The organism is Mycobacterium sp. NGS34 (genome assembly GCF_059812845.1).
Map to the genome: position 1 here is coordinate 1 of NZ_JCALDM010000004.1, position 56392 is coordinate 56392.

At 68.2% G+C, this 56392-nt stretch carries 56 protein-coding genes and 1 pseudogene (1 of these 57 cut by a window edge); 31 read left to right on the forward strand and 26 right to left on the reverse strand.

Annotated features, from left to right (window positions below):
- Positions 1-471 (forward strand): TOBE-like domain-containing protein (locus tag AC5Y7V_RS11625; RefSeq protein WP_499880200.1); only part of this gene is annotated, 471 nt, incomplete at its 5' end.
- Between the two features lies 1 nt (position 472).
- Here AC5Y7V_RS11625 and AC5Y7V_RS11630 read toward each other — a convergent pair.
- A complete protein-coding gene (locus AC5Y7V_RS11630; protein ID WP_499880201.1) occupies positions 473-793 on the reverse strand; it encodes a DUF732 domain-containing protein in 321 nt (106 codons plus the stop codon).
- Positions 794-888: 95 nt separating this feature from the next.
- Positions 889-1251, reverse strand: coding sequence for a DUF732 domain-containing protein (locus AC5Y7V_RS11635; protein WP_499880202.1), 363 nt, complete (start codon positions 1249-1251; stop codon positions 889-891).
- 338 nt (positions 1252-1589) lie between these two features.
- Between AC5Y7V_RS11635 and AC5Y7V_RS11640 the strand changes: the two genes are divergently transcribed.
- Together AC5Y7V_RS11640 and AC5Y7V_RS11645 are read left to right on the forward strand one after the other, a co-directional pair.
- The gene (locus tag AC5Y7V_RS11640; RefSeq protein ID WP_499880203.1) at positions 1590-2462 is read left to right on the forward strand and encodes a CDP-alcohol phosphatidyltransferase family protein; all 873 of its coding nucleotides are present in this window, start codon (positions 1590-1592) and stop codon (positions 2460-2462) included.
- The gene (locus AC5Y7V_RS11645; RefSeq protein ID WP_499880204.1) at positions 2459-3094 is read left to right on the forward strand and encodes a lysophospholipid acyltransferase family protein; all 636 of its coding nucleotides are present in this window, start codon (positions 2459-2461) and stop codon (positions 3092-3094) included. The genes AC5Y7V_RS11640 and AC5Y7V_RS11645 overlap by 4 nt, the downstream gene beginning before the upstream one ends.
- 109 nt (positions 3095-3203) lie before the next feature.
- Here the strand turns inward: AC5Y7V_RS11645 and AC5Y7V_RS11650 are convergent, their stop codons facing one another.
- Positions 3204-4109: a phosphatidate cytidylyltransferase gene (locus tag AC5Y7V_RS11650; protein ID WP_499880205.1), complete on the reverse strand. Its 906-nt coding sequence runs from the start codon at positions 4107-4109 to the stop codon at positions 3204-3206.
- 165 nt (positions 4110-4274) lie between these two features.
- Between AC5Y7V_RS11650 and AC5Y7V_RS11655 the strand changes: the two genes are divergently transcribed.
- The 6 genes from AC5Y7V_RS11655 (at position 4275) to AC5Y7V_RS11680 (ending at position 14470) form a co-directional block, all read left to right on the forward strand.
- A complete protein-coding gene (locus AC5Y7V_RS11655) occupies positions 4275-6080 on the forward strand; it encodes an N-acetylglutaminylglutamine amidotransferase (RefSeq protein WP_499880206.1) in 1806 nt (601 codons plus the stop codon).
- The gene (gene ngg, locus AC5Y7V_RS11660; RefSeq protein ID WP_499880207.1) at positions 6077-7897 is read left to right on the forward strand and encodes an N-acetylglutaminylglutamine synthetase; all 1821 of its coding nucleotides are present in this window, start codon (positions 6077-6079) and stop codon (positions 7895-7897) included. Before AC5Y7V_RS11655 ends, ngg begins: the two co-directional genes overlap by 4 nt.
- A 53-nt stretch (positions 7898-7950) precedes the next feature.
- Entirely contained in the window at positions 7951-9414 is a 1464-nt protein-coding gene (locus AC5Y7V_RS11665) for an MFS transporter (RefSeq protein WP_499880208.1), read from the forward strand.
- A gap of 129 nt (positions 9415-9543) precedes the next feature.
- Entirely contained in the window at positions 9544-9984 is a 441-nt protein-coding gene (locus AC5Y7V_RS11670; protein WP_499880618.1) for a hypothetical protein, read from the forward strand.
- 147 nt (positions 9985-10131) lie between these two features.
- Positions 10132-12309 (forward strand): glutamine synthetase III family protein, encoded by a 2178-nt coding sequence (locus AC5Y7V_RS11675; RefSeq protein ID WP_499880209.1) that lies wholly within the window; start codon positions 10132-10134, stop codon positions 12307-12309.
- Between the two features lie 226 nt (positions 12310-12535).
- Positions 12536-14470 (forward strand): serine/threonine-protein kinase, encoded by a 1935-nt coding sequence (locus AC5Y7V_RS11680; protein ID WP_499880210.1) that lies wholly within the window; start codon positions 12536-12538, stop codon positions 14468-14470.
- Between the two features lie 21 nt (positions 14471-14491).
- Here AC5Y7V_RS11680 and AC5Y7V_RS11685 read toward each other — a convergent pair whose 3' ends face one another.
- Positions 14492-15262: a copper chaperone gene (locus AC5Y7V_RS11685; protein WP_499880211.1), complete on the reverse strand. Its 771-nt coding sequence runs from the start codon at positions 15260-15262 to the stop codon at positions 14492-14494.
- Positions 15263-15380: 118 nt separating this feature from the next.
- On the opposite strand from AC5Y7V_RS11685, the gene AC5Y7V_RS11690 reads away from it, so the two are divergent.
- The 3 genes from AC5Y7V_RS11690 to AC5Y7V_RS11700 all read left to right on the forward strand — a co-directional run bounded on the left by AC5Y7V_RS11690 (position 15381) and on the right by AC5Y7V_RS11700 (position 18493).
- A complete protein-coding gene (locus AC5Y7V_RS11690; RefSeq protein WP_499880212.1) occupies positions 15381-15752 on the forward strand; it encodes a metal-sensitive transcriptional regulator in 372 nt (123 codons plus the stop codon).
- Positions 15753-15804: 52 nt separating this feature from the next.
- A complete protein-coding gene (locus tag AC5Y7V_RS11695) occupies positions 15805-16080 on the forward strand; it encodes a DUF1490 family protein (protein WP_156766927.1) in 276 nt (91 codons plus the stop codon).
- 73 nt (positions 16081-16153) lie between these two features.
- Positions 16154-18493, forward strand: coding sequence for a copper-translocating P-type ATPase (locus tag AC5Y7V_RS11700; RefSeq protein WP_499880619.1), 2340 nt, complete (start codon positions 16154-16156; stop codon positions 18491-18493).
- 15 nt (positions 18494-18508) lie between these two features.
- Here the strand turns inward: AC5Y7V_RS11700 and AC5Y7V_RS11705 are convergent, their stop codons facing one another.
- Complete coding sequence (locus tag AC5Y7V_RS11705) at positions 18509-19087, reverse strand: hypothetical protein (RefSeq protein ID WP_499880213.1); 579 nt, start codon at positions 19085-19087, stop codon at positions 18509-18511.
- Between the two features lie 113 nt (positions 19088-19200).
- Between AC5Y7V_RS11705 and AC5Y7V_RS11710 the strand changes: the two genes are divergently transcribed.
- Positions 19201-19557 (forward strand): hypothetical protein, encoded by a 357-nt coding sequence (locus tag AC5Y7V_RS11710; RefSeq protein WP_499880214.1) that lies wholly within the window; start codon positions 19201-19203, stop codon positions 19555-19557.
- 6 nt (positions 19558-19563) lie between these two features.
- On the opposite strand, the gene AC5Y7V_RS11715 is transcribed toward AC5Y7V_RS11710, so the two are convergent.
- A complete protein-coding gene (locus AC5Y7V_RS11715; protein WP_499880215.1) occupies positions 19564-21396 on the reverse strand; it encodes a serine/threonine protein kinase PknE in 1833 nt (610 codons plus the stop codon).
- 160 nt (positions 21397-21556) lie between these two features.
- Positions 21557-21853: a hypothetical protein gene (locus tag AC5Y7V_RS11720; RefSeq protein WP_499880620.1), complete on the reverse strand. Its 297-nt coding sequence runs from the start codon at positions 21851-21853 to the stop codon at positions 21557-21559.
- 282 nt (positions 21854-22135) lie between these two features.
- Here AC5Y7V_RS11720 and AC5Y7V_RS11725 point away from each other — a divergent pair, with 282 nt between their 5' ends.
- A complete protein-coding gene (locus AC5Y7V_RS11725) occupies positions 22136-22624 on the forward strand; it encodes an SRPBCC family protein (protein ID WP_499880216.1) in 489 nt (162 codons plus the stop codon).
- Positions 22625-22632: 8 nt separating this feature from the next.
- On the opposite strand, the gene AC5Y7V_RS11730 is transcribed toward AC5Y7V_RS11725, so the two are convergent.
- Genes AC5Y7V_RS11730 through AC5Y7V_RS11740 form a run of 3 tightly spaced genes read right to left on the reverse strand, consistent with a single transcriptional unit; the run spans position 22633 to position 25049 of the window.
- Positions 22633-23307, reverse strand: a complete 675-nt coding sequence (locus AC5Y7V_RS11730) for a pyrimidine reductase family protein (protein WP_499880217.1) — start codon at positions 23305-23307, stop codon at positions 22633-22635.
- A gap of 1 nt (position 23308) precedes the next feature.
- Positions 23309-23806, reverse strand: coding sequence for a flavin reductase family protein (locus tag AC5Y7V_RS11735; protein WP_499880218.1), 498 nt, complete (start codon positions 23804-23806; stop codon positions 23309-23311).
- A 4-nt stretch (positions 23807-23810) separates the two neighbouring features.
- Complete coding sequence (locus AC5Y7V_RS11740) at positions 23811-25049, reverse strand: APC family permease (protein WP_499880219.1); 1239 nt, start codon at positions 25047-25049, stop codon at positions 23811-23813.
- Between the two features lie 42 nt (positions 25050-25091).
- On the opposite strand from AC5Y7V_RS11740, the gene AC5Y7V_RS11745 reads away from it, so the two are divergent.
- The 5 genes from AC5Y7V_RS11745 to AC5Y7V_RS11765 all read left to right on the forward strand — a co-directional run bounded on the left by AC5Y7V_RS11745 (position 25092) and on the right by AC5Y7V_RS11765 (position 31981).
- Positions 25092-25829 carry an arsenate reductase/protein-tyrosine-phosphatase family protein gene (locus AC5Y7V_RS11745; RefSeq protein WP_499880220.1) on the forward strand — a complete coding sequence of 246 codons (738 nt, stop codon included), beginning with the start codon at positions 25092-25094 and terminating at the stop codon, positions 25827-25829.
- Positions 25826-27286, forward strand: a complete 1461-nt coding sequence (locus AC5Y7V_RS11750; protein ID WP_499880221.1) for a multicopper oxidase domain-containing protein — start codon at positions 25826-25828, stop codon at positions 27284-27286. Before AC5Y7V_RS11745 ends, AC5Y7V_RS11750 begins: the two co-directional genes overlap by 4 nt.
- A 29-nt stretch (positions 27287-27315) precedes the next feature.
- Positions 27316-29157 carry a serine/threonine-protein kinase gene (locus AC5Y7V_RS11755; RefSeq protein ID WP_499880222.1) on the forward strand — a complete coding sequence of 614 codons (1842 nt, stop codon included), beginning with the start codon at positions 27316-27318 and terminating at the stop codon, positions 29155-29157.
- A gap of 97 nt (positions 29158-29254) precedes the next feature.
- On the forward strand, positions 29255-31156 hold the full coding sequence (locus AC5Y7V_RS11760) for a serine/threonine-protein kinase (protein WP_499880223.1): 1902 nt from the start codon (positions 29255-29257) through the stop codon (positions 31154-31156).
- A gap of 75 nt (positions 31157-31231) precedes the next feature.
- A complete protein-coding gene (locus tag AC5Y7V_RS11765) occupies positions 31232-31981 on the forward strand; it encodes a DUF4190 domain-containing protein (protein ID WP_499880224.1) in 750 nt (249 codons plus the stop codon).
- On the opposite strand, the gene AC5Y7V_RS11770 is transcribed toward AC5Y7V_RS11765, so the two are convergent.
- Positions 31971-33110, reverse strand: coding sequence for an FAD-dependent oxidoreductase (locus AC5Y7V_RS11770; protein WP_499880621.1), 1140 nt, complete (start codon positions 33108-33110; stop codon positions 31971-31973). The genes AC5Y7V_RS11765 and AC5Y7V_RS11770 overlap by 11 nt on opposite strands.
- A gap of 207 nt (positions 33111-33317) precedes the next feature.
- On the opposite strand from AC5Y7V_RS11770, the gene AC5Y7V_RS11775 reads away from it, so the two are divergent.
- From AC5Y7V_RS11775 to AC5Y7V_RS11805, 7 genes and pseudogenes are all read left to right on the forward strand, one after another.
- Positions 33318-33764, forward strand: coding sequence for a DUF1003 domain-containing protein (locus tag AC5Y7V_RS11775; RefSeq protein WP_499880225.1), 447 nt, complete (start codon positions 33318-33320; stop codon positions 33762-33764).
- A 78-nt stretch (positions 33765-33842) separates the two neighbouring features.
- A complete protein-coding gene (locus AC5Y7V_RS11780) occupies positions 33843-34694 on the forward strand; it encodes a hypothetical protein (protein ID WP_499880226.1) in 852 nt (283 codons plus the stop codon).
- A complete protein-coding gene (locus tag AC5Y7V_RS11785; protein WP_499880227.1) occupies positions 34691-35581 on the forward strand; it encodes an alpha/beta hydrolase fold domain-containing protein in 891 nt (296 codons plus the stop codon). Before AC5Y7V_RS11780 ends, AC5Y7V_RS11785 begins: the two co-directional genes overlap by 4 nt.
- Before the next feature lie 113 nt (positions 35582-35694).
- A complete protein-coding gene (locus tag AC5Y7V_RS11790; protein WP_499880228.1) occupies positions 35695-36075 on the forward strand; it encodes an NINE protein in 381 nt (126 codons plus the stop codon).
- 82 nt (positions 36076-36157) lie between these two features.
- Positions 36158-36250 (forward strand): annotated as a pseudogene (locus AC5Y7V_RS11795) (DUF2510 domain-containing protein); the annotation flags it as partial.
- Between the two features lie 339 nt (positions 36251-36589).
- Entirely contained in the window at positions 36590-37033 is a 444-nt protein-coding gene (locus tag AC5Y7V_RS11800) for a hypothetical protein (RefSeq protein WP_499880657.1), read from the forward strand.
- An 84-nt stretch (positions 37034-37117) separates the two neighbouring features.
- Positions 37118-37792, forward strand: a complete 675-nt coding sequence (locus AC5Y7V_RS11805; RefSeq protein WP_499880229.1) for a PadR family transcriptional regulator — start codon at positions 37118-37120, stop codon at positions 37790-37792.
- On the opposite strand, the gene AC5Y7V_RS11810 is transcribed toward AC5Y7V_RS11805, so the two are convergent.
- Entirely contained in the window at positions 37789-39492 is a 1704-nt protein-coding gene (locus AC5Y7V_RS11810; protein WP_499880230.1) for a 3-ketosteroid-delta-1-dehydrogenase, read from the reverse strand. The genes AC5Y7V_RS11805 and AC5Y7V_RS11810 overlap by 4 nt on opposite strands.
- 101 nt (positions 39493-39593) lie before the next feature.
- On the opposite strand from AC5Y7V_RS11810, the gene AC5Y7V_RS11815 reads away from it, so the two are divergent.
- Together AC5Y7V_RS11815 and AC5Y7V_RS11820 are read left to right on the forward strand one after the other, a co-directional pair.
- Complete coding sequence (locus AC5Y7V_RS11815) at positions 39594-40718, forward strand: 3-ketosteroid-9-alpha-monooxygenase, oxygenase component (protein WP_499880231.1); 1125 nt, start codon at positions 39594-39596, stop codon at positions 40716-40718.
- Between the two features lie 50 nt (positions 40719-40768).
- Entirely contained in the window at positions 40769-41026 is a 258-nt protein-coding gene (locus tag AC5Y7V_RS11820; protein WP_499880232.1) for a ferredoxin, read from the forward strand.
- On the opposite strand, the gene AC5Y7V_RS11825 is transcribed toward AC5Y7V_RS11820, so the two are convergent.
- From AC5Y7V_RS11825 to AC5Y7V_RS11855, 7 genes are all read right to left on the reverse strand, one after another.
- Entirely contained in the window at positions 41027-41902 is an 876-nt protein-coding gene (locus AC5Y7V_RS11825; protein ID WP_499880622.1) for a cyclopropane mycolic acid synthase family methyltransferase, read from the reverse strand.
- Between the two features lie 286 nt (positions 41903-42188).
- Positions 42189-42971: an SDR family NAD(P)-dependent oxidoreductase gene (locus AC5Y7V_RS11830; protein WP_499880233.1), complete on the reverse strand. Its 783-nt coding sequence runs from the start codon at positions 42969-42971 to the stop codon at positions 42189-42191.
- Between the two features lie 17 nt (positions 42972-42988).
- Entirely contained in the window at positions 42989-44065 is a 1077-nt protein-coding gene (locus tag AC5Y7V_RS11835) for a hypothetical protein (RefSeq protein WP_499880234.1), read from the reverse strand.
- An 86-nt stretch (positions 44066-44151) separates the two neighbouring features.
- Positions 44152-45096: an alpha/beta hydrolase gene (locus AC5Y7V_RS11840; protein ID WP_499880235.1), complete on the reverse strand. Its 945-nt coding sequence runs from the start codon at positions 45094-45096 to the stop codon at positions 44152-44154.
- 4 nt (positions 45097-45100) lie between these two features.
- Positions 45101-45970, reverse strand: coding sequence for an SDR family NAD(P)-dependent oxidoreductase (locus AC5Y7V_RS11845; protein WP_499880236.1), 870 nt, complete (start codon positions 45968-45970; stop codon positions 45101-45103).
- Positions 45967-46446 carry a nuclear transport factor 2 family protein gene (locus tag AC5Y7V_RS11850; protein ID WP_499880237.1) on the reverse strand — a complete coding sequence of 160 codons (480 nt, stop codon included), beginning with the start codon at positions 46444-46446 and terminating at the stop codon, positions 45967-45969. The genes AC5Y7V_RS11845 and AC5Y7V_RS11850 overlap by 4 nt, the downstream gene beginning before the upstream one ends.
- Positions 46447-46530: 84 nt before the next feature.
- Positions 46531-47145 carry a TetR/AcrR family transcriptional regulator gene (locus AC5Y7V_RS11855; RefSeq protein WP_499880238.1) on the reverse strand — a complete coding sequence of 205 codons (615 nt, stop codon included), beginning with the start codon at positions 47143-47145 and terminating at the stop codon, positions 46531-46533.
- A 218-nt stretch (positions 47146-47363) separates the two neighbouring features.
- Between AC5Y7V_RS11855 and AC5Y7V_RS11860 the strand changes: the two genes are divergently transcribed.
- Positions 47364-48266, forward strand: a complete 903-nt coding sequence (locus AC5Y7V_RS11860) for a hypothetical protein (protein WP_499880239.1) — start codon at positions 47364-47366, stop codon at positions 48264-48266.
- Here the strand turns inward: AC5Y7V_RS11860 and AC5Y7V_RS11865 are convergent.
- Positions 48250-49866 (reverse strand): acyl-CoA synthetase, encoded by a 1617-nt coding sequence (locus AC5Y7V_RS11865; protein WP_499880240.1) that lies wholly within the window; start codon positions 49864-49866, stop codon positions 48250-48252. The two genes, AC5Y7V_RS11860 and AC5Y7V_RS11865, sit on opposite strands and share 17 nt — an antisense overlap.
- A 102-nt stretch (positions 49867-49968) precedes the next feature.
- Between AC5Y7V_RS11865 and AC5Y7V_RS11870 the strand changes: the two genes are divergently transcribed.
- Positions 49969-51900 (forward strand): flavin-containing monooxygenase, encoded by a 1932-nt coding sequence (locus AC5Y7V_RS11870; protein ID WP_499880241.1) that lies wholly within the window; start codon positions 49969-49971, stop codon positions 51898-51900.
- Positions 51897-52784, forward strand: coding sequence for an SDR family oxidoreductase (locus AC5Y7V_RS11875; protein ID WP_499880242.1), 888 nt, complete (start codon positions 51897-51899; stop codon positions 52782-52784). The genes AC5Y7V_RS11870 and AC5Y7V_RS11875 overlap by 4 nt, the downstream gene beginning before the upstream one ends.
- A gap of 1 nt (position 52785) precedes the next feature.
- On the opposite strand, the gene AC5Y7V_RS11880 is transcribed toward AC5Y7V_RS11875, so the two are convergent.
- The 6 genes from AC5Y7V_RS11880 to AC5Y7V_RS11905 form a co-directional block, all read right to left on the reverse strand.
- Complete coding sequence (locus AC5Y7V_RS11880; protein ID WP_499880243.1) at positions 52786-53421, reverse strand: Dabb family protein; 636 nt, start codon at positions 53419-53421, stop codon at positions 52786-52788.
- Positions 53414-53761, reverse strand: coding sequence for a hypothetical protein (locus AC5Y7V_RS11885; protein WP_499880244.1), 348 nt, complete (start codon positions 53759-53761; stop codon positions 53414-53416). The genes AC5Y7V_RS11880 and AC5Y7V_RS11885 overlap by 8 nt, the downstream gene beginning before the upstream one ends.
- 68 nt (positions 53762-53829) lie before the next feature.
- Positions 53830-54756 carry a LipP1 family hormone-sensitive lipase gene (gene lipP1, locus AC5Y7V_RS11890; protein ID WP_499880245.1) on the reverse strand — a complete coding sequence of 309 codons (927 nt, stop codon included), beginning with the start codon at positions 54754-54756 and terminating at the stop codon, positions 53830-53832.
- Complete coding sequence (locus tag AC5Y7V_RS11895) at positions 54753-55571, reverse strand: IclR family transcriptional regulator (protein ID WP_499880246.1); 819 nt, start codon at positions 55569-55571, stop codon at positions 54753-54755. Before AC5Y7V_RS11895 ends, lipP1 begins: the two co-directional genes overlap by 4 nt.
- A gap of 112 nt (positions 55572-55683) precedes the next feature.
- Positions 55684-56127: a nuclear transport factor 2 family protein gene (locus AC5Y7V_RS11900; RefSeq protein ID WP_499880247.1), complete on the reverse strand. Its 444-nt coding sequence runs from the start codon at positions 56125-56127 to the stop codon at positions 55684-55686.
- A gap of 22 nt (positions 56128-56149) precedes the next feature.
- Positions 56150-56392: the 3' portion of an FAD-dependent oxidoreductase gene (locus tag AC5Y7V_RS11905; RefSeq protein WP_499880248.1), read on the reverse strand. It continues 1224 nt past the right edge of the window; the window shows 243 of its 1467 coding nt (coding positions 1225-1467); the start codon falls outside the window, past its right edge; the stop codon is at positions 56150-56152.

Here is a 56392-nt window from a genome sequence, read left to right on the forward strand (position 1 = left end):
CTGGTGACCCATGACCAGCAGGAGGCGCTGGACGTGGCGGATCGGATCGCGGTGCTCAACAAGGGCCGCATCGAGCAGGTCGGGGCACCGCTCGAGGTCTATGACTCCCCGGCGAACACATTCGTGATGTCCTTCTTGGGCGCGGTGTCCGTGCTGAACGGCGCGCTGGTCCGCCCGCATGACATTCGGGTGGGCCGCAACCCCGACATGGCGGTCTCCGGCGGGGACGGCACGGCGGAGTCCATTGGGGTGGTGCGCGCCACCGTGGATCGGGTGGTCGCGCTGGGTTTCGAGGTGCGCGTGGAACTGAGCGCCGAGCCCACCGGTGGCCCGTTCACCGCCCAGATCACCCGCGGCGACGCCGAGGCGCTGGCGCTACGCGACGGCGACACCGTCTACGTGCGCGCCACCCGCGTGCCGCCCATTGCCAGCGAGGGGACGGAAGACCGGGCGGACCTGCGGACCGCGTGACCTACCCGGTCGTCGTCCGGTATTGCGGGCAGTACGCGGACGACGACAACCCCAGGAAGAAGCCGGCTTGCCTGGCCGACAGATTCGCGTCCTTCATCAGCTTCATCACCAGCAGGGGGCGCGTCGTGCCCTGGCCGAGCAGGGCACACATGTTCCGGCCCATCTGGATGGCCAAATTGTTGTCCGAGATCGGGATCGCCTGGCCCGCAAGGGCCGCGATGAACGCGTCATCGCTCGGGTCGGCCGATGCCGGCGCGGCGGCGCATAGCACGGCCGCGACGAACGTCGACCACGTCCCAAGACCTACCCTCGCGTGGGCCACGGTTCCTCATATATGCGGACGAATTTGCGTCAATCAAAAATAACGCGGCCGCACCTCAGGGCGTTAGCAGAAAGTCGTCCGACGCGAACTCGGGCTCACATCATCGGCGGGAACGGGACCATCCAGTTCATCGAGTTGTCGGTCTTTCCCCGGTATTGCGGGCAGTAGGCCGCCACCGAAAGTCCGACGAAGTAGCCGGCCTGCTTCGGGTTGAGATCGGTGTCCTTCACGATCCGCATCGCCGCCGCGGTCGAGGGCTCACCCTTGTCGAATCCGGCGCACACCGTGTGGCCCATCGACACCGCGGTGCCCCGGTCCGACATCGAGATCCCGTTTTTCGCCAGAGCCGCGACGAACGCGTCGTCGATCGGCTCCGCCGAGGCGGGCGCCGCGCCCAGCAGCGCGACCGCGGACAGTAGGACCCCGCAGGCCGTCGACCACGCACTCCTCCGGGTCATGGCCTCCCTCTGAACGGGTGAATCGGCGCCAAGTCAAGAACGACTTGGTTGAACGGTAACCGAAATCTGCACATTCTTCTCGCCGAGCGGCCGCAAGAATTCCGCAAGAACTTCGCGACGAAGCGGCAAGCGCCCGGGAGCAACGTATGGGTCGCCGGGTCACGACGACCGGCCCGCACGAAAAGTTCGCAAGAAAAGTGTCCGACCGCGGGGGAGCGGTGGCTCTTACCAATGCGAGCGGCCCACCGGGCGGCGGCCGGAGATCTTGGGACCGGTAGCGGCCAGGGGCGGGTCAACTTGCACACAACTACAGACCACCGACCAGAGAGGAAACCCCGGTGAGCACCGACCTCGACAACGCGCCGACACAGCGCACGCGCGGCATCAGCACGCTGACCCCGGTGAGCGAGCCCCGCGTCGCCCACCGCGGCTGCTACGCGTCGGGATCGCGCGCGCTCGCGGTGACCGAGACGTCCACGCTCCCGCGGATCAGGGTCGTCGCCCCCGCCACGAGCCCGGTGCCCGCGGCAACCAAGGCCCCGCGGAAGTGGCAGGGCCTCTACGCGCTGAAGCCGTGGTACACCCGCCGCTTGACGCCGATCGTGAACGTCGCGGTGCGCCGCAACATCTCGCCGGACGTCTTCACCGTCGCCGGCGTGCTGGCGGCGGGCGTGGCCGGAGTGACGGTCGCGCTGGGATGGTGGCCCCTGACGGCGGTGTTCCTGGCGCTGCGGCTGGCCGGGGCCAACCTCGACGGCGCGGTCGCCCGCGCTCGCGGCGTGAGCCGGCCGTGGGGATTCGTCGTCAACGAGATCGGCGACCGCGCCTCGGACATGTTGACCTTCGCGGGCCTCGCGGTGTGGGCGGCGCGGCAGCGCGGCCCGGGTCTGCACTGGCTGTCCTGGCCGGTGCTCATGGTGCTGGTGGCCGCGCTGGCCGCGACGCTGCCCACCTTCGCCTCGCTGGCCGGCGCCGCCGCCGGCGCGCCGCGCCGCAATGGTGGCCCGCTCGGCAAGACCGAGCGCTGCCTGTTCGTTTTCCTGGCCACCGCCTTCCCGGTCATCCTGCCGGTGGTGTGCACCCAGCTGGTGAACGGCTCGCTGATCACCACCGTGCTGCGGCTGCGGGCCGCCCACCGCGAGCTGGCGGCCAAGCGTCAGGACGGCCCGGCCGCGCAGGCCACGCAGGAATTGGCGGTGCTGGCATCATGACCGCGACCCGGATCAGCAGCGTCCTGCGAAACCGCCTGTGGCGGGCGGTGTGCGCCGTTTCCGGCGGGCTGACCGTCACCGGCCGCTGGGGCGCGCCGGGCGGCTGCGTGGTGGTGGCCAACCACTCCTCGCACGCCGACACCGCGGTGCTGCTGGCCGCGCTGCCCGCCGGCGCCCAGCCGGTGTTCGCCGCGGCGGCCGACTACTGGTTCGACGTGCCGGTGCGCCGGTTCGTGGCGTCCTCGCTGATCGGCATCCTGCCCGTGCGGCGGTCCGGCAAGGACACCTACGCACAGCTGCTGGCCGCGGCCCGCCCGGCGCTGAAGGCCGGACGCACCGTCGTCATCTACCCCGAGGGCACCCGGTCGACGGACGGGAGCATCGCCGAATTCCGTTCCGGCGCTGTCCGGTTGGCGCGCGACTGCGGCGTGCCGATCGTCCCGGTCGCGGTGCTGGGCACCGCCGAGGTGCTGCCCAAGGGCGCGAGCTTCATCTCCCACGCGCCGATGCAGGTCCGCATCGGGGAGCCCGTCGACCCGGCGCTCACGTCCGCGGCGCAGCTGCGGGAGCAGGTCATCGGCTTGCGGGACGGCTCGTCGCCCAAGCCGCTCGAGCTGCTGCACGCCGCGTGACGCTGCCGCATCGGGCCCCGCACCGAGCGTGAACTGAGTGCGACATCTTGCGACTTTTTTCGCAGCCGGTTCACGTTCGGCGCGGCGTGGGGCTCAAGACGCGGCCGACTCAGCCGAGGAGATAGGCCAGCGGGAGGACCAGCAACAGCGAGTCGATCCGGTCGAGCAGGCCGCCGAAGCCCGGCAGCCAGGTGCCCGCGTCCTTGACCTGGGCCTGCCGCTTCACCATCGATTCGACGAGGTCGCCGAGCACCCCGCCGAACGCCACCGCCACCAGCAGGCCGAGGGTCATCGTGCCCAGCAGGGTCAGCACCAGAAACGCGCCCACCACCGCGCCGACCAACCCGCCGACCGTCTTGTTGGGGCTCAACGGGGACAACGGCTTTCGCGCCCACCGGAAGAATCGCAGCCCCTTCCCGCCACACCACGCCGCCACGTCGGTGGCCGCCGCCGCGAAGCACACCAAGTATGCGTCGGACCACAACGTCACCAGGTGCGCCAGGGACCAACAGATCCACACCGAACCGAACGCGGTGAAAGTGGTCCGCCTGCTCCCGTGTTCGACGTCGCCGCTGAACACCGAGGGCAACGCGCACGCCAGCACGACGATCGGCGCGAGCCGCAGCAGCGGCGGATGCAGCCACGCCGCAAGCGGATACAGCACGGCCAGCGCCAGCAGCAGATACGTGTCGACCTTGCCGAGTTTCACCAGGCGCGCGTACTCGAACACCGCGACCACGGCCAGCGCGGCCGCCAACGTCGCAGTGGTGCCCCGCCCGATCCAGATCGGGATGCCGACCACCGGCGCGATCATCACCCACGTCGTCCACCGCCGGATCAGCTCACGCCGGCGCGACGCCAGCACCACGACGCCGGCGATCACCAGGATCACCACGGTGACCCACAGGAAGAACACCGAGCGCGCGTAGAGGTGCACGTGCAGCGGACCGATGTCGAAGTTGAGCGGCAACCGCCGATCCATATGCAGGATCCGCAGGTAGTAGTCGACCAGCATCAGCGTGGCCCGTCCACATCAGCCTCCCAGCAAACTGTGGTCCAGGAAACGATAAGCCGTCCCGCCCGATCCAGGAAATGAAATCGCGTCATTGGGGTCGACGTCGGCTACCTGCCCCCGCGGCCGCGCTGCCGCCCCGGATCGGCTCGCGGTAGGGTCAAAGGAGTGTGTGGACTCACCGGTGAGGTTCGACTCGACGGCCGGGTTCCCGACGTAGCGGCGGTGTCAGCAATGGCTGCCGTCATGGCGCCCAGGGGGCCGGACGCGGCGGGGGCCTGGTCACAGGGCCGGGTCGCCCTAGGGCATCGGCGCCTCAAAATCATCGATCTGACCGAAGCCGGCGCCCAGCCGATGGTCGACTCGGAGCTCGGCCTGGCGGTCGCCTGGAACGGCTGCATCTACAACTACAAGGAATTGCGCCGCGAGCTCACGGACCACGGCTACCGGTTCTTTTCGCACAGCGACACCGAGGTTCTGCTCAAGGCCTACCACCGCTGGGGCGACGACTTCGTCAGCCACCTGTACGGGATGTTCGCCTTCGTCATCGTCGAGCGCGACAGCGGGCGGGTGGTGCTCGGCCGGGATCGGCTCGGCATCAAACCGCTGTACGTGAGCGAGGACGGTCACCGGATCCGGTTCGCGTCGACGCTTCCCGCGCTGCTGGCCGGCGGCGGCCTGGACACCCGGATCGATCCCGTTGCGCTGCACCACTACATGACGTTCCACTCGGTGGTGCCGCCGCCGCTGACGATTCTGCGCGGCGTGCGCAAAATCCCCCCCGCCTCGCTGCTCGCCATCGAGCCCGACGGCCGGCGCAGCACCACCACCTACTGGGCGCCGGACTTCACCAGGCGCGCCGACCGCTCCGACTGGTCGGAACGCGACTGGGAGGACGCGGTGCTGTCCACGCTGCGGGTCGCGGTCGAGCGCCGGCTGGTCGCCGACGTCCCCGTCGGCTGCCTGCTGTCCGGCGGGGTCGACTCCAGCCTCATCGTCGGGCTGCTCGCCGAGGCGGGCCAGCATGGGCTGTCGACGTTCTCGATCGGCTTCGAGTCGGCCGGCGGCGTCGAGGGCGACGAGTTCCGCTGGTCGGACATCATCGCCCGCCGCTTCGAAACCGACCACCACCAGATCCGCATCGGGACCGACCGGATGCTGCCCGCGCTCGACGGGGCGATCGCCGCCATGAGCGAGCCCATGGTCAGCCACGATTGCGTCGCGTTCTACCTGCTGAGCCAGGAGGTCGCGCGCCACGTCAAGGTGGTGCAGTCGGGTCAGGGCGCCGACGAGGTGTTCGCCGGCTACCACTGGTACCCGCCGATGGGCTCGCCGGCGGCGGCGACGCTGGACGGGGCGGTCGCCGAGTACCGCGGCGCCTTCTTCGACCGCGATTCGGCCGAGCTGGCGGGCCTGCTGGCGCCGGGCAACCTGGCGCCGGGCGACCCCAGCCAGCGCTTCGTGTCCGAACACTTCGCGCGCGCCGGCGCCGAAACCGGCATCGACCGCGCGCTGCGGCTGGACACCACCGTGATGCTGGTGGACGACCCGGTGAAACGGGTGGACAACATGACCATGGCGTGGGGGTTGGAGGGCCGGGTTCCGTTCCTCGATCACGAGCTGGTCGAGCTGGCGGCGACCTGCCCCCCGGAGCTCAAGATCGCCCACGACGGCAAGGGCGTGCTCAAACAGGCTGCGCGACGGGTGATCCCGTCGGAGGTCATCGACCGGCCCAAGGGCTACTTCCCGGTTCCCGCGTTGACCCACCTCGAAGGGCCCTACCTGGACATGGTTCGCGACGCCCTCTACGCGCCGGTCGCCAAGGAGCGCGGGCTGTTCAACTCCGAAGCGGTCGACGCCCTGCTGGCCGACCCGAACGGCAAGCTCACCCCGCTGCGCGGCAACGAACTGTGGCAGATCGCCCTGCTCGAACTGTGGCTGCAGCGTCATGGCGTGACGGGCCCGGCCGCGTGACCGCCGTCGACCCCGCCGAGGATCACTCGCACGATCACACCGAGGATCACACCGAGGCCATCACCATGGGCCTGCACGACGCCTCCCCGCCGGAGCTCGTGGACGCGATGGCCAAGGACGTCGAACTCGAAATGGGTTGGGGCCGACTCATTTTCGGACAGACCTTCGCGGACGCGGAGACGCTGGCCGAGACGCTGCGCCGCGAGGTCGCCGGGCGGCGCGACATCTGCATCTACGCGCGCGAATCCCATGTGGTGGTCGCCGGGGCGCCGACCGAGCTCTTCATCGACCCCAGCCACACCTACCGGCTGCGCTTCACCGGCCACCCGGACGAGGAACGCCTGGCGCCGTCGCCGGTCGGCATGACGGTGCGCACGCTGAACGACCCGGGCGACGCCGACGCGATGAACCGGGTGTTCGTGCGCTGCGGCATGGTGCCCGCGCCGGTGGAGACCATCTGGGACAACCACCTGCACGCCGATGCGGTGACCTACCTGCTGGCCGTGCGTGACGACGACGGTGCCGTGGTCGGCACCGTCACCGGCGTCGACCACGAGTTGCTCTTCTCTGATCCCGAGGAGGGCTCGAGCCTGTGGACGCTGGCGGTCGACCCCGCCGCGGCGCTGCCCGGGGTGGGTGAGGCCCTGACCCGGGCGGTGGCCGATCACTTCCGGCGCGCGGGCCGGGCCTACATGGACCTGTCGGTGGCGCACGACAACGCCGCGGCCATCGGCCTTTACGAGAAGCTCGGCTTCGTCCGCGTTCCGGTGCTGGCGATCAAGCGGAAGAACGCGATCAACGAACCGCTGTTCACCGCGCCCCCCGAGACGGTCGAGGACCTCAACCCCTACGCCCGGATCATCGCCGACGAGGCCATGCGCCGCGGCATCTGGGTCGAGGTCCTGGACGCCGAGACCGGCGAGATGCGGCTCACGCACGGCGGCCGCAGCGTGATCACCCGCGAATCGCTGTCCGAGTTCACCTCGGCCGTCGCGATGTGCCGTTGCGACGACAAACGTTTGACGCGGCGGCTGGTCTCGGAGGCGGGCATCACCGTGCCGCGCGCGCGCCTGGCCACGTTCGACGACGGCGACTTCGCCTTCCTGCAGGAGGTCGGCGAGGTCGTCGTGAAACCGACGCGCGGGGAGCAGGGCAAGGGCATCACCGTGGGGGTGCCGGCCGAAAAGGGTCCCGACGAGCTCGCCGCGGCGCTGGCGCGGGCGCGCCAGCACTACCCGGAGGTGCTCATCGAGGAGCGCGTCGACGGCGACGACCTCCGCCTGGTGGTGATCAACGGCCGGGTCGTCGCCGCCGCGCTGCGCAGGCCGCCCGAGATCATCGGCACGGGCGACCACACCGTGCGGGACCTGATCGCGGCCGAGAGCCGCCGCCGCTCGGCGGCCACCGGGGGCGAGTCCAAGATCCCGATCGACGACATCACCGAGGCGACCGTGGCCGAGGCCGGCTGGCAGCTGGACGACATACTGCCGCAAGGGAATCGGCTGCGCGTTCGGCGCACCGCCAACCTGCATCAGGGCGGCACGATCCACGATGTCACGGCCCAGGTGAACCCGGAACTGTGCCGCGTCGCGGTGGCGGCGGCCGAGGCGATCGGCATCCCGGTGACGGGCATCGACCTGCTGGTGCCCGACGTCACCGGGGCCGACTATGCGTTCATCGAGGCCAACGAGCGACCGGGGCTCGCCAACCACGAGCCGCAACCCACGGCCGCGGCGTTCATCGACTACCTGTTCCCCGGTCAACCGGGCCAGCCACCGGCGTGGACTCCCGAGGAGTCGCGCTCTGACCGGGACTGAGCTTGCGATACGCCTTGTTTGGGTAGTTCTCTGCTCACCCGGATAGGAGTCATATGAGCGCAGGCGTGCAAACCGGCACCATCACCACCCATATCCCGGCGCGGCTGGACCGGCTGCCCTGGTCGCGGTTTCACTGGCGCGTGGTCATCGGGCTCGGCGGCGTCTGGATCCTCGACGGCCTCGAGGTCACCATGGTGGGCAACGTGTCGTCCCGCCTTACCGAGAAGGGCAGCGGCATCGGCCTCAACCCCGCGCAGATCGGCGTGGCGGCGGCGTTCTACATCGCCGGGGCCTGCCTGGGCGCGCTGGTGTTCGGTCATCTGACCGACCGGTTCGGGCGGCGCAACCTGTTCATCCTGACGCTCGTCGTGTATCTGACCGCCACCGTCGCAACCGCATTCGCCTTCGCGCCTTGGTATTTCTTCATCGCCCGCTTCTTCACCGGCGCGGGCATCGGCGGCGAATACGCCGCGATCAATTCGGCGATCGACGAGTTGATCCCGGCTCGTGTGCGCGGTCGGGTGGACCTGGTGATCAACGGGACCTACTGGCTGGGCTCGGCCGCCGGCGCCGCCGGGGCGCTCGTCCTGCTGGACACGTCGAACTTCGCGCCGAACATCGGCTGGCGCCTGGCCTTCGGCGTCGGCGCCATCTTCGGCATCTTCGTCCTGCTGGTCCGGCGCAACGTTCCCGAGAGTCCGCGCTGGTTGTTCATCCACGGCCGCGCGGAGGAGGCCGAGCGGGTGGTCGGCGAGATCGAAGGCGAGGTGCGGCGGGGGAGCGACAAACCGCTGCCCGAACCGGCGGGCCGACCCCTCAAAATTCGTCAGCGCGAGACGATTTCGTTCCGGGAGATCGCGAGGGTGGCGTTCACGCTGTATCCGCGTCGCGCGGTGCTCGGCCTGGCGCTGTTCATCGGGCAGGCGTTCCTGTACAACGGCGTCACGTTCAACCTCGGCACGCTGTTGAGCGGCTTCTACGGCGTCCCGTCCGGCAAGGTGCCGGTGTTTTTCATCCTCTGGGCGGCAAGCAATTTCATCGGGCCCCTGGCGCTGGGGCACCTGTTCGACACCGTCGGCCGCAAACCGATGATCACGGCGACCTACATCGGCTCCGCCGTCGTGACGGTCGTCCTCGCGGTCGTGTTCGTCACCCAGACCGGCGGGGCCTGGACGTTCATCGGGATCCTGGCGGTGGCGTTCTTCCTGGCGTCGGCGGGCGCCAGCGCGGCGTACCTGACGGTGAGTGAGATCTTCCCGATGGAGACCCGGGCGCTGGCGATCGCGTTCTTCTACGCGGTGGGAACGGCGATCGGCGGCATCAGCGGCCCGTTGTTGTTCGGTCAGCTGATCGATTCCGGACAGCGCGGCCTGGTGGCCTGGTCGTTCCTCATCGGCGCGGCGGTGATGGCGATCGCGGGCCTGGTCGAGCTGTGGCTCGGCGTCGCGGCCGAACGGCGCCCGCTCGAGGAGCTGGCCCTGCCGTTGACGGTGGCCGACGCCGAGCGCGAGGGCTAGCGCCGCCCGCGCCGAGCCTGCGCGCAGAGCGTCAAAACGCGAAAATTCCCGCTCTGGACGCAGACTCGGCGCAAGGAGATCCTCGCCACATGGAAACCCGGGGACGTTTCACGGGATGATTCCCGGGTGATGCGCTCGCGGCGGGTGGTCCAGATCCGCCGGATCCGCGAATGGCTGGCGTTGTGCGCGGCGATCGCGTTGATCCCGTGGACCGTCTATCTGGGATTCACCTTGCCGCAGGACTACACCGCGCAGCATTGGCAGGCGACCTGGGTCGGCTTCGACATCCTGTTGCTCGCGTTCATGATCGCGACCGCGGTGCTCGGCTTCCTGCACCACCAACTGCTGACGCTGTTCGCGTTCGCGACGGGAGTGCTGCTCGTGTGCGACGCCTGGTTCGACGTGCTGACGGCCGAAGGCGGCGACCTCGTCGTGTCGGCGCTCATCGCCGGGCTGGTGGAATTGCCGTTGGCGGCGGTGCTGATCGTCGGACCCTTGCGCATCGCGCGCCTGCAGGGGCCCCCGTTCGGCCGGGGACGGCGACCGTTTCGGGCGCGTCGCCGGCGCTGATCCCGCCGGCGCGCGTCTCACGATCGAAACCATTGCGGGGCCGCCGTTGACACGTGCGTAACAAAATTGGCATGGAACGTTCCTACTGTTGGGCGGTCCACTTTCCGGCATGGAAATCGTGGGCCCCCCTCAGCGATAGGAACTCAATTGAGCGGAAACGCGGTTCGCCTGCAGGCGATCAACAACGTCGAGGCGTATGTCCCCCCAGCCATCAGTTTCGTGACTGGCGAAGAGCCCGGCGCGGTCTTCGGCTCGAACGTCTTCACGAAGGCCGAGATGCAGGCCCGGCTGCCCAAGTCGGTGTTCAAGTCCGTCGTCGCGACCATCGAGAAGGGCACCAAGCTCGACCCCGCGGTGGCGGACACGGTCGCCGTGGCGATGAAGGACTGGGCGCTGGAAAAGGGTGCCACCCACTACGCGCATGTCTTCTACCCCATGACCGGGCTCACCGCCGAGAAGCACGACAGCTTCCTGGAGCCCATCTCCGACGGCCAGACGCTGGCCGAGTTCGCCGGCAAGACCCTAATCCAGGGTGAGCCCGACGCGTCGAGCTTCCCGTCGGGTGGCCTGCGCAGCACGTTCGAGGCGCGCGGTTACACCGGCTGGGACGTCACCAGCCCCGCCTACATCCTGGAGAACCCGAACGGCAACACGCTGTGCATCCCGACGGTGTTCGTCTCGATGACCGGCGAGGCCTTGGACTATAAGACGCCGCTGCTGCGCAGTCAGCAGGCGATGGGCAAACACGCCGAGCGTGTCCTGAAGCTCTTCGGCCACAAGGACCTCAACCACGTCGTCTCGTTCTGCGGCCCGGAGCAGGAGTACTTCCTGGTCGACCGCCATTTCTTCCTGGCGCGCCCGGACCTCGTCAACGCCGGGCGCACCCTGTTCGGCGCCAAGCCCCCCAAGGGCCAGGAGTTCGACGACCACTACTTCGGCGCGGTGCCCGAGCGTGTGCTGGGCTTCATGATGGACACCGAGCGGGAGCTGTTCAAGCTCGGCATCCCGGCCAAGACCCGGCACAACGAGGTGGCCCCCGGCCAGTTCGAGATCGCGCCGATGTTCGAGCGGGCCAACATCGCCTCCGACCACCAGCAGCTGCTGATGACGATCTTCAAGACCATCGCCAAGAAGCACGGGATGGAGTGCCTCTTCCACGAAAAGCCCTTCGCCGGCGTCAACGGGTCGGGCAAGCACGTCAACTTCTCGATGGGCAACTCCGAGCTGGGCTCGCTGCTGGTCCCGGGCGACACCCCGCACGAGAACGCCCAGTTCCTGGTGTTCTGCGCCGCCGTGATCCGCGCCGTGCACAAGTTCTCCGGCCTGCTACGGGTTTCGGTCGCCTCGGCGACCAACGACCACCGCCTCGGCGCCAATGAGGCGCCGCCGGCGATCATCTCGATATTCCTCGGCGAACAGCTCGCCGACGTCTTCGAGCAGATCGCCAAGGGCGCGGCCACCTCCTCAAAGGGCAAGGGCACCATGATCATCGGCGTCGACACCCTGCCACACCTGCCGACCGACGCCGGCGACCGCAACCGCACCAGCCCATTCGCCTTCACCGGCAACCGGTTCGAGTTCCGGGCTCCGGGCTCCGGGCAGACGGTCGCGGTGCCGTTGATCATCCTGAACACGATCATGGCCGACTCGCTCGACTACATGGCCACGATCCTGGAAGAGGCCGTGGGCAAGGGCGAGGACTTCGACAAGGCGGTCCAGAAACTGCTAACCGACGTCATCACCGAACACGGCGCGGTCGTGTTCAACGGGGACGGGTATTCGGATAATTGGCAGATCGAGGCGGCAGAGCGCGGGTTGCCGAACCTCAAGACGTCGCTGGACGCCATTCCGGAGCTGATCAAGCCCGAAGCCGTCGAACTCTTCGGCAAATACGGCGTGTTCAACGAGCGCGAGCTGCACAGCCGCTACGAGGTCCGCTTGGAGCAGTACGCGCTGACCATCGGGGTCGAGGCGAAGCTGGCGCTGGAGCTGGGGACGACGGTGATCCTGCCCGCCGCGATCCGGTACCAGACCGAGCTCGCGCAGAACGTGGCGAGCCTCAAGGCCGCCGGAATCGAGCCGAGTTTGGCGGCGCTGGAATCGGTTTCGGGGCCGATCGCCGATCTCGAAGCCGCGCTCGGCACGCTGAAGGCGGCGCTGGCGGACCAGTCGGCATCGTCGGCGCTCGAGGAGGCCACGCAGGCCCAGAAAGAGCTGCTGCCCGCGATGGCGGCGGTGCGCACGGCGGCCGACACGCTGGAAAGCGTTGTCGCCGACGACCTGTGGCCGCTTCCCACCTACCAGGAGATGCTGTACATCCTGTGATAGACATCGTCGGGTGTGGGGGCCGGCCGCGCCAGCGGCGGTGATCCGCGGCCCCCACACCCGACGATCCACGTGCGACGCGAGCGCAAGAATTTCGCAAGAAACTCGCCAACTTCTGCCAAGTGCTGTGCCGCAACCTTTCCGCTGACGGGCCTTGCCCCGTAACAGACCGGAAAGGGACACAAAAGTGCCGCAAAGCCGCGAAGACAAGACTTACGATTCGGCCATGTCGCTCGAAGCCGGCCAGGTATTCGCCGGGTATACGATCCTGCGGCTGCTGGGTTCCGGCGGCATGGGCCAGGTCTATTTGGCGGCGCACCCGCGACTGCCGCGCGAGGACGCGCTCAAGGTGCTGCCGCCCGACCTGACCGCCGACGAGGAGTTTCGCGCCCGGTTCGTGCGCGAGGCGGACCTTGCGGCGGGCCTGTCGCATCCGCACATCGTGCGGGTGCACGACCGCGGCGAAGAGGACGGCCACTTCTGGATCTCGATGGCCTACGTGCCCGGCACCGACGCGGGCCGGCTGTTGCGCGGAAGCTACCCCGGCGGAATGCCGCTCGAGGAGGTGGTGCCGATCATCACCGCGGTCGCCGAGGCGCTGGATTACGCACACCATCGCGGCCTGCTGCACCGCGACGTCAAGCCGGCCAACATCCTGCTGGCCGAACCCGACGGGCAGGCGCGGCGGGTGTTTCTGGCCGACTTCGGGATCGCGCGCCGCATCGATGACGCGACCGGGCTGACCGCGACCAACATGACGGTCGGCACGGCGGCCTACGCGGCGCCCGAACAGCTCAAGGGCGAGCCGGTCGACGGGCGCGCCGACCAATACGCCTTGGCCTGCACCGCATTTCACCTGCTGACCGGCGGGCAACCGTATGTCGACTCCAATCCCGCCGTGGTGATCAGCCAGCACGTCAACGCCCCGCCGCCGTTGATCGGTGCGCAGCGACCGGAGTTGGCGCTGCTCGATCCGGTGTTCGCGACCGCGATGGCCAAGGACCCGTCCGGCCGGTTCGCCAGCTGCGGGGAGTTCGCCGCCCACCTCGGCGGGCAGCCGCTGCCGAGCTTCGCCTACGCCGGCGAGATCCCGGCCCGCCCGGACAGCGAAATCACCCAACCCTCGTTCGGCGTGGCCGCGCCGACCGTCCCGATGCGGCCGAAACCGGCCGCCTGGAAGCGGCTGGGCCGCCGGCCGGCGGTACTGATCCCCGCCCTGGCGGGCGTCGCGTTGCTGATCGCCGGCGGTGTCTTCGCCACCGAGAAGCTCGCACAGTCCAACAAGCCGGCGAACACCGCGGCGCCCACGGCCAGCCCCGGGCCCAAGGGGCCGCCGCCCAACACGGGTCCCTTCACGGGCGTCTACCGGGCGGACTTCGCCCGGATCACCAGCATCGAAGGCATGCCGCCCCCGGGCGCCGCGCCGTCGGGCGAAACCTGGGCCGTCAGCTCGGCGTGCCGGCCGACCGGTTGCGTGGCGACCGCGACCCGCCTGACCGGTGAGACCATGCAGGTGCCGACGATCGTGTTCGATCAGGTCGACGGGGCCTGGCGGGCCGTCACCGCCGGCACGAGCACGTGCGGCGGCAGCAACGCCGAGGGCGAGATCTGGGAAACGTTCACGCTGCAACCGCGTCCCGACGGCACGCTCGCGGGCGAGGCCACCGAGATCATGGCCAAGGGCTGCGCCAACAAACGCAACGTGACCTTCACCCGCACCGGAGACGTCGACCTCGGCAGCGTGGCCGACCCGAACGCGCTGCCGCCGCGGGTGGCGTCACCGGCCGAAGCGCTGCACGGCCACTACCACGAATCCGATGTCACGCCAACCGGATTCAAAGGCCAGCAAGATTACGTCGTCCGCACGGACTGCCTGCGCACGGGCGATCGGTGCATGAGCTTCTTCCACGCACCCCCGGCGTCCGCCATGGCGTTGGTGTTCGGCGCCGGGGAGTGGATCTACGACCGCGAGTTCGACGGCCGCTGCTCGAAGGGCGGCACGGCGCACGTGCGGATCGTCGTGCATTTTCCGATGCCGCAACCGGCCCAGGACCCGATCGCGTTGCTCACCGGGCACGGCCACGAGGACGTGATGAATTCCGCGGGCACCAACTGCGGCAGCACGGATGTCGACGCGAAGTTCGCGCGCACCGGCGACTAGCGGCAGTGCTGGGTGTTCTGGTCAGACGAGATGACTGACAAACGCGGGGTGTACCAGTAGCGCTACACCGAGCACGAGAAGCGCCGCGGCGGTCACACGTCTCAGCTGATCTCCGAACGGAGCTACTTTTTCCAACCAGATCACCACGGCGACCCCCAGCATCCACGCCAATTGCATTGTGCCGAAGGCGATCAGCACCACCATCAGCAACCAACACGAGCCAACGCAATAGATGCCGTAGCGGCCCCCGGCAACAAATGATCCCGCGGGACCGTTGAGCTGGCCGCCGGGGCCCGCGGAAAGCGTTGCGGGCCAGCGGGAGTGCCGTAGGCAGGTCGCCTTGAGCGGTGTGAGCTGATGCAGCCCCGCGACGACCGCTGCGGCACCGGCGACGTGGCCGACCCATGGCCATGTGTGCAGCACCGGGTTCAGACGGGTCGACGCTATGAAGGCCGGTATCCCCACCGCGGTCCAGACGGCGAGGTATCCGACGACGAATATGACCGGCGAGGCGGCGCTGCCGGCGGCGGCGCCGGCGTAACCGCGAACGAGCGGCAGGACTCCGGGCAACATCATGGCCGCCATCATCGCGACCCAGGCGAGGAGGAACGCCGCGAACGGCATCGTGGACTGGGCACCCATCGACATCTGGTCGCCCATCGGCATCGCGTCGCCGCGCATGCGGTCGGCGCTGATCACCGACCACCACCAGCCCACGCCCGCCAGGCTCAGCAGCATCGCCGGCAGCCACACATCGGTCCACGACCAGCCGTTTTCTTGGCTGTTGTTCACTTCCACTCCCTTCGGTTGGCGCAAGCGTAAGAGGACGACGCGCATCGCGCGCGACGAGAAATCGCCGCTAGATCGGGGACACTACCCCACCCCGGGTGGGGTGGCGTATGCTGGCCCCATGCAACGTTGCGGAGAACAGGAATTGACAGCGAAAAAGCACTCGGCGCTGAACCGGTTGAAAACGGTTCGGGGTCACCTTGACGGGATCATCCGGATGGTCGAGTCTGACGCGTACTGCGTGGACGTGATGAAGCAGATCTCGGCGGTGCAGTCCTCGTTGGAGCGGGCGAATCGGGTGATGCTGCACAACCACCTGGAGACCTGCTTTTCGACGGCGGTGCTGGACGGGCGCGGGCAAGCAGCGATCGACGAGCTGGTCGACGCGCTCAAGTTCACGCCGGCATTGACCGGTCCGCAGGCGCACCTGAGCGGCGCCGCGGTGGGCGAACCAGCGGATGAGGCTCCGGCGATGACGGCGGGCCCGAGATGACGAAGTACACGCACCCCGGTGACGGGGCGACAGAAAGGGAACGTTCGAGATGATCGCATTGCATGGATTCGTGGCCAAGGCGGTCCCCACCGTGGTGACCGGTGCGGTCGGGGTCGCCGCGTACGGGGCGACACGCAAGGCGGTGGCGAAGTTTCCGCTGCGCGCCGCGACCGTAACCGTTACCGCCTGGGGCATGCGGGTCGCCCGGGAGGCCGAGCGCAAGGCCGGCGAGGGCGCGGAACGGGCTCGACTGACGGCGGCCGATGTGATCGCCGAGGCCAAAGAGCGCCTCGGAGAGGACGTCTCGCCGGTTGCGGTGACGGACTAGCGCGGCGATGGCCACTGACACGCTGTGCGACCCCGACGTCGCCCTCAAAGTCCTATCCGACGCCGCGGGCCGGATGCGCGTGCACGCCAACGGGTTTCGTTTCGATGCGGTCCGCGCCGTAGCGATCGAGGACACGGTCGGCAAGGTGGCCGGCGTGCGCGCGGTGTACGCCTATCCGCGGACGGCGTCGGTGGTGGTCTTGTATTCGCGCGAGGACTGCGACACCGCCGCGGTCTTGTCGGCGATTGCCGATGCCGAGCAAATCCCCGTCGACTTGGTGCCCGCGCGTGCCCCATATTCGGTGGACGCCGGCAATCCCGTTGTGGTTCGCACGATTACCCGCGGCATCCGTCGTTTCTTGGCTGGTGGGTCGGACGACAAGCCGGTGGCAAGTGGCGGCTGTGGCCAGGGACCGGTTTCGTCGTGTCATGCGTCGCCGGGCGAGGACAGCAGACAACAGCGGCGGAAGTGGCTGCGGCGCGTCTGGCTTGCCGTGCCGCTGGGATTGGTGTCGTTCGGCGTGATGACGTTTTTCCCCGCGTACTCGTGGGCGAGGTGGGTGGCCTTCGCCGCGACCGTACCGGTCCAATTCGTCTCTGGGTGGCCGATTCTCAAGGGGGCGGTGCAGCAGGCGCGCGCGTTGAGCGCGAACATGGACACGCTGATCACGCTGGGCACCATGACCGCCTTCGGTTACTCCATCTATCAGCTGTTCACCGGCGGACCCGTGTACTTCGACACCGCGGCATTGATCAGCGCATCCGTGGTGTTGGGCCGCTATTTCGAGGCCAGGGCCACCGGCAAGGCGTCTGAGGCGATCAGCAAGCTGCTGGAGATGGGCGCCAAGGAGGCCTGCCTGCTCGTCGATGGCCAGGAACTGCTCGTCCCAGTCGATCTCGTGCAAGTCGGCGACCTCGTGCGGGTGCGGCCCGGGGAGAAGATCCCCGTCGACGGTGAGATCGTCGACGGGCGCGCGGCCGTCGACGAAGCGATGCTCACCGGCGAGTCGGTGCCGGTCGAGAAAACGGTGGGCGACCGGGTGGCCGGGGCCACGGTCAACGTCGACGGCCTGTTGACCGTGCGCGCCACCGCTGTCGGGGCCGACACCGCGCTGGCCCAGATCGTGCGTCTGGTTGAGCAAGCGCAGGGCGGCAAGGCTCCGGTACAGCGGATGGTTGACCGGGTTTCGGCGGTGTTCGTGCCGGCCGTCGTCGGTGTTGCGGTCGCGACGTTTGCCGGATGGACGCTGTTCGCGGGAAACCCGTTGGGCGGCATGACTGCTGCGATCGCGGTTCTGATCACGGCGTGCCCGTGTGCCCTCGGCCTGGCCACCCCTACGGCGATCACGGTCGGCACGGGTCGCGGCGCGGACTTGGGAATCCTGGTCAAGGGCGGCGAGGTGCTCGAAGCATCCAGGAAGATCGACACCGTGGTCTTCGACAAGACCGGCACCCTCACGCGCGCCCAAATGCGACTCACGGACGTGATTCCCGGCAAGCGGCGCCAGCCGGATCCAGTGCTCAGGATCGCGGCCGCGGCCGAGTCGGGCTCCGAGCATCCGATCGGCGCGGCGATCGTCGCAGGCGCGCTCGAGCGGGGGTTGGCGATACCGCCCGCAACGGCATTCGCAAACCTTGCCGGCCACGGCGTGCGAGCCGAAATCGATGGCCAGGCCGTACTCGTCGGGCGGCGCAAGCTCATCCAGGATCATGGTTTGACGCTGCCCGAGCACCTGGCCGCGGCGGCGGCGGAACTGGAGGAGCGCGGCCGCACGGCGGTATTCGTCGGCCGCGACGGCCAGGTTGTCGGCGTGCTCGCGGTGGCCGACACGATCAAAGATGACGCCGTCGACGTGGTGCACCGGCTGCAGGCCATGGGGCTGCAGGTGGCCATGATCACCGGCGACAACGTGCGCACCGCGGCCGCAATCGCCAAGGAGGTCGGCATCGACCGAGTGCTGGCCGAGGTGTTGCCGGAAGACAAGGTATCCGCCGTTCGGCTGCTACAGGAAGAGGGCCATGTGGTCGCGATGGTGGGCGACGGCATCAACGATGCGCCCGCCCTGGTGCAGGCGGATCTGGGCATTGCCATTGGTACCGGCACCGACGTCGCCATCGAGGCCTCGGACATCACCCTGATATCCGACCGGCTCGACGGCGTCGTGCAGGCGATCGAACTGTCCAGGCAGACCCTCCGCACGATCTACCAAAACCTCTGGTGGGCGTTCGGCTACAACACGGCCGCGATTCCCCTTGCGGCGCTGGGACTACTGAGCCCCGTCATTGCGGGCGCCGCGATGGGACTCTCCTCGGTCAGCGTCGTGACAAACTCGCTGCGGCTACGCCGCGTCGGCGCCGACACCCGCCACGAGCCAGAACCGCACGGTCGACCCGCGCTGGCGCTGACCGGATGACATGTGGCCCGCACGCTATCCGGGCGGACCCATCATGCCGCCCGGTCCCATCATGCAGCCGCCCATCATCTGCTGCATCATGGCGGGCATTCCCTGCTCGACGAACCCGGTCACCTCTCGTGCGTGGGCGCGAATGGCGTCGGTGAGGGCGGGATCGTAGGAAGTCTCCTCGGCGGTCACACCCGTTGCGGTGAAGGTGAATTGGCGGCGATAGCCGTTCGCGCGGCGAAACAGCGTTGGCAGGCTCTGGCTCATGCATCTCACCTCCGTGCCTTGATCGAGGTGGGCGTACATGCTCGAGACATGCGCCTGGAGTTGGGCGGCAAGCTCCGGTGAGCTCGATTGGGTGGTGGTGCGTACCCCGCCCGGAATCTCTTCCACCGTGCGGCTGATTTCCCGGTGCCGCATGAACATCTCCATGTAGCGGCTCATGTCCACCGAACCCGCGCCCATGAAACCGCATCCGTCGGCGAGCCGGATACCCGCGGACGGCGACGCGACGATGCCGCGACGGGCCGCGTGCAGGCCGAACACGCTGCCCGCGCCCAGCGCACCGAGCGCGGCAAGCGCCGCCCGTCGGCTGAACTTGACCATGACGTTCCCTCCAAATCCGGAGTCGCTTCGCCAAGCTGACCAGACGCGGACCTGCCATGCTAGGGCCAATAGTCCCTACCCCCGAGGGGTATATGTATGCGAAGCTTCGAACCATGACAGACACACCTGAATCCACGATCGAACCGACCACCGTGAGTGAGCAACCCCGCTACGGCAACCGATACGGCGCGCCCAGCCGTCTGGGACAAGCCGCGGCGTGGGTCGTCATCGTCGCCGGTGTGGTGTTCATCGTCGGGTCGATCTTCTTCTGGGGACTGTTCCTGGGCTGGTCCTCCGGCGCCCACTCCGGCTGGCACCGGGGCTATTACGGCGGCCACGAGGGCAGCTGCCCGATGATGGGCTCGGGCGGAATGGGCGGCATGATGGGCCCGGGCGGCATGATGGGCCCGGGCGGAATGATGGGTCCGTCACAAACGCCCGCTCCGGCGACCCCGACGCCGCATCCCTAGCGCGGGCTACCCGAGCAGCTTGGTGAGCCAGGTCGGGTCCTGGTAGTTGATCGACCTGGTGCCGTCCCACACGAACGGCGTGCCGGTGGCGTTGAGTCCGGTGAGCGTCGCGTCCCCGGCCGCGGCCTTGGCCTTCGCGGTGCCGACGTCATCGCCGGCCTTGATGCAGTCGATCACGCTGGCGTCGACGCCGACGGTCTTGGCCAGCTGGGCCAGTTCGCCGTCGGTGCGGTCCTCGGGGGCATCCTCCGCGGGCTGGAAGGTGCTGGCGAACAGGCCCGAGTAGAAGTTCATGTAGAGCTTCGGATCATTCTGTCCCGCAACGCAATACGTCGCGGCCACCGCGCGTGACGAGTAGTTCTTGCTGTGCGACTTGTCGTCGAGGAAGTTGAGCAGGTGATAGCGCACCGCCAGCTTCTTGTTGTTCACCGCGCTGTCGATGTCGCCGGCGTTGGACCGGATGAAGCTGCCGCACGGCGGGCAGATCGGCTCGTTGAAGATGTCGATCGTCGTCGGGGCCGCCGAGCTGCCGATGGACACACCGTCGTCGAGCACCTTGAGCTCCACCGCGTCCGGCGGGGGCGCGGCCGACGTCGGCGTGGAGGTCCGGGTCGGCGGGGAGGAGGACTGCCAGGGATGGGCGGCGACGACGGCCAAGCCGACCACCACGGCGACCACCACCGCCACGGCGGCGCCGATCCACAGCAAGGGCTTCCGATTGCTCGGTGGCGGCTGCCCCCAGAGCGGCGCGCCGACGCTGCCCATGTCGCCCGTGCCCCAGGTGGGAGTGCCCGGCCACCCAGTCGGCTGCGGCACCGGCCCACCGCCGATCGGTGTCCCCGGGGCCGATCCGGTGGGCCACCCCGTAGCCTGCGGCGGCGCGTGGTTCGCCATGACGGAGGGGGGCATGGCCGCGAAACCGCTGGGCGGCTGGCCGGCGTACGCGGCCGGCAGCTTGGCCACCTGACTGCGCTCCAGAATGTCGGTGGCCCGATCCTGATCGGGCGTGGCCAGCGCGGCGTACGCGGCCGCCGACAGGTCACCGCAGGTGGCGTAGCGCGCCGCGGGATCCTTGGCCATGCCGCGGGCGATCACGCCGTCGAAGGCCACCGGAATGCTCGGACGCTTGGCGCTGGGGCGCGGGATCGCCTGGTTGAGGTGGGCCCCCATCACGCTGATGGTGTCGCCCGTGTATGGCGGGGAACCGGTCAGGCACTCAAACAAGACGCAGGCCAGGGCGTAGATGTCGGCCCGATAGGTGACTTCGGTTTCGCTGAACCGTTCCGGGGCCATGTATTTCACGGTGCCCACGGTGGTGCCGAACTGGGTGAGCTTTTCGTCGGACGTGGCGCTGGCGATCCCGAAATCGACGAGATACGCGAAGTCGTCGGCGCTGACGAGGATGTTCTCCGGTTTCACGTCGCGGTGCATCACCCCGGCGGCGTGCGCGGCGTCGAGCGCCGAGCCGATCTGGCGCACGATCGCCACCGCCCGCGGCGGGGCCAGCGGCCCGAATCGGCTCAGCGTCGCGGCCAGGTTGTTGCCGTCGATCAGGCGCATGTCGACGTAGAGCTGCCCGTCGATTTCGCCGAAGTCGTGGATCGGCACGACGTGCGGTTCCTGCAGCCGCCCCGCGGTGCGGGCCTCGCGCTGCATGCGCGAGCGGAAGACCGGATCGCTGGACAGCGTCTGCGACATCAGCTTGAGCGCCACGATGCGTTCCCGCACGGTGTCCTCGGCCTCGTAGACGTCGCCCATGCCGCCGCGGCCGACCAGCCGCCGCAGCCGATACGGCCCGAACTGCGAGCCCTCCCGCGAATCCGCGGTCGTGTCACCCATCGCCGACTCCTCACCCGCCGCCACGCGCCGCAAAATCCACACCGAAGCGCGGCGTGCCAGGCATAAGGCTAATGGTTCGGGCAACCGCGGGGCACGCTGAATTGCCAGAAAGCCAGCTAATTCCCGGTCGGCTGGCTACGAACTCCGGGGTCGGCGGGGATCACCGCCATTCCTCGTCACCGGTCTTTTCGCTGAGCCCCTCCCGTGACAGCGCCCGGACGAAGCCGTAGGCCTGCATTCCCGCCGGGCCGGGGTTTCTGACGATCCAGTCGTTGATCTTTCCCAGGGCCGAGGCCAAATCGTCACGCCTGACCCGGATCAGGTAGGTCTTGCGGTCGTCCTGCGGATCGTCGATCGACTCGGCGACGGCGACGGGGTTGCGGAACGCGTAGGCGATCCCGTGCACGGAATCGTTGTTCAGTGCCCATGAAAGCTCGCTGGGCCGCAGCCGGTTCACCGCCAGGTTGCGGTATTCGTCCTCGCCGTTTGAGTCGCTCACGTCGCCGGCCAACCTCCTCTGTGTGCCCGCGAGAAGAAGTCGGACGGCGATGGACTGAAGATTGTGTCGCGCAGGCAATTCGATGAAATTTTTCCCAAGCTTTCATCATAGGAAGCCCCGCGCGTCGCTGCATGCCGAGCAGGCGTCCAGCAATCGCGACCGCACTGACGCCGACCCGCCGCGGCGACGTAGAGTAACCGGCGAGGCAAATCAGGTTGTCTGCGCCGGATGCGAGGACCCATGACCGAAGAACGCATCGAGACCCGCCGCACCATCGGAGCCCCGGCCACCGACATCTTCGCGGTGCTGTGCGACCCGCAGGGCCACGTGTCCATCGACTCCTCGGGCATGCTCCAGGACGCCGAGGGGGACCCGGTTAGGGGCGTCGGCGACAGCTTCGTGGTGCACATGGACCGCGAGTCGCTCAACGACTATCCGCAACTCGGCAAATACGACGTCACCGTCGACATCAAGGAGTTCGAGAAGGATCGGCTAATTTCGTGGACGATTCTCGGCCAGCTCCGTCCGCAGATCGGCCACGTCTACGGCTACCGGCTCGAGCCGGCCGACGACGGCGCGTCCACCGTGGTCACCTCGTTCTATGACTGGTCGAACATCGACCCGCAGTGGCGCGACGCCGGGATTTTTCCGGTGCTCTCCGAGGGTGCGCTGCGGGCAACGCTGGGCATTCTCGACCGCACGGTCCGCCGAGGCTATTCCCGGGGCTGACCGCCCGCTCAGCGGCGATACTTCAGGAACACGTAGTCGTCGTAGGCCAGGGCGTGCTCGAGCCGCATCTCGACCGGCACCGACAGCCGTGCGGGCCGCCGGGTGCCGACGGGCTGGCTCCCCGCGAGCTTGGGGGCCAGCGTCACGCAGATTTCGGTGACGGCGTCGGCCTCCACCAGCTCGTCGAGCAGGGTCGGCCCGCCCTCGCACAGGATGCGGTCCATGCCCTGGGCGCGCAGCAGGTCGACGGCGCGCGCCACGTCGACGGAGTCCTCGCCGGCCACCATGATCCGCCGGCGCGCGTCGTCGCGGGCGGCCCAGCGCGCGCAGGTCACCAGGATCGGGGGCTGGTCGGGATCGCTGAACAGCCTGGCGGGCAGGTCGCCCGTGCGGGTGATCACGGCGATCGGCGGCGGGGCGTCCCGGTGCGCGTCGACGAGCCGCACCGGCCCGTAGTTCTCGGCGCGCGCCGTGCCCGCGCCGACCAGAACCACGTCCGCGAAGCCGCGCAGGATCCTGAGCAGCCGTTGATCGGCGGGACAGGACAGCGGCCCGGCGCGACCGGTGAACGCCGCGGCGCCGTCGGCGCTGAAGATCATGTTGGCGCGCACGCCCGGTGGGGGATCGGCGTAGAACGACGCGAGTTCGGCGATGTCGCCGACGGCGCCCACCCGGGGCGTCACCTCAGGCCTCGTGGCCCGGTTCCAGGTGGCGGACGTCGCCGAAGGACACCCACTGCTCGAGCTCTCGCGGCGGTTGGCCGTCCACCGGTTCGATCAGGTGCCCGACGTGGTCGCCGAGGGGGAAGCGGTCGAGGATCTCGCCGGCGAACCAGGCGGCCGCCTCGTCGAGAATGGGCAACTGCGCCGGGCCGCGGTGCCAGGAGCAGCGGTCGAACTTGTTGATCTCGTCGCCGGTCTGGCTGCCGAACAACTCCGCGACGTCGAGGTGCTCGTGGTCGAACACGTGCACCGCCAGGTGGCTGGCGTCCGCGGCCACCCGGAACGTGTGGTTCTTCGTGGACAACCCGACCAAAAACCGCGGCGGGTGGATGCTGGTTTGGCTGGCGAAACCGACCAGGCAGCCGGCGTCGACGCCGCCGGCGTGGGTGGTTACCACGAACATCGGATAGTTCAGCAGCGCCACCAGCTTTTCGAATGCGTCTGTTCCGGGCTCGTTCACCCGCTCAGTCTTCCCGTTCGGACCGCCGGGGAATCGCGCACGCCGCGGCACCGATGCCCAGCACCGCCGCCCCGGACAGCACCGAGGACAGCGGCAGCGCGCACGCCAGCACCACGCACCCGACCAGCCCGACCACCGGGATCGCGCGCGGCGGGCGGCCCTCGTCGGGCCGGAGCGTGAACGCCGAGGCGTTGGCGACCGCGTAGTAGATGAGCACCGCGAACGAGGAAAAACCGATCGCCCCCCGCAGGTCGGCGGTCGCGGCCAACACCGCCACCACGACGCCGATCAGCAGTTCGGCGCGGTGTGGGACGCCGAACCTGGGGTGCACCGCGGCGAGCACGTGGGGGAGGTGATGGTCGCGCGCCATCGCCAGGGTGGTCCGCGAGACCCCCAGGATCAGCGCCAGCAGCGAGCCCAGCGCCGCGACCGCCGCACCCACCTGCACGACCGGCGCCAGCCAGGCCATCCCCGCCACCCGCACCGCCTCGGACAGCGGCGCGGACGCCTCGGCCAGGCGCCGCGGCCCCAACGCGGCGAGCGCCGCGACGGCCACCAGCGCGTAGACGACCAGCGCGATCGCCAGCGCCAGCGGGATGGCCCGGGGGATGGTGCGCGCCGGGTCGCGGACCTCCTCGCCCAGCGTGGCGATCCGCGCGTAGCCGGCGAAGGCGAAAAACAGCAGTCCCGCCGCCTGGACCACGCCGCCGGCGGTGACGCCCGCCATGTGCAGCCGCTCGGCGTCGACGCCGGGGGAGGTGAAGACGGCGACGACGACCGCGGCCAGCACCGCCAGGACCACCGCGACGATGATCCGGGTCAGCCACGCCGACTTCTGCACCCCGACGTAGTTCACCGCCGTCAGCGCGACCACCGCGGCGACGGCCACGGCGTGCGCCTGCGCCGGCCACGCGTAGGCGCCGACGGTCAGGGCCATGGCCGCGCACGAGGCGGTCTTGCCGACCACGAAGCCCCAACCCGCCAGATAGCCCCAAAAGTCGCCGAGCCGTTTGCGGCCGTACAGGTAGGTGCCGCCGGAGGCGGGGTAGAGCGCGGCCAGCCGCGCGGAGGAGGTGGCGTTGCAGTAGGCCACCACCGCCGCCAACGCGAGGCCCAGCAGCAGCCCAGAGCCGGCGGCGCGTGCCGCGGGGCCCAGCGCCGCGAAGATGCCGGCGCCGATCATCGAGCCCAGCCCGATCACCACCGCGTCGAACAGGCCCAGGGTCCGGCGGAGCTCGCTCACGCGCCCAAACCTATCAAACCAGTTTGATGTATTGTCCGAATGGTGACGGCAACCAAGCGGGCGAAAGTTCCCCCGCTGATGCAGATGGCGTCCCACCCCGTGCGGTGGGCGTTGCTGGCCGAGCTCGCCGCCGGCGACCACCGGGTACGCGAATTGGCCGCCGCCGTCGACGAGCCGCAAAACCTGGTGTCGTATCACCTGCGGCTGCTGCGCTCGGCGGGGCTGATCGACGCGCGGCGCAGCAATTTCGATGCCCGCGACACCTACTACCACCTGAACCTGGCGAGGTGCGCGGCGCAATTCGCCGGGGCGGCAAGCGCTTTGCATCCGGCCCTCGCGCCCGCTGCCACGAGCCGGGCGGCCGGGTCGGTGCTGTTCTTGTGTTCCGGCAACAGTGCGCGCTCGCCGATGGCCGAGGCGCTGCTGCGGAAGAAGGGCGCGGGCCGCGTCCGGGCCGCGAGCGCGGGCAGCCATCCCAAACCGCGGATTCACCCGAACGCGGTGCGGATCATGCGCGACCTGTACGACATCGACCTCGGGGGCGGCCGGCCCCGGCCGTTGGCCGCGGTCGCCCGTCGCCGCTTCGATTGCGTGATCACGCTGTGCGACAAGGTCCGCGAATACGCCGACGAGCACGGCGTGGCCACCACGATGCACTGGAGCCTGCCGGACCCGTCCGCCGCGGGCCGGGCGAGCTACCCCGAATTCCGACGTGTGGCAAGCGAATTGAACGACCGCATCGACTTCCTGCTGCCGACCCTCGCGGCGGAGCGACGATGAACCGCCGTCGATTCCTCGGCGGGTTGGCGTTGGTCACCGCCGGCGGTGCCGCGGCGGCATGTTCACCAACGACGCCGCCCGGACCGCCCACCGGCAAGCCCGATTACACGCTGCGGATCGGCACCGGAAAGGTGGAGCTGGCGCCCGACCGCATCGAGTCGACCTTGACCTACAACGGCCAATTCCCGGGTCCCTTGCTGCGGTTCAAGGAGGGGCAACGCACGTCGGTCGACATCTTCAACGACACCGATGCCCCCGAGCAGCTGCACTGGCACGGGCAGCACGTGGGCGTCGACGTCGACGGCTCGGCCGAAGAGGGCACCCCCGACATCCCGGCGCACGGCATGCGACGCATTTCGTTTGTGCCCGGCCCGGCGGGCTTCCGCTTCTATCACACCCACGTGGTGCCGCGCGCCGACCTGTCCCGCGGCCAGTACAGCGGCCTCGTCGGCCCGGTCTACATCGAACCCAGTCAGAACCCGGGCGCCTACGACCAAGAGATCTTCCTGACGCTCAAGGAGTTCGAGCCCAGTTTCAGCCGCGGGGGCGACATGGCCAGCGATTTCCTGGCCGGTGAACCGGACGCCGACCTCAAGGACAAGGGCGAGGCGTCGATGGCGGCCTCGCTGGCGCGCGGCGAGCCGAAGGGCTTCGAGGTCAGCTACGGAGCGTTCGCCGTCAACGGGCGCATGCTGGGCCACGGCGACCCCATCCGCGTCCGGCCCGGGCAGCGGGTGCTGTTGCATGTCCTCAACGGCAGCGCCACCGAATCCCGCAGCCTGGCCCTGCCCGGGCACACCTTCAACGTTGTCGCGCTGGACGGCAACCCGGTGCCCAATCCGGCGTCGGTGCCGGTGCTGTGGCTCGGTGCGGCCGAACGCATTTCGGCGGTCGTCGACATGACCAACCCCGGTGTGTGGGTGCTCGGTGACCTGTCCGACGACGACCGTGGCCACGGCATGGGCGTGGTGGTGGAATACGCAGGGCGGGGCGGCGATCCGCAGTGGGCGGCGCCCGCGCCGTTCAAGTGGGATTACCGGCTGTTCGCGCCGCCCAACCCCGCGCCGGCGCCGGCGCCGGAACGCACCATCGAGATGCTGATCGAGAAGCGCAACGCCGCGGACAACGGCTTCAACGTCTGGATGTTCAACGGCACGGCGTTTTCAATGGACACCAATCAGCCCGTGCTGGATCTGCAGCGCGACAAGCGTTATCGGATCCGGTTCCGCAACGCCACCGACGACCTGCACCCGATGCACCTGCACCGCCACACCTTCGAAATCACCCGCATCGCCGGAACACCAACCGCCGGGGTGCGCAAGGACGTCGCGATGCTGGGCGGCTTCCAAAGCATGGAGATCGACTTCGTCACCGATCAGCCAGGCCTGTCGCTGCTGCACTGCCATCAGCAGATCCACATGGACTACGGGCTCATGTTGCTGCTCAACAGCCACTGATCCGCGCGGCGTGCATCTACGATTCGGCCATGGCGCTCGAGATCGGTCAGGTGTTTGCCGGATACACCATCCTGCGGCCGCTGGGCTCGGGCGGCATGGGGCAGGTGTATCTGGCCTCGCACCCGCGGTTGCCGCGCGAGGACGCGCTGAAGGTGCTGCCGACCGAAGTCACCGCCGATCCCCAGTACCGGGAGCGATTCGAGCGGGAGGCGGAGCTGGCCGCCGGGCTGTCCCACCCGCACATCGTGGCGATCCACGACCGCGGCGAGTACGAGGGCCAGTTCTGGATCTCGATGGAATACGTGCCCGGCACCGACGTGGCCCGGTTGCTGCGCGAGCAATTCCCGGACGGGATGCCCGTCGACGACGCGATGGCGATCATCGACGCGGTCGCCTCGGCGCTCGATTACGCGCATCACCGGGGCCTGCTGCACCGTGACGTGAAGCCGGCCAACATTCTGGTGACCGACGCGGACGGACAGCCGCGGCGAATCTTCCTGGCCGACTTCGGGATCGCGCGACGCGTCGATGACGCCGCGGGGCTCACGACGACCAGGATGGCGGTCGGCACGGCGGCCTACGCGGCGCCCGAGCAGCTGATGGCGGGGTCGGTCGACGGCCGCGCCGATCAATACGCCCTGGCGTGCACCGCATTTCATCTGCTAGCCGGGGCGCCGCCGTTCGGCGGCCCCAACCTCGCGGTGGTGATCGGCCAACACGTCAGCGCCGCCGCGCCGTCGATCGGTGCCCACCGCCCGGAGCTGACGGGTGCGGATCCCGTCTTCGCCACCGCGCTGGCCAAGGATCCGTCCGGCCGGTTCAACAGCTGCGGGGAGTTCGCGCAGGAATTGGGCCGGCACCTCGAGATGGCCGACGCGGATGCCCAACAAGCGTCGGGCCCGACCGTGCTTGCGCCGCAATGGGTGAAACCCTCCGTCTGGCGGCGGGTGGGCCGTCGCCCCGCGGTCCTCGCCGCGGCCCTGGCCGGCATCGTGTTACTGGTCGCAGCCGGCGTCGTGGCACTGCTGAAGTTCACCGGTCCGCGCAGCCCGGCCCCGCCGGCGAGCCCATTCACGGGCACCTATCGGGCCGATTTCGGGCTGAACATGGCTCTGGAGGACGCGCCGGACCCCGGTTCCCCGCCGGCGGTGACCAGCACGTACGGCCTGCGCTCGGTGTGCCGACCCGCCGGCTGCGTGATGACCGCGTCCCGCCTCGGAGGGGAAGCGGTGGCGCAATCGACGATGGTGTTCGATCAGATCGGCGCGGCCTGGGTCGCGGTAGCCGTCGCGCCGGACTCGTGCCGCGAGGCGACTGCCGAGTTCTGGCAGGTCTTCGTGCTGCGCCCCCGTCCCGACGGCGGCCTCGACGGCGAATACACCGCGACGGCCGCCAACGCCTGCGCGAACAAGCGAACCGTGACCTTCACCCGCACCGGCGACGTCGACGTGAAAACGCTTCCCGATCCGGGCGCCCAGCCACCGCGGGCGGTGTCGCCGGCCCAGGGCCTGCGCGGCCGTTACCGCGTGACCCGAATCTTCGCGAACGGCCTGCCGCAACAGCAGCTGAACACCGCGGTCGCGACCTATTGCCTGCGCACCGCCGACCGGTGCATGAGCTACTTCCACGAAGCGTCGGCCGACCAGCCGCTGGTGTTCGGAGACGGACGCTGGACCTGGAACGTCGACGCCGACGTCACCTGCCCGCACTCCGGGGGCACCGCGCGCATGAAATCCAACGGGGTCTATCCGCTGCCGCAACCGCCCGGGGACCCCATCGCCAAGCTCACCGGCCGCGCTCACCAGGAACAGAGCGCGCCCTGCGAGGTCAACACGGACTTCGACGAAACCTTCACGCGCACCGGCGATTAAGGGGAGGGGCGGCGCAGCGTGGTTTGCCCGGGCGGCGCGGCCCCGTATTCGTGGCGAATTTAGCTGCCGCTGCGGCTTGAGCATTTACGATTTGCCCATGTCGCTCGAGACGGGTCAGGTGTTTGCCGGGTACACCATCGTGCGGGTGCTGGGCGCGGGCGGGATGGGCCAGGTGTACCTGGCGGCGCATCCCCGACTGCCGCGCGAGGACGCGTTGAAGGTGCTGCCCGCCGACCTGACGGGCGACCCGGAATTTCGGGGCCGCTTCATGCGGGAGGCCGAGTTGGCGGCCGGGTTGTCCCATCCGCACATCGTGACGATCCACGACCGCGGCGAGGAGGACGGCCAGTTCTGGATCTCGATGGACTACGTGGCCGGCACCGATGCGGGCCGGCTACTGCGCGACAACCCGGGCGGGATGCCGCTCCAAGACGTGGTGGCGATCATCACGGCGGTCGGCTCGGCGCTGGATTACGCGCATGGCCGGGGGTTGCTGCACCGCGATGTCAAGCCCGCCAACATCTTGCTCACCGATCCCGACGGTCAGGCGCGGCGGGTGTACCTCGCCGATTTCGGGCTCGCGCGCCACATCGATGACGCGACCGGGCTGACCGCGACCAACATGACGGTCGGCACCGTCGCATACGTGGCGCCCGAGCAGCTGAAGGGGCAGCGCGTCGACGGGCGCGCGGACCAATATGCGTTGGCCTGCACCGCTTTTCACCTGCTGACCGGGTCGGCGCCGTACGTCGATTCCAACCCGGCGGTCGTGATCAGCCAACACATCAACGCCGCCCCGCCCTCGATCGCCGCCCGCCGTCCCGAGCTCGCGGCGCTGGATCCCGTGTTCGCCACCGCGATGGCCAAGGAGCCATCCGAACGCTTCGGCAGCTGCCGCGAATTCGCCGACCAGCTGGCCCGCCAGCTGGGCCCGGGCTTCACCCAGCCCGGCGACATTCCATTCCCGGACACCCAACCCCGGATCGACGCGACCCTGCCCGCCATGCGAACCCGCCGGCGCCGCCCCCGGGCGCTCATCGGCGCACTGGTGGGCGTCGCCTTGCTCGTGGTGGCCGGTGGCGTCTTCGCGGGCGTGAAGCTTCTCCGACACCCGCAGCCGGGCCACACCGCCCCGGCCAATCCCACCGCCGCGCCGGGAAATACCGCCGCCGCGACGCCGAACACCGGGCCCTTCACCGGTGTCTACCATGTGCGCTTCGGCCAGGGCACCACGCTGGAGGGTGTCCCGGGTCAGGGCGCGGCGCCGGAGACGGACACGTACGCGGTCCGTTCGGCCTGCGGGTCGAACGGTTGCCGGGCGACCGCGCAACGCGTCGGCGGCGAGCTGCGGCTCGCACCGAGCGCGGTTTTCGACGAGGTGGACGGGCGCTGGGTGGCCGTGACCATCGGCTCGGACAAGTGCCGGGACGCCCCGGCCGAGGTGTGGCAGGTGTTGACGCTGCAGCCGCGGCCGGACGGCACCTTCGCCGGCGAATACCGCGGGGCGTCGGCCAACGCCTGCAACGAAAAGCGGACGGTGACCTTCACCCGGTCCGGCGACGTCGACGTCAACAAGCTCCCCGACCCGAACGCGCTACCGCCGCGGGTGGGCTCGCCGGCCGAAGCGCTGCACGGCCGCTACCACCTCGTCCGAAAATTCAAGGCCAGGATCGCGCCGCAGCAGTCCGACCAAGCCGTCGTCACCGACTGCCTGCGCACCGGGGACCGGTGCATGAGCTATTTCCACTCGAAAACGATTGACACACCGCTGGTGTTCGAGGGCGGGACCTGGACCCTGCACGTCGAGCACGACGACAACGATCCCGGCTGCGGCGGCGCCGTCTACGCGCGAGCTACCGGCCAGTATGCGCTGCCGCAACCGCCGCAGGATCCGATCACGCAGCTGATCGGCCACGACCATCTGGACGAGTCGTCGGGCCGCTCCGACTGCCAATGGAGCGTCGACTTCGACGAAACATACACGCGCACGGGCGATTAGCGGCCCCAGATCGCGACGGGCCGCCGGCGAGCGCCTCAATGAGGCGCGACGACACCGCCGGTCGTACAGTTAGGCATGTCGCATCCGATGGACCCGGGCCCGCCGCCCCCGTACCAACCGCCCCCGCCCCAGGGCGGATATCCGCCGCCTTACCCGGGGTCCCGCCCGCCGGCGCCTTACCCGCCGCCGTACCCGCCGAGTCCGTATCCCGCGCCGTACCCGCCGGGCCCGTATCCGCCGCCGGGCTACGCGCAACCGCCGCAGGCCCAGACGACCAGCGGATTTGCCATCGCCGCACTGATTTTCGGCGCTTTCGGGGGAATTCTGCTCGGCGTCATCTTCGGTCTCATCGCGCTGGGCAAGACGAAACCCGGTGGGCAGCGCGGGCGAGGATTGGCGATCGGCGGGCTCGTGCTGTCCGGCGCGTGGGCGGTCGGCATCGCCGTCCTCGTCGCGGTGGTCGCCTTGTCGCCGACGCACTCGGTCAGCGCGCGGGACATCAAGGTCGGGGACTGCTTCGCCGAGCTGCCGCGGGGAAACCGCATCTCCTCGGTGGACACCACCAGCTGCGACCGGCCCCACGCGGCGGAGGTGGCCGGGATCGTGACCGTTCCCGACGGGCCGTTCCCCGGCGAGTCCGGCTTCGGTGCCTACGGCAAGGACTGCAAGGACGACTTGGCGTCGTACTCGCCGACGGCGCTGCTGGATCCCGACATCGACTTGGCGATCATGCCGCCCACGCGGGAATCGTGGCAGCGCGGCGACCGCGCCATGGTGTGCGTCGCGACGTTCACGACCAAGCGAACCGGGTCCATCAAGAGCTGAGCTCCCGAAGCGGCTGATTTTCGCGGATCCCGCGATACATGCCCCATCGGACGATCCACGGCATCACCACCCGCTCGACCGACCACGACGGAAACCGAAACGAGTGGCCCGTGGGCAAGAAGACCTCGAGCCCGTTGGGCTGGATGCCCACCAACGAGCCCCAGCGCCGGCCCGGAGTCCGAAAGGCGCGCAACTCCCGGCCTGCGAACTCGGCGCGAATGTTGTTCGCTACCAACGAATCCCCACGATTGCGGGCCGAGCTGCGCAGCGGGTCGGTGGCCGCGACGTCCCCCACCGCGAACACGCCCCGGTGGCCGGGCACCCGCAGCTGCGGCGTCACGCGAACGAAGCCGCGCTCGTCGAGGAGTTCCGGTGGCAGCCAATCGGTGTTGGGCCGCACCCGGCCTATCGCCCAAAGCACGGCGTCGGCCGAGGCCGGGGGTTGGCCGGTGCTCCATTCGACCGGTTCCCCGGTGATCTCCTCACCCGAGAAGCCGTCGGCGATCTGGGCGCGGTGGCCGGGGTGCAGGCCCACGCCGAGGCCGGTCAACCGGTCGCGGATGCGCCGCCACGTCGCCGGGTGATACTCGCCCAACGCCCGCTCGCCGGGGAAGTAGAGGTCCACCCGCTTGCCCGGCCAGGTGGTCGCGATGTTGACGGCGCTGCTCACCGCGGCCGCCCCGCCCCCGACGACGATCACCGACTGGGCGGCCGCCAGCCGGTCATGGGCGGCGCGCAGCTCGGCGCCGATCTCGTTGGGCGACTGCAGGGTCGGGCGGCGCCAGAAGCCGTTGCTGACGCCGGTCGAGATGACCAACGCGTCGTATTTCTCGGCAACGGGCGTGCCGTTCTCGCGCCGGCCCAACACCGTGCGGGCCGCAAGGTCGACGCCGGTCAGCGTGGCCTGCACCGTGCGCACGGCGTCCAGGCGGCGGAACCTGTCGAACGGGATCCAGTAGTCGCGGGCCCAGTCCTCGGGGCGGGAGAGCCGGACCCCGAGTTCCTGGCCGCTGACCAGCGCGGGTTTGGCGGAGATCCCGACGACGTCGGCGTGCCGGGCCAGGCGGATGGCGGTCAGGACACCGACGTCTCCCAGTCCGGCGACGACGACGCGCTTGCGTGTCGGAATCACGCGCGGCGCGATTCGCTTGTGCCGCTGAGGCTTTCGGTCGGCCGGGCCGCTACGACGGCGTCCATGCGGGCCTCCTTACGCGCGTGGTGGGCAAACTGTAACACGTTCTAGATATGCGCCATCCGGCGTCGGATCGCGGGGGAGTCGGATCAGTAGCATTAGCCAGCGGCGCGCGCCGCCACGGCACCGAAAGGAACGGGTCCCATGACGACACAGGCCGATGCCCATCACCACAGCCCGCAACTAATTCCGCGCCGGCTGCTGCGCGGCGGGCAGGCGCACCACCCGGCCGTCCTGGAGGAGGCGCGGCGGCGAGGCGCGGACCTCCAGCTGCGCCTGGCCGACCGGATCACCGCGTTCGCCGGGTCGATGAACTTCGTCTGGCTGCATGCGGCCCTGTTCGGCGTATGGATGCTGCTCCTGGAAGCGAGTCCATGGCCCACCCTGACCCTGGCGGTGTCACTCGAGGCGATCTTCCTGTCGACCTTCGTGATGATCGGCCAGAACCGTCAGGCGGCGTTCCAGCAGGCCCGGGCCGACCATGACTACCAAATGGAGGACTTGGAGCTGAAGACCAACACCGAGCTCACCCGCGAGATCCACCTCCTCACGCAGGAACTGCACCGGCGCTACATCGGACCGCCGAGTTAACGACGGCTACGACACGCAGTGAAAAGCGTTGCCAGAGCGGGTGGTGACACGAACCACCGCTCTAATGTGGGGGAGCAGATGGAACTACAGGCGACGATGCGGCCACGTGTGGACGCCGCGCTGCGTGCCGCGGCGCGTGCGACGGCACCCCGCCCCGCCGCGGCCAGGCGGGCCGCCAAAGACCTGCAGCAAAACCTCGGGCCGGCGGTCCGCGCCGAGATCCGCTGGGCGTTCACGCCGCCCCGCAACTGGCTGATGGGGGTGGTGGCCAACATCGTCTTCGCCGCCGCCTGGTTGCTGGTGCAGCCACTCACGCCGGGGCGTCACCACCACGACTGGGCCGTCCTGGTCGGCACGTACTTCTCCTCCTGGGTGCTCGCGGACGTCACCACCACCAACCTGCTGGGCGCCGACCACTACCGCGTTCAACAGGCTTTGTCCGACGGGGTGCCGTTCTGGCGAGTGCTCTTGATCAAGAACCTGGCACTGCTCATGATCGTCGGGCTGCCGACGTTGCTGACGGCGATGGTCCTCACCCTCTGGTTCCAAACGCCCGGGAGCCTGGCGGTGACGATCCCCACCGTCGCGGTACCCATCGTGTCCTGGCTGGGCGTCGGTAACTTCTTCTCGGTGCTGCACCCGGTGAGCGTCGAGCCGCTGCTTCGGCGCTGGCGCCAGCGTGCCGATCGTCGCCGCACCGGCGCCTGGATCCTGGCGCTGACCCTGCCGTACGCGCTCTACTACGTCGCCGACCCGATGAACGGGGTGGAGCACCGCCTGCTGTGGACGAAAGTGCCCGCCCTGATCTGGCCGGTGTTCGGGCGCGACACGAAGAGCTTCGTGCATTTGGCCATCGCCACCACGGTCTGGATGGTGGGAACGGTCGCCGCCCTGGTGTGGGTGCGCAAGCGGGGGGTCGAGATCAGGTGAGCCTGAGCTGGAGGAGCCGGGCGCTTCCGGCGGTTATCGGCCTGACGCGGGCGCGCCCCTATCGCAGCGCGCAAAGCGCCCGCGATCACATCGACCGGCGCGCCGCGCATCCGCAGTTCTACGGGCCCCCGCCGGGATTGCCCAAGGACGTCAACCTGCACCTGGATCGGCACTCGGTCTGGCCGATCTACACCCTGACCTCCGGCGCCTCGCGCACCGTCCAGCGCACGGTCGTCTACCTGCACGGCGGCGCCTGGGTCAACGAAATCGCCTCGCAGCATTGGAAATTGGCGGCCCAAATCGCCGCCGACGCGCGAGTCCAAGTCGTCGTGCCGATCTATCCGTTGGTGCCGTTCACCACCGCGGCCGAGGTGGTCCCCACGATCGCCGAACTGGTGGCCGAGAAGGCCGCGGCCGACCACTCCGTGTGCCTGGCCGGGGATTCCGCCGGGGGACAGATGGCGTTGTCGGTCGCGTTGATGCTGCGCGACGAGCGCGGCCTGGTCCTGCCCGAAACGGTGCTGATCTCGCCCGTCCTGGACGTGTCGCTGACCAACCCGTTGATCGACGCGGTCGACGATCCGTGGCTGACGCGGGTGGGCCTGCTGGAGTTCGCCGGCCGCTGGTGTGGTGACCTCCCGATGACCGACCCGATGGTCAGCCCCCTGACCGCCGACCTGTCCGGCCTGGGACCGCTGACCGTGTTCAGCGGCACCCGCGACATCCTCAACCCCGACGCGCGACTGCTGGCCGAAAAGGCCGCGGCGGCCGGCGTGCAGATCGACTACCACGAACAGCCCGGCCTGGTGCACGTCTACCCCCTCACTCCCACCCGGGAAGGCCGCGCCGCACGAGCGCTCATCGTCGATCGGTTGCGGGAGGACTAAGCCCACACCGGACAAATCCGGCCCGGCGGTGCGATGATTGGCGTCATCGCTGAGCCCGGCTAAATCGGTGAGCCGCACACGCATTCATCGCCTTCAGCAGAGAGGGAAACACAATGACTGAACAGCCGTCGCCCGGGTGGTACCCGGACCCGAGCGGCCAGCCCGGCCAAATGTATTGGGACGGCCAGCAATGGCACGCAAACACCGCCGCCGCCGGCTCGGGCGTCGCCCCGTACGGCGGCGCGCCGTTCGGCGTCGACCCCTACGGCCGGCCGCTGTCGGACAAGAGCAAACTCCTCGCCGGGCTGCTGCAGATCTTTGTGGGCAGTTTCGGGGTCGGTCGCTTCTACCTCGGCTACACCAACATCGGCATCGCCCAAATCGCGGTGTCCTGGCTGACCTGCGGGGTCGGTGCCGTCTGGCCACTGATCGACGGAATCATGATCCTCGTCGGCAAGGTGCCCGACTCGGAGGGGCGCCCGCTGCGCGACTGACGAGCATGGCCGGGCCTCGCAGGTGGCCGCGCGTATTCTCGCGTTTGCGGGTGCAGTTCGGTCAACAGGGGAGGATCCGCCCATGACGACGCCCAGCCAGCCCGGTTGGTACGACGATCCACAAGACCCCAACGCCCAGCGTTACTGGGACGGTCGGACCTGGACCCCGCAGCGACAGCGCAGACCCGATGTGCGCGCCCCGCGACCACCGCTCAACCGGCCGCAGCAACCCCCGCCCCCGCCCTCTGCCGCGCCGACCCAGGTCACACCGCTGCAGCCCCCGCCGCCCCGCCCGCCCGGGTCTAATCTGCCCTCGGCGGCGCAGACCCGCGCGGCGCCCCTGCCACCCCTGCCTCCGCGCCCGCCGGCGCCGACAGGGCCCCCGCGCTCGCCTCAGCCGGCCAATCGACCGCCCCCGCCCGGCTATTCACCGCCCGGCTCACAGCGAAGGACGCCATCCGGTCCGCAGAATCCGGACGCCGGCGCACCCGAGGTCCCTGAGAGCCTTGCGGCGGTGAAGGCCGTCGCGGCAAGGATGTCGGTGCCCGCCTGGATCGTGTTCGGAGGACTTCTCGTCACCGTCATCTCGATCTTCCTGCCGTTCGCGACGGTCAGCCTCAAGCTGTTCGGCAGGACCCTGAGCTCGCACGGGGCGGCCGCCGACGGAACCGCGAAGTTCGTCGTCATCCTGTTGGCCGTCGTGGCCGCGTTTTTGGCGTTGCCGGCGCTGTGGGGATCCCGAATGCCGGCCAGCCGGCTCATCGGACTCAGCGTGGCGGTCGGCCTGCTGGGTGCCCTGACGTTCGTCTCGTTCCACACCGTGTCGACGAAAAACAACGAGGGAGAAGGGTTCGTGACCGTGACGCCGGCGTTCGGGCTGATGGTGTACTCGGCGGCCGTCATCGTCACTGCCGTGGGCGTCGTGCTGCTGTGGATGGATCGGTCGAAGAGCAGGTAGGCCGAAGCACGACGCGGTAATTCGATGTCCCGGCCAGCGGTCCTTCGGGCGCGTTCGCGCGACCGGCGTTGTTAATCTTGCGAAATGGACGACAGCGACAAGCGGGTGAAGTCGGCACTTGCCGCCACCAGTTGGGCGCTGCTGGGCATGATGTCCTACGAAGAGGAAGTCTCGGGGTACGACCTCAAAAAGTGGATCGACTGGAGCGTCGACCTGTACTACTGGAGCCCGTCGTACAGCCAGATCTACACGGAGCTGAAGAAGCTCGAGGGTCTTGGGCTGGTGACATCGCGGGTCGAACACGACGAGGGCGCCCGCAGCCGCCGGCTCTACAAGATCACCCCGGCGGGGATGGACGCCGTCACCGAGTGGACTAATGATGCACCGGTGGATCCGCCGGTGCTCAAGCACAGCGTGCTGCTGCGAGTCACGTTCGGCCACCTCAGCAACCCGGCCCGACTCAAGGAACTGCTGCAGGAGCATGTCGCGTATGCGGAAGCCCGACACCAGAAAGCCGTCGAGGACGCCGAGGGGGCCGAGGCGGAACCTGCCTGGGCGTATTCGGTGATCGCCCTGCGCTGGGCGGCCAAGTACTACGCCGCGGAGCGTGAGTTCGCGCTGGAACTGATGAAGGACATCGACGAGGCCGACGCCATCATCCAGAAGGCCGCCAAGAGCGGTTTCGGTACACCACGGCCCACGCCCGGCTACTGGCGTGAAATCGAGAAGCAGGTCGAGGCCAGGCGCACGGCCGACTAGGGCTTGCCGGCCGCGTCGAGCGCCGCGATGTAGGCGTAGACCAGTCCCTGCGCGATCGTCGCGCCCGCGCCCGGGTACGTCGTGCCAAATGCGTTGGCGGCGGTATTGCCGATCGCGTACAGCCCGGCGATCGCGCTCCCGTCCTCGCGGAGGACCCGCGCCCGTCCGTCTGCCTTCAGGCCGCCGCAGGTGCCCAGATCGCTGAGCACCAATTTCACGGCGTAGAACGGGCCCTTGGCCAGCGGACGCAGGTTGGGGTTCGGGGTTATCGTCGGGTCTCCGTAGTAGCGGTCATAAGCGCTGCGTCCCCGGCCGAAATCGGGATCCTCACCGGCGCAGGCGCTTTCGTTGAAGCGGGTCATCGTCTGGACGAACTCCGGCACGGGAACACCGATGTGTCCGGCCAGTCCGGAGAGGCTGTCGGCCCGCGCGGCGATGCCCGCGTCGTACCACGATTGCGGAAGCCGCATCCGCGGAAATAGTTCCGCGCCAAACACATAGCTGTTGCGGTACTGCTGATCGAAGACGATCCACATCGCTTCGATCGGGCTGCCCGACCGCTCCAGTTCGAGCAACCGCTGGCCGAATGACATGTAGTCGGTCGACTCGTTACAGAACCGGTGGCCGTGTTGGTCCACGATCAGGCAGCCGGGAAGTGACCGCTCGGCGAGCATCACCACGGGCGCCTTGCCGGGCAGCGGCGCGACGGCGGGGAACCACCACGCCTGATCCATCAAATCGATGCCCGCGCCGAGCTCTTGCCCCGCGCGGATGCCGTCGCCCGTATTGGATTCGGCGCCCAGACTGAAGTTGGCGCCCAGCGACTCCGACTGGAATTTCCACCGCATATCCATGCTGTGGTCGAAACCGCCGGTAGCCAACACCACCCCGCGCCGAGCGGTGACCGTCACCTCACGGCCGTCGTGGTTCAACACTGCGCCGCTCACACGGCTACCGTCGCCGTCGAGTCGCAGCAGCGTGGTGTCGGTCCACACCGGGATGCCGGCGCGCAGCACACCCGCGAACAGGCCGGCCGTCAGACCCTGGCCGCCCGCCGCGTAGCGTCGGCCCAGCAGACGGCCGCCGAACCCCTGGGCCACCCGCTTGGCGAACGTCGGAATGCCCTTGCGGGGCAGCCGAACCACCAGGTTCATCCAGCGGTAGTCGGCACCGGTCGTCGGGATCGAGACGCCGGCCTCGAGCACACCCGGTCGCAGGCGGGCGCGATACTCGCCGAGAATCGATGTGTCCAATGGCAGGCACTCGCAGGTGCGTCCGGCCGCGCTGCCACCGGGCTCCTCGGGGTGGTAGTCGGAGTAATCGCGAGCCCAGAAGAGGCGCAGCGGCGTCATGCGGCGCAGCATTTCGACCGTCGCGGACAGGTGGGTCAGAAAGCCGGCGGAACGCTCCGCGGGCGCCGAGCCGGCCACCACCGCATCGAGGTAGGTCGCGGCTCGCTCGGCGGTGTCGTTGGCGCCGGCATCGGCCAGCACCGGTCCCGCGGGCAGCCACAGGGCGCCCCCGGACCGGGCGGTCGAGCCGCCCACGTAGGACGACTTCTCGACGATCAGCACCGACAGCCCCAGCTCATGCGCGGCCAGCGCAGCGGCCATCCCGGTGCCCGAGCCGATCACCAACAGGTCGACCGAGGTGTCGGCCACCGCCAGTCCGGCGGGAATCGTCGCGCTGTGCTCAGTCACGCTGAGAACGGTATGCCGCGCCGACGCGGCGGTGGAAGAGCCCTCCTGATGAGTGGAACACGCCGCCACCGCGGCTCCGCCCGCGGGCTTCAATAGCGCATATGACATCGCAGTCCGACGCCGGCGCAGTTCGGCTCATAGAAGCGCAGGCCACGCCGACGCGGTTTGCCCGCGGCTGGCACTGCCTCGGCCTGGTCAGAGACTTCGGTGACGGCAAGCCGCACGCGGTCAACGCTTTCGGACAGAAGCTTGTCGTGTTCCGCAGCGCGGACGGCAACGTTAACGTCCTCGACGGCTACTGCCGGCACATGGGTGGTGACCTCTCGCAGGGCGAGGTCAAGGGCAACGAGATCGCGTGCCCGTTCCATGACTGGCGCTGGGGCGGCGACGGGCGGTGCAAGCAGGTTCCGTACAGCAGGCGCACCCCGCGTCTGGCCCGCACGCAGGCCTGGAACACGCTCGAGCAGGACGGCATGTTGTTCGTGTGGAACGACCCGGAACGCAACCCGCCCACGCCCGAGGTCAGTATCCCTCGCATCGAGGGTGCCACCAGCGACGAGTGGACCGACTGGCACTGGTACACCACGGTCGTGGACACCAACTGCCGCGAAATCATCGACAACGTTGTGGACATGGCGCACTTCTTCTATATCCACGGCTCGCTGCCCACGCATTTCAAGAACATCTTCGAAGGACACGTGGCGACGCAGTTCATGAACAGTGCGGGCCGCCCCGACCTCGGCGGCACCGAAGGTGCGCAGATGCTCGGCACTACCTCGGTGGCGTCCTACTGGGGCCCGTCCTTCATGATCGACGACCTGATCTACCACTACGCCGACGCCGACCACCACACGGTGCTCATCAATTGCCACTACCCGATCGATGCGAATTCCTTTGTGCTGCAATATGGCATCATCGTCAAGAAGTCCGAAGCGTTGCCGGCCGATCTCGCGATGCAGACCGCGATCAGTCTCGGCGACTTCGTCAAGCTGGGTTTCGAGCAGGATGTGCAGATCTGGCGCCACAAGGCCCGCATCGACAATCCGCTCCTGGTCGAGGAGGACGGTCCGGTGTATCAGCTGCGTCGTTGGTACCAACAGTTTTATGTCGATGTCGCCGACGTGCAGCCGGACATGGTGGACCGCTTCGAGTTCGAGCTGGACACCACACGGCCCTACGAATCGTGGATGAAACAGGTCGAGGCGAACCTGGCCGCCCAGCCGTGATGACGCACGATTCACCGATAAGGGAAGACAACCGCCTGGACCATATGCCGATGATTGCGTTGGCGTGCCAGACCTGCGGTGCGCAAGTGCTGGCGAGAAAGAGCAGCTGGAATCAGACCAGCGTGCAGTGGACCGCCGACGCGACCGCCAGGTGCGCCGAACGCCTTGATGCGGAGCGGATCTCGCTACCGGGTAGCCGGGGGGTGTTCCTCGGCTGCTCGGCGCTGAGCGAGTCGATAGCCGACGCGGTGCGGTGCGGCTCGTTGCCAATCGTCGGCGATAGTCTGCGCCACAACGTAATTCGTTGATTATCCCTTTTCCAGCGTGAACTGGCACAAATCGGTGTACCCGTCGCGGAACAACTCGGCGCAGCCGGTCAGATACCGCATGTAGCGGTCATAAACCTCTTCGGATTGGATCGCGATCGCTTCGCTCTTGTGCGCTTCGAGGGCCGCCGCCCACATGTCGAGCGTTCTCTTGTAATGCGGCCGCAGCCGATGGATCCGGCTAACCGTGAACCCGACCTTGGTGGAATTCTCCTCGACCATTTCCACCGTCGGCAGCCGGCCGCCGGGGAAGATCTCTTCCAGAAGGAATTTCACGAAGCGGATATGCCACATCGTCAATGGAAGGTTGCGCTGCCGGATCTGCTCGCGGCTTAACACCACGATCGTATGGAGCAGCATGGTGCCGTCGGCCGGCAACAGGTTGTAGGCCCATTTGAAGAAAGGGGCGTGGCGGTCGTAGCCGAAATGCTCGAGCGGGCCGATCGCGACAATCCGGTCCACCGGCTCGTGAAACTGCTCCCAGCCCTGCAGCAGCACCCGCTTGGAACGGGGGCTGTCCGACGCCGCGAACAGCTTTTCGACATAGGCCACCTGGTTCCTGCTCAGCGTCAGGCCGACGACGTTGACGTCGTACTTCTCCAGCGCACGGACCATCGCCGAGCCCCAACCGCAGCCCACGTCGAGCAACGTCATGCCCGGCCGAAGGCCAAGTTTGCCCAGCGACAGGTCGATCTTGGCGACCTGGGCCTCTTCCAGCGTCATGTCGTCGCGCTCGAAGTACGCGCAGGTGTACGTCCGCGTCGGGTCTAGGAACAGCGCGAAGAAGTCATCGGACAGGTCGTAATGGGCCTGCACGTCCTCGAAGTGGGGCCGCAGGCGTTGCGCACTTTCTGGCATGCGTCCTCTCGCAACGGCTCGGGCGGGTAGCCCCCGCCGCTTCATGCCGACGTGGGTCGCCGCGACTAATCCGCACCATTCGGTAAGGGAGGCTACACGAATTCGGCCCCGTAACGGGGTAGCGAAACCACGAGATTTAGGGCATTTTTGTCGGCGGCGACGCGGTTCTCAATTGCGACGATCATTGCGCCGTCGAAAGAGGCCGCCACGTGTTCGGAAATCGATTTCTACGCAATCGTTTGCGATCGCGGAATCCGACATACGTGAGCCGGTTCGGCTTCGGAGTTCAGGCGTGCGCGCCGCCGTCGATCCGGATTTCGGTGCCGGTCACGAACGCGCCGTCGTCAGAGGCCACCATGGCGACTACCGACGCGACGGCGCTCGGGTCACCCAGGACCGGGTTGTCCTTCCCGTGCAGGAGCGGGGTCTGTTTGGCCCAGAGGCCGAGGTCGTAGCCGTCCGGCATCTTGTCCAGGGTGCTGAGCGCGAGCGACGTGGAGACCCCGCCGGGCTGGATGTTGACCGCGCGCAGCCCCTGTTTGGAGTACTCGAGCGCCAGCGAGTGGGTGAATGACAACACTCCGCCTTTGCTGGCGGCATAGGCGGCCATGTAGGGATGTGCGAACGACGCGGCGGTGGAGGTGAAGTTCACCACGACGCCGCGACCCGAGTCCAGCAGCGCCGGAAGCGCCTGCCGGGTCATCAGAAAGGTGCCCGTCAGGTTGACCGCCAGGGTGTCGTTCCAGTCGGCCAAAGTGTGCTCGTGCGTGTTGGCGCAGCGCTGGATGCCGGCGGCATTGACCAGCACTTCCAGCCCGCCGAGCCGGGCCAGCGCCGCATCCACTGCGGCCGCTACGGCGCGCTCGTCGGAAATGTCGAGGACGGCGGTGGTCAGCCGCTCACCGCTGCCGGCATCGTCGGCGGTGGCCGCGGTCCGTGCCAGCCCGTCCGCCGAGACGTCGTAAGCCACGACTGTGGCGCCCTCATCGAGCAGCCGGGCCACCGTGGCCTGTCCGATTCCGGAGCCGGCGCCGGTCACGACGACGCGTCTGTCTGCGAAACGATCCATCACCCAAGCCTTTTCGGTCATGCCGGCTGGAATGCGCTGAGTGGGGCTTCCTCGGGATAGATCGCCGGGCCGCCGAGGTCGTACGCGGCGTTGAGGGCGCTGACGAACGACGGATCGTGCAGCGGTTCGCTGGGGATGTCGAGCTTGACGCCCTTGCTCTCGAGGTCGTCGACCATGATGTCGATGGCCTTCTCGACCGAAAGGTCTTCGGAGCCTTCCATGTTCTTCTTCAGCTCGTCGTAGTCCGCGAACACTTCGGCCGACCAGTGCACCAGGAAGCGCAGTTCGTCGGTGTGGTGGCGCGCGATGACGTTGTCACCGTTCTTCAGCAACCAGTGGTCGCGGTGACTCGGGTCGCCGGTGAACATGGTGTCGAATGCCAGGCCGGCGGGAATCTGTTGAGCCAGCGGTCCGTTGGCCTCACCGCGGTGCACCATCATCTCGTTCTGGACGACGATGCCGCGGTTGTTGATCGGGGGCAGGATGCGCTTGGGCGCCCTGAGCGGCCCATCGGGCCAGTAGGTGAAGCCGCTGCCGGCATCCAAGGAGAACCAGGTGATTACCTGGGCCATCTTGATCAGGTAGTCCTGGAAAAGCCCGGATTTGCCCATCACGCTGGTGAGCCAGGTTGGGGCATTCTCGTGCCGCACACCGCGGAAACTCGGCGAATCCAGGTGCCCCGGGTCGCGGTTGGCGCACGGACCGTTGATGTTGAACAACATCAGCTGCGGTTTGGCGTATTCGGCTTTCCAGTAGGCCTTGGCCAGCTCCAGGAAGCGCTCGTTGTAGAAGCAGTCATGCAGTTGCGGGTAGAGCACCGCGCCGTAATTGGCCAGGTAGCCGCGGAAAGTCGGGGTCAGGAACAAATCCAGCGACGGGGTGAATCCCTCCGGGAACATCCCACTCATCGTGGCGATCAGCTCGTCGGCCGACGCGAAGTGTTGGGCGATGATCAGCTTCCACGGGCCTTCCGTCCGCACCACGTCGAGCATCCGCTCGCGCTGGTCGTCGGTGTAGACGTCGTCGATTTCGCGTGGCGCTGCGGCCGGCCGCAGCACGTCGGAAAGCGCCATTCGCCGCTCGTCGGTGAGCATCAGCTGTCTCCTTTGCAGTTCTGCAATCGATCGATTGTGGGCAGGGTCAGTGCGATACGGCCGATCGTTGCCCGGTCACCGGGACGTCAAAAACGAACGGGATGGCTGAACTTGGCCCGCAGCAGCGCGCCGATCTCGGCGATGGCCAGCCGGCCGCGCGCGGTCGCGTCGGAGCGCATCAAAAACCCGTGGTACACGCCCGGATAGCGGGTGCAGGTGGTCTGCACGTCTGCGTCGCGCAGCCGATCGGCGTACCGCTCGCCCCAGTCGCGGATGGGATCGCAGCCGCCGGTCACCACGATCGCCGGGGGAAGTCCGGACAGATCCGAGGCATAGGCCGGCACCAGATAGGGGTCGGTGGGCGGACCCGCGTCACCGTCGACGAGCGCGTGCATGTAGTCGATGTCGTCGCGCGCGAGTAGCGGCGCATCAGCCAGCGCGGCAATGGAAGTGACGGACATGTCGCGATCCAGCCCGGGATACAGCAACACCTGTGCACAGATCGCCGGCCCGCCGCGGTCCCGGGCGGCCAGCGCGACTGCCGCGGCGAGCGAGCCGCCGGCGCTGTCGCCGATCACCGCGAGCCGCTCGGGGTCGATGCCCAGCGCGGCGGCGTTTCGGCAAACCCATTCGGTCGCCGCATAGGCGTCGTCGAACTGCGCCGGCGGTGGGAACTCCGGGGCCAACCGGTAGTCGACCGCCACGACGGTGGCTCCTGACTCCGACGCCAGCTCACGTGCCAGCGGTTCGAACGAGTGATTGGAGCCCATCACCAACCCGCCGCCGTGGAAGTAGACGAGCACCGGTTGTGCGCGATCATCGATGGGACGGTAGATGCGTGCCGGGATCGCTCCGGCCGGTCCGGGGATGGAAGCCCCAGCGACGTGGGCCATTTCCGGCATCGCGTCGGGCAGGGGAGCGGATTCCAGCCCGTCACGCACCGCCGCCAAACCGCGTCGGCGCATGGGCGGGACCTCACCGAGGGATGCGACGCGCGTGGCGGCGTCGGGATCCAGCGTGGGCGTCACCATGTCATTACTTTGTTGCGCCGAAGCGGCTTTCGGTGCGCAGCGCCGGCGGGCGTTGTGAGGCAAGCACATCGGCCCGCTCGGCCATCGCGGCGCCCACCGTGTCGGGGTGGGTGTGCAGGTAGAAGCGACCGTCGGTGGCCTGCCGGAACAACGTCTCGGCGGCTTCCCTCGGGTGCATGGCCGTCGCCTTGAGGTCCAGCATCGCGGAGCGTTGCGCTTCGGAGGCGACCACGTCACCGGCACCGTCGGCATCGATCCCGCCGGCCGATTCGAAGATGTTGGACGACACGGGGCCGGGCAGCACGGCTTGCACGTGAATGTGATTGGCGTGCCCGGCGGATTCGACCTCGAGGTACAGGCACTCGGTCAACGCCAGCACCGCGTGCTTGCTGACGATGTAGGGAACCTGCAGCGGAATCGCCACCACCGCGCCGACCGACGCGACGTTCCACACCCACGCCCGCTCGCCCGTGGCCATCATCCTCGGCAGGAAAGCCCGCACCCCGTAAAACACGCCGCTGACGTTGATGTCGATGGTGCGCTGCCAATTGGCCACCGGGGTGTCCCACAGATATCCGAACTGTTCGACGCCGGCGTTGTTGACCAGCAAGCGCACCGCGCCGTGGTCCCGGTAGACCTCCTCGGCGAGGTCCTGCACGGCGTCGGGGTCGCGCACGTCGCAGACGACGTCGACCGCCGACCCACCGGCGGCACGGAGTTCGTCGGCGACCCGCGCGGCCGCCGCCCCGTCGATGTCCGCCAGCACCACGGTCATCCCCAGCCCGCCGGCGTAGCGCGCCAATCCGGCGCCGAGGCCGGAGCCGGCTCCGGTGACGACGGCGACCCCGCCGGAAAATCCTTCTCCGGCGGTCACGAACCCGCGGTGCTGTCGGCGGCCAACTCGGCGAGCAGCACCGAGTTGGTGGCGTCGAGGACGACGTCCATCTCGGTGAACTGAAGGCCGCCGGCCCCGCGCCGGACGCCCACGTTGACGACCCCACTGGACACGGCGAACGGCACGAAGTTGACGATCTGATTGACGAAAATGTAGAACCGCGCCCGGGTGACGTCACCGTCGGTGCCGGTGCGGTGCACGTTCGTGGCGTGGTGGCGCAGCGGATACGGGCTCTGCTCGCGGTGCTCGGTCAGCCATTCCATCACGGCTTCGCGGCCGCGGAGCTCGGGTGACATCAGTTCCTCGAAAGGACTTGCGCCGGAGTCGCTTCGGGTCAGATAGTGCACGTCCTCGGCGTAGCCGGCTGCCATCTCGTCATAGTGGGCCTCGTCGTAGTGGTACCAGAAGCCGGCGATGAACTCCTGCAATTCGGGCAGCGTGATGTCGTTGGCCATGGAGCCAGTCAACTCCGGGTGTGGCCCGGGTGACAGGCCCATGCCCGGTCAGTGGAACGTGGTCTCGCGTGAGAATGTGCGCACCTATCGCGGACCGACTGGAACGGGCGACAGTGATGCAAGTGTCATCTCGATGCCCATTCGCAACCCGGATTTCAAGCGGCGGAAGTTGCCGTCCTGCACCCAGCGAACGTATGCATGTCTGCAGCATTGGATCACGAGTTGCGCCGGCAGCTCGCGGTGAAAGGGGTCCGCACCGAGATCGAACCGTGCGGCAAGAAACTCTGAGATGGGCTCGGCCAGGTTTTGCCCCCAATCAAGCCAGCGCAGTCGGTACTGCGGGTCTTTGATCATCAGCGCCAGGAACCGGCGGTCCGTCTCAACCTGCCCGCGCTTGGGGACTTCGGTGCTGAACGCCTCCACCAACGTGTCGACGGCATTGCTCGTGGGTGGCGCGTCTCGGAGGACTTGAACGCTCAGCCTGCCGAACTCACGAAACAGTGGCATGACGACGTCTTCTTTGACCGGAAAGTGGCGGTGGAAGGTGCGAGGCGCGATGCCGGCCGCCTCGCAGATGCGCTCGACGGTCGCGGACGTCGACCCTTCGGTCAGAAAGATGTCGCGCGCAGCCATCGCGATATCCAAGCGGAGCTGCTCCGCGCGCCGTTCGCTCAGAGTCTGCTTGATCGGCGCACTCACATCGGTCTCCTTTTCGGCCTAGGGCTGAATCGTGAGGGCATCCGGTATCCCACTCAGTGGCCATCTTGAGTGATCCCGTGCTCTCGAGTGTGCCTAACATGCTGGTGTCAGATTCTGCCATGCAATGCAGAATCTGACAGAAATCGAGCTCCACGAGATCGTCACCATCGTCTCGATTCCCGGAGGGGCGCGACATCCGCTACAGAGGAGGAACTCCAATGACCGTGGCAGAAGGCGACCTGAATTATGACGACTACACGCACGACTTCATGGGCAAAGTCGGCAACATTCAGGATTTCTCGAGGGGGTTCCTGCTGGGGCTGGCTCGCGTCTTCGAGGACACCCTGAACTTCGTTCCCTACGCGCATGTAACCACCTACGCGCCAAAGGTGGGCATCGGCGCTGCCATGGACGTTGCCGCCGAGGTGTCACGCGCCGGGATGCGCCAGGTAATGCCCATGGGCCGCTTTATCGCGCCCCCAGGGTGGGATTGGAAAAATGCCCAGTACCAAGCCATCCCGTTCGATGTGCAAACGGAAGACTTCACGAAAGAAGCCCTGATCCGGCTGATCAAGACCTACTGGGACCAGTACCTCAAGGGGCACAACTACTTCATCGACCAGTGGACGAAGATCATCCCGGAAGACGAAGTGTGGCTGGGTCTGCCAGACATGTATCAACTGATCATCGATTACGAATACCCCAAGCTGGCCAAAGTGCTCGGGATCGAGCCCGTGCATGTCGTCGACTACCTCAAATTGGCCTGCCTCAGCATCGACGGGACGCTCGGCTACGGCGGTGAGTACATCGTGCACAATCCCGACCACGTGGTCCTCAACATGCGTCGATGCGAAGTCTTGCAAAAATACACCGACGAAGGCCTCTACCCACCGGCACGTGCCTGGATGAACTGCACGTTCGAACAGCGGATTTCCGCGCCGTTCTTTCCCGGATGCAAACTCGACATCAACTTGCCGCCAAAGGATTTCAAGTTTGCCCAAGGCGAGCCATTCTGCGTCTGGACCTACACCCGCGGCGAGGAAAACCATCGAGCTGCCGCGGCCGCGCCCGACCCCCGGGCCAGCGCCATGAAAAAGATCCCCATCATCCCCGTCTCCTGACCGATTCCACAGCCTCGGCCCTGTTAGTCGTAGAACCGAAACGTTTTCGCAGCTCGCGTTTGAGCAGCTTTCCGCTCGGATTTTTCGGCAACGAATCGACGAAGAAGAAGCGCTTGGGCGTCTTGAACCCGGCCAGGTGCGCCCGACAATGCGCGACGAGGTTTTCCTCGGTCAGCGTTACGCCGTCGCGGGGAACGATCGCCGCCACCACGGCCTCCACCCACACCGGGTGCGCCAGGCCGAAGACCGCGACCTCTCGAATGCCGCTGTGGCGGTAGAGGACCTCCTCGACCTCGCGACTGGCGACGTTCTCACCGCCGGTCTTGATCATGTCTTTTTTGCGGTCGACGACGTGCAACAGCCCGTGTTCGTCGTAGCAGCCAAGGTCGCCCGAGTGGAACCAGCCGCCCCTGAACGCCTCGGCGGTGCGTTCCGGGTCGTCCAGGTAACCCAGCATCAAATGTGGACTGCGGTGCGCGATTTCACCGACGACCCCGGTGGCGACCGGGATGTCGCCTTCGCCGAGGATCGCCGTTTCGACATTGGCGACCGGACGGCCAGCCGAACCGGCGTGCGCGTCCTGTTCATCGGGGCCCAGCGCGGAGGCCAGCGGTGCCATTTCCGTCTGCCCGTAGAAATTCCACAGCCGCAAATTGGGCAGCCGTTGCCGCATCTCGGCCAGGATCTCGACCGGCATCGCCGAGGCGCCGTAGTAGCCCTTGCGCAGGCTCGACAGGTCCACCTCATCGAATACCGGTGATCGGAGCAGCGAGATCCACACGGTCGGGGGAGCGAAGTAGTTGGTGACGCCGTACCGCTCGATCGTGCGCAGCACCGTTTCCGGGTCCGGTCCCGGCAGGATGATGCTGGTGGCGCCGAGGTAGATGTCGGTGGCCAGGAAGTTGTCCAGCTGCGCGCAGTGATAGAGCGGCAACGAGTGGATTTCGACGTCGTCGTGGGCCATCTCGCCGGCCAGAATGGTGCTCACGTACTGCCACATCAGGCTGCGGCTGGTATGCATGGCCGCCTTCGGGTGGGACTCGGTGCCGCTCGTGTACATCAGCCGCACCAGCTGGTCGTCGTCGATGTGTGGGTCGGGCGCAGCGCTGTCGGTGGTCAGCCACTGCGCGAAATCGTCCCAGCCGGACGGGCTGTGCTGACCGGCGGGCGCGAGAGCGACCCGAGTCTTGACCACACCGCCGCGCCGCATCGCCTCTTCGGCCGTCGCCGCCAAATCCGCTTCGACAACGAATCCGCTGGCCCGGCTGTGGCCGAGGATGTAGGAGATCTCCTCGGCGGTCAGCATGAAGTTGACCGGGACCAGAACCACCCCGGCCCGGGCCGTCGCGAATGCCAGCACGGCATACTGCCAGCAATTGTGCGACAGGACAGCGATGCGATCCCCGGGCCCAAAGCCGTTGTCGTGCAACGCCGCCGCCGCGCGGTCGACCAGCCTGTCGAACTCGGCGAAGCTCAGCACGACGTCGCCGTCGATTACCGCGGTCTTTTCCGGGTGCCGGCGAGCCGACCGGCGGGGGATATCGCCGAGCCCGTGGCTGCGTGCCCGCGCGATGACCGCGTCCAGGTCGTGGGGCTGCATGTGCGCCACGTTAGGCGCCGGCTCAGCGTCGGGGTCCGTCGGCGTCCCGCTGAGTAGACAGGGACCGGCACATCTGGCCGGACGGCCTCGATACTCGTTGGCATGAGCGCTGGTGTCCCCGTCACGACTGAAAGCACCGGACTGGGGGATTTGGATCCTGACGAGCTGCGGGCCAACCTCTGCCAGGCGGACCCCGGCGTGCTGGTCGCCGTGCTGGCGCAACTGACCGGCGACCCGGCGGTGGTTGACCGGTTCGCGGCGAAGATCTCTCATGTGCCCGACCCGCCGGAGCAGGCCGGTGTCACCGACCCCGAGACGGCCGCAGCGCTCGTCGATGCGGTGGTCGCGGCACTGCGTTCACCCCGCGCGGCGACCGCCGTACCCGCCGATGACCCGCAGCTGTTCGCGCGGATTGCGCCGGTGGCACTCGGGGGAGCTGTCGGTGCGGATTACCTCCCGCTGCTGTTGGAGCAGGGCGGGTTCCAGCCGTCACAGCCGGTACTGCCGCGCACCGCCAAGCTCCCAGATGGCTTTCGGGTCGCGATCGTCGGCGCGGGTATCGCGGGGCTGACCGCCGCGCTGGAGTTGGCCGATGCCGGCATCGACTACGAGATCTTCGACCGAAACGACGAAGTCGGAGGCACCTGGTACACCACCACCTATCCGGGCATCGGCGTGGACACACCATCGGCGTATTACTCGCTGTCGCGGGATATCAAGGGGGATTGGTCCAGCTACTACCCCATGGGCGCGGAGTACCAGTCCTACCTGGTCTCGGTGGCCGACAAGAACGATCTGCGGAAGCGCACCCGGTTCGGTACCGAGGTCGAAGCCCTCTGGTGGGACGAAACGCGCAAACAATGGCAGATCCACTCAGTTGGCCCCGACGGCGCCCGGGATGTGAGTTATGCCAACGTGGTGATCCCGGCCGCCGGATATCTCAACCGGCCCCGCTGGCCGGATCTGCCTGGCCGCGAGACGTTTTCGGGACTGTCCGTCCACTCCGCGCAGTGGGATCCCGACCTTGATTTGACGGGTAAGAGGGTCGCCATCATCGGCGCCGGTTGCACCGCGGTGCAGATCATCGATGCCTGCGTGGACCAGGTCGCGCACCTGACCGTGTTCCAACGTCAACCGCATTGGGTGGCGCCGCGGAGGCGGGCGTCCGACGACGTTCCCGAATACCAGCGCTGGCTGGGCAGCCGGCTGCCGTACTACGCGAATTGGATACGGCTCAAATCATATTGGGGCACGGCGGACAACAACTACCCGGTGATCCTGCATGACCCGGAATGGGCGGCCGAACACCGGTCGATCTCTCCGGCGAACGACGCCTTGCTGCGGATGTGCCTCGACTACATCGATCGGGTGTTCGGCGCCGGCAGCGAGCTCGCGCGCAAGGTGACTCCCGACTTCGCTCCCTACGGCAAGCGGATCATCCGCGATCCCGGCGGTTATTACGACGCGTTGGCGCGGGAGCATGTGGACGTCGAGGCCAGCGAGCCGGCCCGGGTCAACGAGGCTGGAATCGTGACATCCGACGGCCGGCCGATCGACCTCGACGTCATCATCTACGCGACAGGCTACTACCTGGATTTCCTTTCCACCGTGGACATCCGGGGCCGCGGCGGCAGGACACTGAGCGAGGAGTGGGGCGACATCCCGCGCGCCTACCGCGGCGGGATGGTGCCCGGCTTCCCGAACATGTTCATTTCCTCGGCACCCAATTACAGCCCGGGGCACGGGGCCGGCCACAACTTCGGCGTCGAGGTGATGGTGCACTACGTCATGGAGTGCTTGCAATTGATGGCGCTGCGCAAAGCCGCCACGATCGAGGTGACGCAGGGCGCGTACGAGCGCTATGTCGCCGATATCGACGCGACCATGGCCGGCACCGTTTGGTGCCATACCCCGTCCGCCCATACCTACTATCGCTCCGGCGGCGGGCGGATCGTGACCGCCTTCCCGTATCGCCTGATCGACTTCTGGCGCGATCACAGGGCCCCGCTCGACGAGGATCTCACGCTGCGATGAGCCGGTTACTCTGCGGCAAAACGGCTTTGGTGACGGGCAGCAGCCGGGGCATCGGTCGCGCAATCGCCCGGCGGCTGGCCGCCGAAGGCGCCACCGTGGCGGTCACGGCCCGGTCGCACACGCCGTCCTTGTCGGTGCGCGCCGGAACGACTTCCGCGCTGCCGGGCACCATCGACGAGACCGTCGAGCTGATCGAGGCCGCCGGTGGCCAGGCGTTCGGCGTCGCCGCCAACCTGGAGGACGCCGAGCAGCGCGACGGGTTGGTCGACGCGGTGCTCGATCGCACCGGCCGGATCGACATCCTGGTCAACAACGCCGGTTTCGCCGACTACTCCTTGGTCGAGGACATGAGCCTGGAAACCTTCGACCGCACCGTGGAACACTACCTGCGGGTTCCGTTCGTCCTCACGAAATCCGCTGTGCCGCCCATGCGCAAGCAAGGCGCGGGCTGGATCGTCAACATCGGCTCGGTTACCGGTGTCGCCCCGGTGCGGCCGTACCGGGACTACAACAAGACGGCCGGCGACGTCGTCTACGCGTCCATGAAGGCCGCGCTGCACCGGTTCACCCAGGGCGTCGCCGCCGAACTGCTCGACGCCAACATCGCGGTCAACTGCGTCGGCCCGTCCACGGCCGTCCGCACACCCGGTGCGGCACAGCTGATCCCAGAGTCTTTCCCGACCGAACCCGTCGAATACCTGGCCGAAACCGTATTGGCGATGTGCCACCGACCCGCGGCCGAGCGCACCGGACTGGTCGCGTTCAGCCTGCACTATCCTTGGTCGCAAGAGTTGCCGGTGCACAGCCTCGACGGCGACGAGTTGTTCCCACCCCTGCAACCTCCGCCGACGGCCAACCCCAACATCTTGCCCGCCGGACTGTAGATCACGGCGCCGCGATTGCCTTTCTGCTGCGGCAGAAACTGTGGCAGACCCGATCACGAACGATGACGTCGGGACATTCGGGATCGAACCAACGATCCACGTGGGCCCAGTGAATCGGGTGCATCAGATACGGGCCCATCAGGCCGTCAATGTCAGTAAAGAGCTGTTCGAACACGTGGGTCCACGGCGAGGCGCCGGACGCGTCTTCCACACGGCTGAGCTGCCAATCGGTGATGGTCCGTACGTATTTCGGCATCAGCCGCAGGTCGGTCTCAAAACGGGCGATGGTCGCGGCGTCGGTGCCGGGCACCACGCTCAGCAGCAAGGTGCGATAGACGGTCCCGGGTTTCGCCGACCACCCCGTGCTGGCGGGGCAACCGAAGTAGGTGGCCCCGTTGACCTGACGGACCGCGGGGTCGCCGAGGATATCGTCGAACAGCGCTGCGGCCGAATCCCATTCGACCGCGTCGGTGAACCGCAGGTGCATCAGGATGTCACCGCCGTTGCGGGCACCCGGGAGCGTCGGTTCCACCAGGCCGCCTTCGCCGCGCACCTGCGCGGCCGCGCCGCGAAGCGCCGCCAGCACCCGGTCGCGGTCGCCCCCGGCGACGTCGAGGAGCCTGGTGACGTTAAACATCGCAGAGCGCGTCGACATCGTCCGCGGCCGCTGCGAACGATCGCGATCGATCCTGCACCAATTCGGCCATGCGCGACCACCATTCGCCCACCGCCGGATCCGGCCTGCCCTGCCAGGTCATCTCCCACCAGGCCGGCACGCTCGGCAGCGTCCAGGTGACCGTCACCGTGTTCGTCTGATCGTCGAACCAAATTGGCGGGCTCACCAAGACGTTCCGCAGCGTCATGCCGCGCGCGCGGGCACCGGGCGCGTACTCGGCGAGGTACGTGTCGACGAACCGGCGCGCGCAGCCCGGCTTGGTGATCACACGGTCGATCACAAAGATTTGGCCGTCTGCCATCATCCGACCGTATGGCACGCACCGAACGGCGCACGGTCGGTTCCCGACCACCGGGAGGCGTCAGGCCCCTATCGCCGCAACATGTCGGCGAGCGCGGCAGCGGCCTCCGCCCGGGCCCGGTGTGCGAGATCGAGCATCGGCATCGTCAAGAAGCCGTGAATGCCGCCGTCGTAACGCAATTGGACGGTCGAAACGCCGGCATCCTGTAGGGCCGCGCCGAATGCGAGTCCTTCGTCGCGCAGCGGGTCGTGTCCGGCGATGACGATGACGGCGGGTACCAGCCCATCCAGCTCGGCGTTCATGGGCGTGGCGTACGGGTGTTCTCGGTCGGCCAGCGACGGCACGTACTGATCCCAATACCACTGCAGAGCCGGCGTCGGGTTGTAGAACCCGCGGCCGAACAACCGATAGGACTCGTTCTGGAAGTTCGCCGCCAGCACCGGGTAGATCAGGAACTGGGCGGCCAGCCGCGGGCCGCCTCGGTCGCGTGCCATCAGCGCGGTCACGGCGGCCAGGTTGCCGCCGGCGCTATCGCCGCCCACCGCCAGGCGGTCCGGGTCGCCGCCGAGGTCGGACGCGTTGTGCGCCGCCCATCGGGCGACGGTGTACACATCGTCGGCTGCCGCCGGCCAGCGGTGCTCCGGCGCCAGCCGGTAGCCCACCGAGACCACCACGGCGGGAATGCGATTCGCGATGTCGCGGCAAAGCGCGTCGTGGCTGTCCAGGTCGCAGAACACGAAACCGCCGCCGTGGGCGTACACGAGAATCGGCAGGCTCGTGTCCCGGCTGTCGGGCCGATAGACACGGACCGGAATGCCGGCGCCCGGTCCCTCGATTACGTCGTCGCGGACCACGGCGACCTGCGGGGGCTTGGGGGGTGGCACGAACCTGGAGCGGATGAGCGCCCGGGCCTCCGCACCGCTCATGGTGTGCACCGGCGGGAAGCCGGCGTCGAGCATGTCGATCAGGGGCGCGATCTGCGGATCGAGGGTCACGCGTACTGCAGCGCCGGACGGGCCGGGCGCAGCGGCCGCAGCGGCTGCAGGGTCGGCGCGACGCGCTGGGGGCCGTCCTCGACGTTCCGCCAGATGCCCATCGCGGTCATGCGCACGGGGGCGGCCAGTCGCTGGTCGAACATCATGCGGTTCATCGGACCGCACACCGACACGGCGGCTATGACTTTCTGGCCCTCACCGGGACCGCCGATCGGCGCCGCCACGCAACCGAATCCGAGCAGCGACTCCTCCCGTTCGAAGGCGACGCCGTGGGCGCGCACCTTGGCCAGCTCGACGGCGAGCTGCGGGCCGCTGGAGATCGAGTATTTCGTCTTGCGAACTCGCAGATCGACCTCGGCATCGTCATCGCGGTAGGCGAGGATGGCCTTCCCAACGGCGGTACAGTGCGCGGGCTGGCGACCGCCCACCCGAGTGGGTATCCGTTGGTCGCCGATCTTGTCCAGGTAGACGACGTCCGCGCCGTCCAAGACCGCCAGGTGTACGACAAGCCCTGTGGCGCGGTGCAACTCGCCCAGCAACGGGCCGGCCGCCCGCACCAGGCGATCCTGGTGCACGGCCAGCGAGCCCAGCTCCACCAGGCGCATGCCCAGTTCGTAGTCACGGCCGCTGCGGCGCAGCCACCGCAGCTGCACCAGGCGCTCGAGCATGCGGTGCGCCGACGATCGCGGCAGGCCGGTGCGGCGCACGATCTGCGCCAGCGTGAGCCGGCCAGGGCCGTCGAACGCGTCGAGGACCAGCGAGATGCGGTCGATCACGGCCGTCGGAGTCTCGACAGTCTTGACGGCAGATGTCATCGGACCTCCATGTATCTGGCTGGCATATTCCTAATAGGAATATAGTTCTATCACACGGGTGTGGCCGCTGTCACGCATGGCGACAAGGCGCCAGGCTTTCGACGCGGTGCCGTTAGCCGCGAAAGATGTCAAGCGAGCCGACGTGGGCCCGGTTGGTCTTGAACCGCTCCTTCAATTTCCACGATCCATCGGAGCGCCGTTCCCACGTGTCCGTGTAGTCGCCGAGCGTGTAGAACCGGATCGAGGGATCGGCGTCCGAACTCAGGTGAACGTCATGGACGTAGGCGCGACTGATCGCGGTGTCCCCGTCGACATCGATGACGACGTTGGCAAGCAGGTGTTGGGTGGGACCGCAATTGTCGAGAAACTGGCGGATCAGCCCGATCATCGCCGCGCTGCCGTGCAGCCGTCCGGTCCCGAGGTCGCCTACCGCGTCATCGGCCAGGATCTCGGCCATCGCCGTCCAATCGCGCTCGTCCATCGCGCGGGCGAATCGCGTCAACGTCCGTTCGATGTCACGCTCATCGAGCAGAACTCGTAGTCGATCACGGTCCATCGGTTGATCCTCCGGGGAGCGCTCAGCCCTTGGCCGCGGACCCGCCCGCGCGGCGGCCGTAGAAGCTGCCGTCACCGAGCGAGATGCCGCTGGCGTAACCCCACGCGGCCAGCCCCGCGGTCGATCGGCCCGCGGCGAACAGTCCGGGGATGGGCTCGCCGCTGACGTGCAGGACCTCGGCGTCCAAAGTCGTGGCCAAGCCGCCCAGGGTGAAGCCGCCGGTGTTCTCCCGCAGGTCGATGGCCCCGACCGGGGAACCGATCGG

Excerpts from the sequence above, each read along its gene's own strand:
- AC5Y7V_RS11635 (WP_499880202.1), bottom strand. The coding sequence starts at position 1,251 with ATGACCCGGAGGAGTGCGTGGTCGACGGCCTGCGGGGTCCTACTGTCC.
- AC5Y7V_RS11645 (WP_499880204.1), top strand. The coding sequence starts at position 2,459 with ATGACCGCGACCCGGATCAGCAGCGTCCTGCGAAACCGCCTGTGGCGG.
- AC5Y7V_RS11650 (WP_499880205.1), bottom strand. The coding sequence starts at position 4,109 with ATGCTGGTCGACTACTACCTGCGGATCCTGCATATGGATCGGCGGTTG.
- AC5Y7V_RS11665 (WP_499880208.1), top strand. The coding sequence starts at position 7,951 with ATGAGCGCAGGCGTGCAAACCGGCACCATCACCACCCATATCCCGGCG.
- AC5Y7V_RS11670 (WP_499880618.1), top strand. The coding sequence starts at position 9,544 with ATGCGCTCGCGGCGGGTGGTCCAGATCCGCCGGATCCGCGAATGGCTG.
- AC5Y7V_RS11680 (WP_499880210.1), top strand. The coding sequence starts at position 12,536 with ATGTCGCTCGAAGCCGGCCAGGTATTCGCCGGGTATACGATCCTGCGG.
- AC5Y7V_RS11690 (WP_499880212.1), top strand. The coding sequence starts at position 15,381 with ATGCAACGTTGCGGAGAACAGGAATTGACAGCGAAAAAGCACTCGGCG.
- AC5Y7V_RS11700 (WP_499880619.1), top strand. The coding sequence starts at position 16,154 with ATGCGCGTGCACGCCAACGGGTTTCGTTTCGATGCGGTCCGCGCCGTA.
- AC5Y7V_RS11705 (WP_499880213.1), bottom strand. The coding sequence starts at position 19,087 with ATGGTCAAGTTCAGCCGACGGGCGGCGCTTGCCGCGCTCGGTGCGCTG.
- AC5Y7V_RS11710 (WP_499880214.1), top strand. The coding sequence starts at position 19,201 with ATGACAGACACACCTGAATCCACGATCGAACCGACCACCGTGAGTGAG.
- AC5Y7V_RS11715 (WP_499880215.1), bottom strand. The coding sequence starts at position 21,396 with ATGGGTGACACGACCGCGGATTCGCGGGAGGGCTCGCAGTTCGGGCCG.
- AC5Y7V_RS11725 (WP_499880216.1), top strand. The coding sequence starts at position 22,136 with ATGACCGAAGAACGCATCGAGACCCGCCGCACCATCGGAGCCCCGGCC.
- AC5Y7V_RS11750 (WP_499880221.1), top strand. The coding sequence starts at position 25,826 with ATGAACCGCCGTCGATTCCTCGGCGGGTTGGCGTTGGTCACCGCCGGC.
- AC5Y7V_RS11755 (WP_499880222.1), top strand. The coding sequence starts at position 27,316 with ATGGCGCTCGAGATCGGTCAGGTGTTTGCCGGATACACCATCCTGCGG.
- AC5Y7V_RS11760 (WP_499880223.1), top strand. The coding sequence starts at position 29,255 with ATGTCGCTCGAGACGGGTCAGGTGTTTGCCGGGTACACCATCGTGCGG.
- AC5Y7V_RS11765 (WP_499880224.1), top strand. The coding sequence starts at position 31,232 with ATGTCGCATCCGATGGACCCGGGCCCGCCGCCCCCGTACCAACCGCCC.
- AC5Y7V_RS11775 (WP_499880225.1), top strand. The coding sequence starts at position 33,318 with ATGACGACACAGGCCGATGCCCATCACCACAGCCCGCAACTAATTCCG.
- AC5Y7V_RS11780 (WP_499880226.1), top strand. The coding sequence starts at position 33,843 with ATGGAACTACAGGCGACGATGCGGCCACGTGTGGACGCCGCGCTGCGT.
- AC5Y7V_RS11790 (WP_499880228.1), top strand. The coding sequence starts at position 35,695 with ATGACTGAACAGCCGTCGCCCGGGTGGTACCCGGACCCGAGCGGCCAG.
- AC5Y7V_RS11805 (WP_499880229.1), top strand. The coding sequence starts at position 37,118 with ATGGACGACAGCGACAAGCGGGTGAAGTCGGCACTTGCCGCCACCAGT.
- AC5Y7V_RS11815 (WP_499880231.1), top strand. The coding sequence starts at position 39,594 with ATGACATCGCAGTCCGACGCCGGCGCAGTTCGGCTCATAGAAGCGCAG.
- AC5Y7V_RS11820 (WP_499880232.1), top strand. The coding sequence starts at position 40,769 with ATGATTGCGTTGGCGTGCCAGACCTGCGGTGCGCAAGTGCTGGCGAGA.
- AC5Y7V_RS11825 (WP_499880622.1), bottom strand. The coding sequence starts at position 41,902 with ATGCCAGAAAGTGCGCAACGCCTGCGGCCCCACTTCGAGGACGTGCAG.
- AC5Y7V_RS11830 (WP_499880233.1), bottom strand. The coding sequence starts at position 42,971 with ATGGATCGTTTCGCAGACAGACGCGTCGTCGTGACCGGCGCCGGCTCC.
- AC5Y7V_RS11835 (WP_499880234.1), bottom strand. The coding sequence starts at position 44,065 with ATGCTCACCGACGAGCGGCGAATGGCGCTTTCCGACGTGCTGCGGCCG.
- AC5Y7V_RS11840 (WP_499880235.1), bottom strand. The coding sequence starts at position 45,096 with ATGGTGACGCCCACGCTGGATCCCGACGCCGCCACGCGCGTCGCATCC.
- AC5Y7V_RS11850 (WP_499880237.1), bottom strand. The coding sequence starts at position 46,446 with ATGGCCAACGACATCACGCTGCCCGAATTGCAGGAGTTCATCGCCGGC.
- AC5Y7V_RS11860 (WP_499880239.1), top strand. The coding sequence starts at position 47,364 with ATGACCGTGGCAGAAGGCGACCTGAATTATGACGACTACACGCACGAC.
- AC5Y7V_RS11865 (WP_499880240.1), bottom strand. The coding sequence starts at position 49,866 with ATGCAGCCCCACGACCTGGACGCGGTCATCGCGCGGGCACGCAGCCAC.
- AC5Y7V_RS11870 (WP_499880241.1), top strand. The coding sequence starts at position 49,969 with ATGAGCGCTGGTGTCCCCGTCACGACTGAAAGCACCGGACTGGGGGAT.
- AC5Y7V_RS11875 (WP_499880242.1), top strand. The coding sequence starts at position 51,897 with ATGAGCCGGTTACTCTGCGGCAAAACGGCTTTGGTGACGGGCAGCAGC.
- AC5Y7V_RS11880 (WP_499880243.1), bottom strand. The coding sequence starts at position 53,421 with ATGTTTAACGTCACCAGGCTCCTCGACGTCGCCGGGGGCGACCGCGAC.
- AC5Y7V_RS11885 (WP_499880244.1), bottom strand. The coding sequence starts at position 53,761 with ATGGCAGACGGCCAAATCTTTGTGATCGACCGTGTGATCACCAAGCCG.
- AC5Y7V_RS11895 (WP_499880246.1), bottom strand. The coding sequence starts at position 55,571 with ATGACATCTGCCGTCAAGACTGTCGAGACTCCGACGGCCGTGATCGAC.
- AC5Y7V_RS11900 (WP_499880247.1), bottom strand. The coding sequence starts at position 56,127 with ATGGACCGTGATCGACTACGAGTTCTGCTCGATGAGCGTGACATCGAA.